We start from the raw sequence: 56,552 nt of genomic DNA, 5'->3' as shown, positions 1-56,552 counted from the left end.
GCCCGTGCGCCCAGGTCGAGGCCGACAGCGCCGCCGCGCCGACCTCGCCGTCCCGGTCGTCGAACGGGCCGACCATGATCAGGTGGCCGACCATGCCCAGCCACGGCTGGAGATCGGCTTTGTCGCCGATCCTGGCCGAGATCGTCATCGCCGCGCCGGACGGCGTCGCGCTCAGCCGTACCCGGGTGCCGTCCACCGTCCTGGTGCCCAGCCCTTCCGGCGCGGGCGCGGTGGCTCTCTCGCCGCCGACCTGGAGGGCGACGGGGGCGCGGGCCAGTTGCACACCGCCGCCCCGCCGCGCCACCTCCGCGGCCACCGCGTACGCCCCGCCCCCCTCGGGGACGAAGGTGGCCCGGTAGTCACCGGGCGCGACGCGGATGGGGTGCAGGTGCCAGAGCCGGCCCGTCGGGCCGACGATCATCAGATGGACGAGCGCGTCGTGATGGATGAGGAAGTCGTCCACGAGCCGGCCCGTCGAGGCGTCGGTCAGCCGCAGGCGCAGTTCGGTGGCCCGGCCCGCCGTGGCGGAGGGCGCTTCGACGGCCAAATTCACCGGCGGGCGTGAGTAGTCGGCCAGCGGCGGGTTCGCCGCCGCCAGCGGGTCGGTGACGTTCTCGATCGTCGGGTCGAGCCGGCTGCCCGGGGGGTCGGGCGGGGGGATGCTCGACGACAGCAACGCCGCGGTGACGGCCACGGCGAGCCCGGCCACCACGCCGGTGCAGGACACGAGCGCCGGCCAGAGCCGCCGCACCCGCACCGCGAGGAGCAGCGCGGCGAACAGGAAGACCCCCGCGGCGGTGAACCCGCCGTAGCTCGCCTGCTCCCAGCGGGCGAGCACCCGGGCGGGCACGACGAAGGGGATGCGCGCGGTGAGCCGGCCGTCGCCGACCGCCAGTTCCCATGGACCCGGCCTGTCCACCGTCAGCATGGACCCGTACAGGCCAGGTGCCGCGCCGAGGGACAGGCGCGCGCGGCTGGTGGCCGCTCCCGTTCCCGCGGGCGTCAGTTCGAGGTCGAGGACCCCTGGAGGCGTGCCCCGGTGGGTGACGACCTCGACCCGCACCGGGCCGGGAATCTCCTCCACCCGGCGGATCACCACCGTGATCTCCCGGTCGCCGAGGGACTGCGCGACCATGACGTCGCTGCCGACCGGGCCGGAGTCGGCGTACGCCGTCGCGGGCAGAGCGACCGGCAGGACGAGGATCGCGAAGAGGGCGGAGAGGAGGACTTTGATGTTCATCTCGCCGCAAAGCTACGAGGCGTACCGGGTCCACGTCGTCACATGACGGAGGGACGAAACACCCCCCGGACGAGGGATCGGCCCCCTAGGGGGGCCCGTTCGCGCAGGTCAGCGATCGACGAGCCGGTGCCGGTGCGCGTAGGCCACCGCGTGCACCCGGTCGCGCAGGCCGAGTTTGGCCAGGATGCGCGATACGTGCGTCTTGACCGTCTCCTCGCCGACGCGCAGCACCCTGGCGATCTCGGCGTTGCTGCGGGCCTCGGCGACGAGCAGCAGCACCTCGTGCTCGCGCGCGGTGAGCCGGTCGAGCCCGGGGGCGGGCACGGGCGGCTCCAGGTGGTCGGCGAATTTCTCGATGAGCCGCCGGGTGACCGACGGGTCGATCAGCGCGTCGCCGCGCGCCGCCACCCGGATCGCCGCGATCAGCTCCTCGGCGGGCAGGCTCTTCAGCAGGAAGCCGCTCGCGCCCGCGCGGATCGCCTGGTAGACGTAGGCGTCCAGGTCGTAGGTGGTGAGCACGAGCACCTTCGTGGCGTTGCCGGGCGCGGCCATGACCGCCTCGGTCGCGGCGAGCCCGTCGAGCCTCGGCATCCGGACGTCCATCACCGCCACGTCTGGCCGCAGCCGCTGGACCTCGGCCACCGCCGCCGCGCCGTCGGCGACCTCCGCCACGCACTCCAGATCGGGCTGGGTGTCCAGGACGGCGCGTATGCCGGAGCGGAACATCGAGTGGTCATCCGCCAGCAGAACCTTGATCGTCATGCCTCCTCCACCGGGAAGTCCGCCTCCAGCCGCCAGGAGCGCCGGTCGTCGGCCGGCCCGTAGCGCAACGTCCCGCCGAGCAGGCTGACCCGGTGCAGGACCCCGGCCAGGCCGCGGCGTGGCCGGTCTTCGCTCTCGCGCGGCCCGGCCTGTACCGGTGTGCCGTTGGTCACGGTCAGTGTGATGCCGCCTTCCCGGTAGATCAGCTCCACCTCTGCCGCGCCGCCGTCGCCGTACCGGATGGCGTTGGTGAGCGCCTCCTGGAGGGTCCGGTACACCGCGACGTCCACCGAGCCCGGCAGTTCCCTGCTCTGCCCGCGGGTCGTCAGCCGCACGAGGGTGCCCGCCCGGCGGAGGCCGTCGAGCAGTTCGTCCAGGGAATCGAGGCCCGGCTGCCGCTCGGCGGAGCGGGCTGTTTCGCCGTGCAGCACGGCCAGCAGCCTGCGCAGGTCGAGCATGGCGGCGCGGCTGGCGGCCTCCACCGCCGCGAGCGACTTCCTGGCGGCGTGGTCGTCATCCGTCAGGCCCAGCCGGGCAGCGCCCGCGTGCATGCCGATCGTGCTGACGTGGTGGGAGATCACGTCGTGCAGGTCGCGGGCGATGGTGCTGCGCTCGGCCGCGATCGCGCGCTGCACGGTCGCGGCCTTGTCCCGCCGCAGCCGGTCGGCGTGCTGTTCCAGCTCCACGATGTACGTACGGCGGGCCATCGTGACGCGCCCGACCAGCCAGGGCAGCAGGCAGCTGGTGACCGTGACCACGGCGCGCTCCCGCCAGTCACCCGTGGCCGCGACCATCTGGCTCACCATCAGCCCCAGCATGAGACCGCCGAGCGTCTGGAACGCGGCCCAGGACCGCAGCCACGCCCCGGCGAGGAATGCCGCCACGACCAGGCCGGCGTTGTTGGCCTCGGTCGGGTCGGAGCCGTGCGGCAGCAGGATCGGTGTGAGCGCGGCCATCACGGCGTGCGCCAGCGCGATCTCCCTGGTCCAGCGCACGGGCAGGGCCAGCAGCAGGTCGGCGGCGACCGTGCCGGCCAGCAGGAGCCAGTATCCGGTGCCACCGGGCTGCCGGGTGATCAGGTATCGGCCTGTGTCGGCCGTCACGCACAGCAGCACGACGGTGAAGGACTGCCAGGTCACGGCGGCGCGGGGGCCGGAAAGCGCGGTGCCGCCGTAGGCGCGGCGCCCTGAGCCGTCGAACACTCATGCCTCCCGAGCGTGGGCCTCCACACCCTAGTAGCAAGCACCCGGGCCATCAGGCATGGGGGGCCGCGGTCGGCGCTCACATCACCGGGTCCTCCGAGAATGCCACACCTTGACGCGGGGCCCTCGGCCCAACATGATCGACCTGCCTCCCATTCGCGAACGGCAGGAAGACCTCGGAGCATGATGCTGCGGTTCCGCTGCGGTACCCGGTAGAGCCGTTCGTCGTGGCTCACGTACAGGAGGCGCGTACGGCCATCGGGCGGCGGCTCCGCGAGCTCCGGCAGGACGCCGGGCTGACCGGCACCGCGCTCGCCGAAGTGCTCGGGTGGCCGCAGTCCAAGGTCAGCAAGATCGAGAACGGGCGGCAGACGCCGACCCGGGCCGACATCGTGGCCTGGACGCGGGCGGCCGGTGAGGAGAAGGCGGCCGGGCCGATCCTGGCGCGGCTGGAAGTGCTGGAGACCATGTACGCCGAGTGGCGGCGGCGGCTCGGCACCGGCACCTCGGCGCGGCAGCGGGCCAGCATCGCGCTGGAGGCCGCCGCCACGCACATCCGGGCCTTCGAGACCACCATCATCCCCGGCCTGCTCCAGACCCCGGACTACGCGCGTCACCTGCTCGCGCAGTCCGTCGCGCGGCACGGCCTTCCCGACGACGTGGACGAGGGCGTACGCACGCGCATGCAGCGCCAGGAGATCCTTTATCGGCCGGGCAAGCGCTTGCATTTCGTGATGACGGAGGCCGTGCTGCACTATCGGCTGTGCCCGGCGGAGACGATGGCCGGGCAACTCGACCGGCTGATGGCGCTGTGCGCGATGAGCACGATCCGCGTCGGCGTCATCGGTTTCGAGGTGGAACTGAGCGAGTCGCCCAAGCACGGGTTCTGGGTTTTCGACGACCGGCGGGTGCTGATCGAGACGGTCGGCGCGGAACTGACCCTCACCCAGCCTCAGGAGATAACGCTGTACGGCCAGGTGTTCGACCAGTTGGCGGCCCATGCGAGCTACGGGCCCGAGGCGCGGCGGCTCGTCGCCGGGGCGCTGGACGCCCTGCTCGGCTGATTCCTCCGGCATTCTCGGGGGTCGTCATCGTGAGAATAATTTCGAATATGCGAGAATAATTGTTGCCGTGGATTAACGCCGGAACCTACCGTCCCGAGTGTGCGTAACGACAGGTCCACCACGGGGGCATGCGCGAGCCCGTACGCCAGGCACGCCCCCTCGGTATTCGCCGGGAGACACCCCGCACGACCCGTTTCAGGAGAACTCGTGGATGACATGACCGCCCGGGACCGTGCTCATCTGAAGGCACTCCGGAGCACCTTTTCCGACTGGCGCATCGAAATCGTCGACGGCCGCTGGCAGGCCGCCCGCCGTACCCCGCCGACCCCACGGCACCAAGAACAAGGCGTCGCCGCCGTGCTGACCTGTGAGGGCCCGCTCGACCTGGCCGCCGCGCTGACCGGCCAGGTCGCGCGCACGGCCGCGGCACGGTCACCGGACATCCGGCTGCCGTGCGCGACCGCGTGCCTGGAAGACCCCCCGCCCACGGCCAACTAGGCGGGCGGCCTTCGTCACCCCCAGGTGCCCGCGACCTGCTTCGTGGTGACGTTCAGGCGGTTGAACAGATTGGTGACCGCGATCATCATCGTTATGGACGCGATCTGCTTTTCGTCGTAGTGCTCGGCCATGGCGTCCCAGATCTCGTCCGGCACGGGATCGGCCTGGTCGCTCAGCCGCGTCGCGGCCTCGGCCAGCGCCAATGCGGCGCGTTCTGCGTCGGTGAAGAACGGCGCCTCCCGCCACGCCGCGACGGCCCACAGTCGTTCGTCGGACTCGCCCGCCCGCTTGGCGTCGCGCGCGCCCAGGTGAACGCAGAAGCCGCAGCCATTGATCTGGCTGGCGCGCAGATGAACGAGTTCCAGGGTGCGCTCGGGCACCCCGCCCCTCTTGGTGCTCTTGAGCAGGTCCTGAATGGCGGTCAGGGCGCCGGGGAGAAGCCTCGCGGGGCTTTCCATACGTGGCCGCATCGGTGATCTGCCTTTCGCGTCGCCGGTCGCTTTCCCCCCGATGACGGAAGGCGTGGCGAGAGTGTGACGACCTCCCCGGAGAAATCTTCGGACGGGCGTTGTATCGTGCCAATCCAGCGCTCCCCGCGGAAGGACTGACGGTGCGGCTACGTCCTCTTCGTTCGAACGACCCGCGCGAGGTGGCCGGGTACGCGCTGCAGGGGCTGATCGGCGAGGGCGGGCAGGGCGCGGTGTTCCTGGGCGTCTCGCCGTCCGGCGAGCGGGCGGCGGTCAAGCTGCTGCACGCGAGCCTCACCGACGACCACGACGCCAGACGCTACTTCGTGCGCGAGCTGACCGCCCTGCAACGCGTCGCGCCGTTCTGCACGGCCAGGGTGCTGGCGGCGGACCCGATGGCCGACCCGCCGTACGTGGTCAGCGAGTACGTGGACGGGCCCTCCCTGCAGCAGGTGATCCGTGAGCAGGGGCCGCTGACCGGGTACGCGCTCGACCGGCTGGCCGTGGCGACCGTGACGGCGCTGGGCGCGGTGCACGCGGCCGGGGTCGTCCACCGCGACTTCAAGCCGGCCAACGTACTGCTCGCCGCGGACGGCCCGCGCGTGATCGACTTCGGTATCGCCCGGCCGCTGGAGGCGACCGCGGCCACGGTCAGCCGGGTGGTGGGCACGCCCGCGTACATGGCGCCTGAGCAGTTGGCCGGGCACGCGGCGGGGCCGCCGATGGACATGTTCGCGTGGGCGTGCACGATCGCGTACGCGGCCACCGGACGCCCGCCGTTCGGCGTCGAGCCGCTGCCCGCCGTGATCAACCGCATCCTGCACGCCGAGCCCGACATCGGGCCCCTGGAAGGCAGGCTGCGCGACTTCGTGCTGGCCTCCCTGGCCAAGGACCCGGGCCTGCGCCCGACGGCCCGCCAGGTGCTGCTCGGCCTGATGGAGGACGGCCGCAGCGGCCCGTCCCAGCCGGTACCACCCCCGCCCCCGGTCTCGGCCCGCCCGCTCCTCAACGGCCCGCCGCCGCCCCGGGTGAGCGGCGTCACGGACCCGACGCCTCCGCCCTACCCGGCAGGCCGGACGGCCCCTTCGCGCCTGTCGCACATAGGCCCGCCGGGCAGGCCGGCCCGCCGCCGGACCACCGCGATCACCAGCGTGGCCGTGGCCGTCATCGCGGCGGCGGCGACCGCGACGGCCGCGCTGCTCATCCACCGCCCGGACACGGCCGTGACGACCACCTCGACCTCGGCGCCCACGGCATCGCCCACGGCGACCGTCCCCCCGGTCGCCGTGGTCGCCAAATCGCCCCGGCTCGGCGTGGAGTTCTGGCAGGACGGCGCGCCCGTGGCGATGTCGATGACCGACGACGAACGCCCGCTCACCGCGGTCGCCCTGCGCCCCGGACCCGTCGAAATGCGTTTCCCCACGCTCACCGGCGAACGCGCCTTACAGGTCTGCGCGTGGATCGACAACACGGTCACCCCGATCCGCGGCGGCGGCAAGGTCGCGGATCACCCGTGCTTCAGACCGGGCACCGGAGTCGCGGACTTCGAGTACGGCTCCGCCACCCTCTACCTCAACCGCGAGGGCCACAACTACCTGGCCGGCACCCGGGTCGCCCACCAGAGCGACGACCAGGACAAGGTGCTCTTCTCCCGGATCCACCGGGACGGCGCCGACACCCCGCTCGCCCAGTTCAGCGGGACCCTGTACCTGACCGCGTTCACCGATCTCGACGGCGACGGCGTATTCAGGAGGTCGAGCCCCGCCGAATACGAGTACTTCACCCTGACCTTCTCATGAGCGCCGGCGGCAGATCCGCGGCGACGCGGGGCCACTGGCCCACCTGTCCGGAGAGGAGCCGGCCGCGCTGCGCTCCTCACTGCGTGCCGCGCTCCAGCCCACCGAGTAGAACCGCCAGAACGCCGTCCAGGCGGACGTAGCCCTCCTCCATCCCCCTCGCCATCGGCGTGGCCAGCGCCTGATCGCGCACCCTCCGCGACTCGTACAGTATGGTGCTGGTCAGCGTGGTACGCCCGCCGGTCTCGGTGAAGTCATGGCTGACCAAGCACTCCCCGTGGTACCAGTGATCGTCGTACGACTCGGTGTAGACCAGCCGCGCCACCGGCTCGATCTCCCGGTAGACGCCCTCGGACGCCATCCCCGCGCCGTCCGGCCCGCGCCAGACGAACCGCCAGGCCCCGCCGATCCGCAGATCGACCTCCGTCACCACCAGGTCCCACCCGTGCGCGCCGTACCAGCGGCGCAGCAGCACGGGTTCGGTCCAGGCGGCGAAGACCAGCTCGGGCGGCGCGGCGAACTCGCGGGTCACCACCACCGCGCGGTCGCTCGGGGTGTGGACCGTGACGGGCATCAGCGCCACGCCGGATCGCGGCCGATCATGCCGAGCAGCCGGTCCTGCACGGGGGCGTCGGCCGGGACCTTCACCTCGGGGCCGAACACCACGACGCCCGGCCCGAACGCGCCCGGCGTGCGGAACTGCTCCAGCAACTCGGCGGGCAGCGAACTCGTGCCCGCCCACAGCCGCTCGACGTCCACGGGGTCGATCGTGTCGTCCTGGCCGGTGGCGCGGGCGAGGTCCCATCCGTGCAGCGGCAGGTCGTCGCTGACCACGCGGTCGACGTGGTCCTCGGCCGACACCCGTCCGGCCGGGGTGTCGCACTTCGCCGCGGCCACCGCCGGGTCGTCGAGGATCGCCTCGACGTCGGCGCGGGCCGCGCGGAAGGCCGCCGCCGGGTCCGTGTCGACGCCGGGGGCGGGGCTCAGCGTACGGCCGAGCGGGGCCAGCATCACCGCGTGCATGTCGATGATGTGGCGGACCACGTCACGGGCGTCCCAGTCGGCGCAGGGCGACGGGTCGGCCCACTGCTCCGGCCGTACGCCGTCGATCGTGCGCGCGAAGGCGTCGGCCCGCCGCCGGTAGCGATCGGCGATCTCGGTCATCGTTCATCCCCTCCGGAGGACTGCAAGTCGTTCAGCAATGAGTCCAGTCCCTGGTACCGGACCTCCCAGAACTCCCGGTAGGCGGCCAGCCAGTCGGTCGCGGCCTTGAGCGCGGCCGGTTCCAGGCGGCACGGCCGGCGCTGGGCGTCCCGGCCCCGGGAGACGAGGCCGGCGCGTTCGAGCACCTTCAGGTGCTTGGAGATGGCCGGCTGGCTCATCGCGAAGGGGGCGGCCAGTTCGGTCACGGTGGCCTCACCCGACCGCAGCCGGGCCAGGATCGCCCGCCGGGTCGGGTCGGCGAGCGCGGCGAAGGTGGCGTCGAGCGCGTCAGGATTCATTCATCGCCTCTTAGTTAAATAACCACTTAGTTTTATACATGTCGGCAGACCCTGAGGCAAGCCCACCGTGACTTCCGTTGACGGATGCCTGCATCGCTTGAGAACGTGCCAAATGTGGGCAAAGGCTCTGGCTGGGGGTGGCGGATCGGGGCCGTCGCGGTGGTCTGGTCGGCGAGCTTCCTCGTACTGGGGAGCATGATCGACCACCACCGCCTGCTGGGCGCGCCGGACTGCGGCACCGAGGACTCCGCGCAGGAGTGCCTGCGGCCCGCCGACGCGCTGGTCAGCGGGAAACAGATCGATGAGACCAGCCAGAACGGGACGATCCTCCGATTACAGGTGCGGGTGGGCGAGGAGTCCGCCGAGTTCCACCCGCCCCCGGAGGTGTTCGACCTGCTGGACGCGGGCGACACCGTGCAGGCCCGGCTGTGGCGCGGCGAGCCCGCCTTCCTGATCGTGGACGGCCGCCAGGTGGGCATGGGCGACGAGGTGCGGGCGATCTCGCTGCTGGGGTTCATGCTGGTGATGGCCGGGGTCTTCCTGACGGTCCGCCTGGTCGCGCGGGCCGTGCGAAGGCGGCGATACCGGGCGCAGGACGTCTTCGGGGTGTTCCTGGCGGGGTGGTTCGTGCTGGCCGTACCGGCGGTGTGGGGGATGAGCGTGACGCCCGACCCGCTGCCGGTGCTGGTGACCCTGGCGGCGGGAGTGCCGCTGCACGTCGTGGCGTACGTCGCGGTCCTGTACGACCGGACGGCCGCACGCCGGGAGGATCAGGGCGTGCCCTCCGCGAGCCGGGGCCGCCCGGCCGCCTGATCGCCCTCGGCCTCGCCGCCTTCGCCGAAGAAGACCCGGTCGCGGGCCTGCCCGATGCCGATCAGCAGCGCCCCGCGCACCACCGGCCCGCCCGGTACGCCGGAGGCCACCACGCGCGGCCTGCCCAGGCACATGCCCGCGACCGCGCGTTCGACCCGCTCGGCGAGCGCCGGGCCGCCCGTCGAGCCGACGTCGCTGCCCAGCACCACCAGCTCCGGATCGAGGACCGTGCAGATCGAGGCGACGCCCAGCGCGATCCGCCGGGCCAGCTCGTCCAGGAAGGGCTCCCCGGCCGGGCTCGCGACCGCCGCCGCCACGCTGTCCCGGACGTGATCGGCCCGCAGCCCGTGCTCGCCGGCGAGTTCCTGAACGGCCTGCCAGCCCACCAGGGTCTGGAACGCGGCCCCGACCCCGCCCCGGGCCCGATCCACCACACCGTCACTGACCGGCGCCCCCGGGACGGGCATCCAGCCCAGCTCGCCCGCCGTACCGGTCGCGCCGCGCAGGAGCTGATCGCCCACCATGACGGCCCCGCCCGGCCCGCGCCCGATCCACACCAGCACGAAACCGCGCACGTCACGGGCGGCCCCGAGGGCGCGCTCGGCGACGGCGGCGAGGTTGACGTCATTGTCGATGGAGACGGGCACGCCGAGCCGCAGCCGCAGCCGGTGCAGTACGCCGGGCTCCCAGGCGGGCAGGTCGTAGCAGAACCCGACGTCGCCGGTCGCCGGGTCGATGACGGCGGAGACGCCGATCACGCAGGCGCGTACCTGCGACAACGCGATCCCCGCCGTGGTGGTGAGGCGTCCGGCCAGGTCGTGCACCGCCCTGACCGGGTCGTCGGCGGCGTCGGTCGGCACGGTGACCTCGGCAAGTGTCCTGCCGGTGATGTCGGCCAGGATGGCCCAGGTCGTCTCCAGGTCCACGGCGAGGCCGATCACGTACCCGCTCGCCGGGTTGAGCCCGTGCAGCGCCGCGTTGGGGCCGCGCCCGCCCGCCTGCACGCCGGTCTGGACGATCACGCCGCGCTCGGCCAGCCGGGCCAGCACGTGGTTGATCGTCACCTTGGACAACCCGGTGGCCTCGCTGATCTGCGCGCGGGTCAGCACGCCGGACGACCCCAGCAGCTCCAGCACGGCGCGGTCGTTCAGCTCCCGCAACAGACGCGGGCGCCCGGGGTTCGCGTTCATGTGCTCATCCTGGCGCGGACCAGGACGCCGCGCGACCCGTACGGCGTGCCGCCCGGGAGTACGGGCGGCACGCCTTCTCAAAGGGGTCGTTACGGGTGGAATGTTTTGAAGTAGGACGGTGGGAGCCTGTTGAGCCAGAGGTGGGTGACGCCGGTCCAGCCGATCCGCAGGAAGTCGTCCTTACCGTCGCCGTCCATGTCGGCGAGCTGGATGTCCTTGGGCGGCAGGCCCGGGTCGGCGGTGATCCGGCCGATGTCGCGGTAGGTGCCGCCGCCGCCCTTGACCCCCTCGTTGATCCAGGCCCGAGCGCCGCCCGAGGGGGTGATCAGCAGGCGGTCGGCCCGATCGTCGCCGTTGATGTCGGCGTACCTGATCTCCCGGGGGAACTTCAGCGCGTTGGCGATCTTCACCGGGTCGGCCCAGTCCAGCCAGTAACGCGTCGGCCGCTGGAACTGGAAGCCCCTGTTGTACCAGGCGGTGGTGGTGCCGTCCGGCTCGATCAGCAGGTAGTCGTCGCGCCCGCCGCCGGTGATGTCCGCGAAACGGATCCGGGTGGGCGGGACGATCTTGACTGGACCGTCCTTCGCGTGGACTCCCGCGATGCCGTCGTACTTCTGCTTGCACATCCGCTGACCGGACGGGGCGTCCGCCTTCCAGGTGTAGGCGTCGATGTTCCCGTTCAGGTGCACCACCGCGCAGTCGGGGAAGCCGTCGCCGTCCAGGTCGGCGAAACGCAGCATGTTGCCGACCGAACCGCCGGGCGGCCGGTAGGAGTTGTTGCCCTCGACGAAGGGCATCCAGCCCTCCCCGGAGGGGCCGCTGTTCCACCAGAACCGGAAGGTCTGGTCCGGGTACACCGTCACGAACTCGGCCTTGCGGTCCTTGTTGATGTCCACCACCCAGAACCGGTTGGTGGAGGGGTACTCCGTCCAATTGATGACCCCCGCGTCATCCCAGCCCTCGCCCAGCTTGTTCGGTGCCGGCCCCGGCACCGGCTTGCCCCGGCCGTCGTCGCGGAGGCCGCACGGGTTGGACCATTCGTCGCTGGCCTGCGGATTCGGCGTGTAGACCCACCCCCGACTCATGGCCGTGCCCGCGGCCTGGACGAACGCTGCGGCGATCTTGTCGTAGCCCTGGTCGTTGGCGTGGACGCCGTCCCACCCGACGTCGCCGTCCTGGAGCCCGGAGATGTCGGCGTAGACCACCCGCAGGCCACTGCCGACCAGCCGGTTCACCATCGCCGGTATCTGCGCGGTGAACGCGTTGCCCCGCGCGCGCCTGGCGGCGTCGCGGAACGGCTGCGTCCCGGCCACCAGCACGGTCACGCCGGGGGCGTCCGCGCTGACCTGCCTGATGAGCCTCTCCAGCCGGTCGATCGCGCCGTCCGTCGCGTTCTGGATGACGTCGTTGCCACCGGCCATGAGAGTGATGAGGTTCGGCTGGTAGGTCTTGACCGCGCATTTCGCCTTGTCCGCGATCAGGTCGATGGTGTAGCCGCCCCAACCTTCGATCTCCCGGTCGGCCATCGTGCCCACCTGGACACTGCCCACCCAGTCCACCAGCGGGGTGTCGTCTTTGGCGCCCGTGACCTGCGCGCCCGAGGCGCCGGACAGGCGGCGCTGGCTGATCAGCCGCTGGAAGCCCTGGTCGGCGGAGTCGCGGTAGCCGTTGCCGTCCGAGCTGCCCTCACCGTACGTGGAGGACGATCCCAGACCCATGGGGCGAAGGGTCCGGGCCACTTCCCATCCCCTGCTCCTGGCCAGTTCGATCAGCCTGTCCACCATGGAGTTCGTCATGTTCTGGAGGAAATCGGCCGCGTCCTTCCACCAGCCCCTGATGGCATCAGAGATCTTCACGAAGAGGGGCCGTGCCTGGGTCTTCGCCCACCCGCCGAGCCCCGCTTCCCAGCCGACCGCACCCGCGGCGGCGAGGATCCCGACGGCGAACGCCTCGCCCCAGGCCTTCGGGTCCCCGAGTCTGTGGTCGATGACCATGAGGATGAACTTCGCGACGAACGCGCCGAGGAACGCCCCGACACCCGCGCAGACCGGCCCGGCGAGCGGGGCGCCCACCTCGAAGAAGGCGTAACAAGAGGTGCGGGCGAGGAGCATCACCAGGATGCCCGTCGCGGTCGCGAGAAACTGCTGCCAGAAGCTGGCATTCGGGGTGACGTACTCCGTCGGCACGCGCAGCGAAATACCGGTGGGCTCCGCGACCAGCTCGCCGTCGAAGTCGATCCATTGGGCAGGCGGGTCGCCGGGAAGCTGCTCCTCCCACCTGTTGAATTCGTCTTTGAACGCGTCACTGAGCCGGTCGTTCCTGGCCTGGAATTCCTCGATGAACCTGTTGGTCTGCTCAATGTCGATGTCGTCGACTTCGAGAAAGACGATCGTCTTTTCGGAGGTGGTCGTCACCTTGACGTCGTCTCCGACCCCGGCGGCGGCGAGCGCCTGGGTCATGGACTTCGTCAGCGGTGGACGCGGCTGCGCGTTCGCCTGCGCGGGCAGGCTCGCGAGGGCCACCGCGATGACCATGAAAATCGCGATGGCACGCGTACTCGAACGCCAGAGCCTCATCTGTGCCCGTTTCTTATGATCATGCTGACCTCGCTGTCGTGCCGAATGACCGGATCAGCGTGATCATGATGCGGCCTGGTGATCAGCAGTATGGGCGGAGTGGTCAGGATGGGGTCGAAGAAGTGAACGTTTTATTACGCACTCGGCGGCCGGTGTGCGCCCCGGCCGGCCGGGTGAAAGCACGATGCCGCCAAAGCGCGGAAAGGGTCGGCCTGCGATGACTGCGGAGATGTACGCCGAGTTCGCCGTCCGGGAGGCGCGCGGAGTGTCGCCGGTTTATGAACGGCTGGCGTCCGCCGTGTCTCGCAACGAGGGTCTTCTGGAACTGCTGGCCGGGCTTCCGGCGGCCAAACGGCAGCCGAACCTGTTGTTCGGGGTGGTCCGGCTGCTGGGCGGGCCGGTGGAGGATGCGGTGGCCTTCCACGACTTCGTGGTGGCGAACTGGCCCGAGATCGAGGCGGAGATCCGGGTCCGCATCACGCAGACCAACGAGGCGGGGCGCTGCGCCGTACTGCTCCCGCTGCTCGCCGCGCTGCCGCAACCGCTCGCGCTGCTGGAGGTCGGCGCGTCCGCCGGGCTGTGCCTCTACCCCGACCGGTACGGCTACCGCTACGGCGACCACGCCGTCGGTACCGGCGAACCGGTGCTGACCTGCGCGGCCACCGGCCTCGACCTGCCTGTGGAGCCGCCCCGGGTGGTCTGGCGGGCCGGTCTGGACCTGAACCCGCTGGACGTCACCGAACCGGCCGACATCGGCTGGCTCGACGCCCTCATCTGGCCCGAACACGACCATCGCCGCGCCCGCCTGCGGGCGGCGGCGGCCCTCGCCGCGACCGACCCGCCCCTGCTCGTGCGTGGCGACCTGGTGGACGACCTGCCCGCCCTGGCCGCCCAGGCCCCGGCGGACGCGACGCTGGTGGGTGTTCCACACCTTGGTGCTCCATCTCGTACCGGAGCGGTGGCGGGCGGAGTTCGCGGAGATGGTCACCGGCCTGCCGGGACACTGGATCGCGAACGAGAGCGCGGGCGTACTGCCCTATGACGCGCTGCCTCCGCCACCCGCCGCCGGTTCTCTGCATGTACTGGCCCTGGACGGCCGGCCGATGGCCTGGACCCGGTCACACGGCCAGGAGCTGATCTGGTTCTCCTGAGGTCACCCCGTGCGGTATCCGTCGTAGACATACCCGTTTCGGAAATCGAGGTCGAACCTCCACCATTGATTGCCGGAGGCGCTCACGCATGAACCGTCGATGGCTTGATAACCAGTCCCGAGATAGGCGATGGCCGGGCTTGAACCGCTGTACGAAGAATGTACGGGAGTACGGTTCTCGAACGTCATGTAGGTGATGGAGATTGTGGTGCAGCCCGCAGGAAGGGGGGCGCCGGCCTGGGCGGCCGTGGTAAAGCTGCCTAATAGCAGGGTGGTGGCGGCTAAGACTTTCCAGGTACGTCTCGCTGTTTTCTCCCTGGGTGTTCCCGGTGGCGGATTTTGCGAACAAGATAGCCAGCCTCCATACCCATGGGTATAGCTGAAGGGTGACCTAAGTTGATCTTGTGAAGCGCGCCTTGGTGTGCTGGTCGAGCCATCGGTCACAGACGGTGACGAAGCGTATCCGCTTGGCCACCGATTTCCGCGCCATCGGCCCGAACTGGACAGAAGACGGTCTGTGGATCGGATAGTTGCCGCGCGCATGATCTCCTCTGTCCAACATTTCGAGGGGGAGACCTTTGAGTAGATCAGCGACTGTCGCACGCCCTCGTGCGCGGGGGTTGTGGCAAGCCGCCGCCGCTCTGCTGGTGAGTATGGTGACCAGCGCCGGGATCGTCGTCGCGGCCGGGCCCGCCTGGGCCGAGCCGCCGCCTCCCGAGCTGCCGCAGAATGCGAGTGCGGCCGATCTCAGGTTCCAGCCAGCCATGGATTACGACGGCGACGGGTGCTATCCGTCGGTGGCCATCGGCCGGGACGGAACGCTGAACCCTGGGCTGAAGACCACCGGTGCGATCGATGGCGCCTGCCACGATGAGTCGGACCTGGAGAACAGCAACATGTACGCGCGTTCCCGCTGCAACTCCAGCGGGTGGTGCGCCCATATGTACGGGCTGTACTTCCAGAAGGACCAGAGCACAGGGGCCGGTTGCCCCGACTGCGGTCACCGGCACGACATGGAACACATCGTCGTGTGGGTCAAGGACGACAAGGTCCAGTACGTCTCGGCGTCCGCCCACGGGAATTACGACACCAAGCCCGCCGCCGAGGTCGAGTTCCTGGAGCGCGGCACCAATCCCAAGATCGTGTACCACAAGGACGGCCCGAGCACACACGCGTTCCGCTTCGCGAAACCGGCCGAGGAACCGGAGAACCACTGGGGCCGCTGGCATCTTCCGGACCTGGTGAGCTGGGAAGGTTATCCCTCGACCGGATTGCGCGACAAACTCACCGAGCATGACTGGGGCTCGGCCACATTCGCGCTCAAAGATCAGGGCGACACCTTCGCCGGCGACCTCGGAAAGGCGCACAAGGACCTGTCCTTCGACTTCGACACCCGCCGGCACGTCCTGCCGGGCGGGATGCCGGACCCGAACGTGCCCCCCGGCGATGATGACGACGACGGAGGAAAGCCCGCCGCCGCGTTGCGGCCCATGGCGCTCGGCTCCTCCACCTCCTATGGCGAGGGCAGTTCGGACGGGAACGGGTACCGTGACACCGCCGACAAGGGGTTCAACGACCTCGTCGAGCGCAATGCCTCAGGCGGCCCGACTGTCCTGGACACCGACGACGCCACTCCGCTGGTGGACTGGGTCGGTTCCGTCCGGGTGGGAAAGATGGCGGATCGCGAGGTCGAGGGCTGGCCGGGGTACCGCATCAACGAGATCGCCGGAAAGGCGCAGTGCGCGGTCAAGACCTATCAGCCCAATCTCATCACGCTCATCGCGGGCGGGAACGACGTCATCCAGGACTACCAGATGGGCGGGGCGATCGGCCGGCTGGAGAATCTGATCGAGCAGGTCAGCGCCGACGCCCGGGGAGTGACCGTGCTGGTGGGAGGCGTGCAGCCGTTGCGCGACGCCGCCAGGGACGCGCGCGGCAAGGCGTTCACGGCGCAGATTCCGGGCATGGTGGACCGGCTGGCGGGCCGGGGGCTGCATGTCGTGTACGCCGACCTGGGCGGGCTGGTACGGTCCGACGTCGGGCCCGACGGCATCCACCCCACCGACCAGGGCTACGAGAAGATCGGCAAGGCGTTCGTGGCGGCGGCCGGCAAGGCGAACGACAAGAACTGGATCCGGCGGCCGAACCCCCAGGCGCCCGACGCGGGTTCCGATCCCTGCGGGATGAAGGACGACGGCCCGGGCCGGGAGCCGCACCCGCCGAACAGGCTGGGGCCGGGCTGGGACGACCGCGGGGTCATCCAGGCCCAGCAGTTCCCGTCGTCGAGCCGGTTCTGGATGGTGGACATCAACAAGGATCGCAAGGCCGAGTTCGTGACGGTCGATGCGAACCAGGCGATCCGGTTCTGGTGGAACGGCGGGCCCTCCGGGGACAAGTGGACGCCGTTCGTCGAAGGCAAGATCTCCTACGTGCCGCAACCGGGGGCGGTGGGCAACCAGTTGCGCTTCGCCGACATCGATGGCGACGACTTCCCGGACTGCCTGGTGGTGAACCTCAAGGGGGGGATCACGGCCTATACGTGGAAGGGGGAGAATCCGGAGGGTTCGCGGATGTGCATGAAGAAGTACGACGGGGTCGCGCGCGTCTTCGCGGATGGCTCCAAAGGGCGTGAACTGAACATCGACCCGGCCACGAAGATCCGCTTCGCCGACGTCACCGGCGGTGGGCGGGGCGACTACCTGCTGATCAAGCCGGACGGTACGACGACCGCGTCGTACAACCGGGGCTTCCAGGTCAAGGGCGACAAGAAGTGGCTGGACTGGACCCCGCCGCAGAAGATCAGCGGCGCGCTGCAACTGCCCAGGGAGATCAGGTACGCCGACCTCGATGGGGACAAGCGCGCCGACCGGATCTTGATCACGGCGAAGGGCGGCGCACGGGCTTGGATCAATGAGGGGGCGAAGGGTGCAGGAGGGAAGTTCCGCGACATCGGCCGGATCGCGGGCGATGGGGACCTTCCGCCGAAGGACATCCAGTTCGCAGACTTGGATGGGGATGGGAAGGATGACTTCCTGAGAATCGGCTGGACCGGGGTCGCGCACGCCTGGCTGAACAGGCTGCCCGCGAGCTACTTCGACACGTTCCACCCGTAGGGATGAATGATCAAGGTCTCCGGCAGGATGCCGGAGACCTTGATCATTTCAGGCTGTTGAGGAAGGCGGTCCATTCGGCGGGAGCGAAGAGGAGGACGGGGCCGGTGGGGTCCTTGCTGTCCCGGATGGCTATGGTGCCGGGGAGATTGGTGGCGACTTCCACACATTGCCCGTGGATTCCGCTCGCGGTGGCTTTGTGCCAGACCGCCTGACTCAGGTCTAGTTCTTCCATCGCTGTAGCGCTTCCTTGATCAACGATATGGAGTGACTCTGCGGGTGCGCATCCGCCCTTATAGTGTCATATTGGACATGCAGCCGGGAGACCATATCGAAGTCCGACGTGACGTATGCCTCCGTGAAGGATTCGACGGTGGCCACATCGCGGTCGAAGGGGAGGGACGCCAACCCGAAGGCGCAGACCAATCCCGGAGTGCAGCCTGCTGATAGCGGCACGATCTGAATGGTCACGTTTGGGCGCTCTGTCATCTCCAGAAGGTATTCGAGCTGATTCCGTAGGGTTTGTGGGCCACCAACCGGCCGGTTAAGGACCGCCTCGTCGATGAGTGACAGGACGTTGGGCGGCTTCTCCTTCTCCAGGATTGCCTTGCGAGCCAGCCGGTCGGCCACGCACTCCTCAACCCACTTGGAAGTCTTGCCGGGCTCTTGGCGATATATGGCGTATGCGTATTCCGGAATCTGTAGCAGCCCGGTGACCAGCAGGGGGTCCCAGAACTTGAGTGTGGCGGCCTGACGCTCGATGTCCTCGGCCCAGCGCATGTTCCAGGTTCGATGGTCCACGCTGCGGACGATGCGGTGGTAGTGGGTGGTGAAGACGGCCTCTGCGGTGAGTCCGAAGATCTCATCAAGGCGCTCAGCGTAACCGGGGCCTGGCGTCTTGATCGCGCGCTCCCACTGGCTGATGAGGCTCTGGTGGACGCCGAGCCGTGACCCGACCCCATGCTGAGTCCACCCTTTGGCCGCCCTCTGGCGCAGCAGCTCCTTGCCGAAGATCTTGCGTGCCATAAAGGCTGGGTCTGAGGGTATCGCGGACATTTCACTCCTTTGCCACATGACCTCGCATGACTTTCAAGTCGCCGGGCCGTCATAAAGGTCTCCGAGCGTCTGCTCATAACGCTTACCTCAAGTTGCGAGGGGCGGCAATCTGGTTGAGCGTTTTCGGCAAAGAGGGTATCGCGCTACCCGGTGAAAATGGGGCGATTTGATGGCGTTTCAGAGCGAGAGCCTTGCACTGGTCCCCCTCCCCGGCGCTGTTCGGGTGGGCAGGCAATACACGCTGGCGACCCTACGTGGCTGGGGCTACAGGGACGAACGATTCGAGAGCGATGTCGAGCTGGTGGTCTCCGAGCTGCTCACCAACTCCATCCAAGCCCTCGAAGGCACCTACGAACCCCACCACACCACCACACTCCTCAGTAAACAATCCCTCATCCGAATCACCCTCATCAAAACCGACGAAACCCTACACGTAGAAGTCTGGGACCCGGCCCCCAGAATGCCGCGTATTCGCGACCGAGTATCCGCCGATTCCATCACCGGGCGCGGCCTCGAAATAGTGGACGCGCTCGCCGAAAGCGTCGGATGGCGGGCCCCGTACGACGGTCTTCCGCCAGAGGGGAAAGTGGTTTTCGCCATCCTCGCGTTGCCCGATAAGCCGCCCTGCGAAAGCGGTCCTCAGGGCGACCGGTTCACCCGAGTCCCCTGACCAGCAGGTCCAGCCCGTGCGCGAAGTGCCTGGCGTAGTCGGCGCTGGTGAGCGTGGCCGCCGCTGCCGCCAGGTTCGGGTAGCGTCCCGGCTCCAGCGCCGCGTACAGGCCGCCCGCCGCCCCGTCGGCCGCGCTTCCCACGGCCTGCTCCTCCAGCGTGTGCCCCAGTGTGAAATGCACGATCGCCAGCGTCGAGCGGGCCGCCGACTCGGCCGAGCGGCCCGCGCCGCGCAGTACGCCCACCAACGCCTCGGCGTAGGCGAGCGTGTTGGGCCCGGCGGCATGGGTGCCCGCGTAGATGCGCGCCCCGTCGCGGCGGCGCAACAGTGCCGCGCGCAGCCGCCCGGCCAGCTCGATCACCTGCTCCTGCCAGGTGTCCTGGTCGGGCGGCGGGTCCGCGCAGCCCGCCAGCATCTCCTCGGCCATGGCGGTCAGCAGGTCCTGTTTCGTGGCGAAATGCCGGTACAGCGTGCCCACCTGGACGCCGAGCGCCGTGGCCAGCCGGCGCATGGTCAGCGCGTCCAGGCCCTCTTCGTCCACCAGGCGCAACGCGGTCGCGACCGCCTCCGGGGCGGCCATCTTGGCCGGGCGGCCCCGGGAGCGCGTCGGGGTTGACGAGGTTTCCATGCCCGGTGATACTAGTGAATCCCGATTTAGTGAACGATGTTCATTTAATATGGAGGCGAGATGTCCGTCGAAGTGATCGTGGTGGGTGCGGGTCCGACCGGGCTGCTGCTGGCGGCGGAGCTGGCGCTGGCCGGCGTACGGGTCCGCGTACTCGAACGACACCCGGAACGCAGACCCGAATCACGCGCGCTCACCATGCACCCGCGCAGCATCGAGGTGATGGACCTGCGCGGGATCGCCGACCGCTTCCTCAGCCTGGGGCGTACCGTGCGCGGGTGGCACTTCGCGGTCCTGGACACCCGGCTCGACTTCACCCGCCTGCCCACCCGGCACGGCTACACGCTCTTCCTGGCCCAGGCCCGTACCGAGGAACTTCTGGAGGCGCGCGCCCGCGAACTGGGCGTGGAGATCGTCCGGGGCTGCGAGGTCACCGCCGTACGCCAGGACGGCGAAGCCGTCGTCGTCGAGACCGCCACGGGCCAGAGCGTGCGGGCGGCCTATGTGGTCGGCTGCGACGGCGGGCGCAGCGTGGTCAGGGAGGCGGCGGGGATCGCCTTCGAGGGGACCGACGAGACCCTTTCCGGCATACTCGGCGATTTCGCCGTCACCGATCCCGACGCCGTGCAGGCGGCCGGTGGTCATGGCCTGCTCGCCGTACCGCTGGATGGCGGGCTGACCCGGTTCGTACTGATGGACCCGGAGCGGATGCGGGTACCGTCCGCCGAACCGGTGACCCTGGAGGAGTTCCGCAAGTCGATGATGGACGTCGCGGGGCGGGACTTCGGGGTGGCCGAGCCGCGCTGGCTGTCCCGGTTCGGCAACGCCACCCGCCTGGCCGCCCGGTACCGCCAGGACCGCATCCTGGTCGCGGGCGACGCGGCGCACATCCACTTCCCGGCCTCAGGCCAGGGCCTCAACACCGGCCTGCAGGACGCGATGAACCTCGGCTGGAAACTCGCCGCCCAGATCACCGGCTGGGGCCCGGCCGGGCTGCTGGACTCCTATGACGCCGAACGCCGCCCGGTCGGCGCGTCCGTCACGGCCAACACCGAGGTCCAGACCCTGCTGCTCGAACTACCGCTGCTGGCCCAGTACCGCCGCCCGGTCCAGGCGCTCCGCGAAATGCTGAACGACCTGCTGGGCATTGAGGCGGTCAACCACCGCCTGGCGGGCATGGTCTCCGGCATCGCCACCGACTACGGTGACGACTCCCCGATCGGCTCCCGCGTCCCCGACCTCGCCGTCACCCTCCCGGGCCGCCCCGAAGTGGACCACCTCTACCAACTCCTCCACGACGGCCGCCCCCTCCTGATCCGCACCGCAGGCGAACCCGCCACCGCCCACCCCCACATCACCCAGGTCACCGCCACCACCCTGGAATCGGAGTCCGAAGCCCTCCTCATCCGCCCCGACGGCCACCTCGCCTGGTCCGGCCCCAACACCGCAGCCGACTCCGCCCTCCGCGCCTGGCTGGAGTCGCCCGCAGCATGAACCCGGCGCGGCGACCTGCGCGTCACCGGCTGCGGCCAGCGAACTCGTTTCAGCGAGCGCCTGCTCCAGCGGCACCGCCCGGCCTCCACCGGCCTTGGCCTGCGCGACCAGATTCCAGTGACGTAGCAGTTGTCGCAGGACGTGGCAGTCGTCACGAGCGGCACCGACGGCGGCACGGTACTGACGCAGGAACTCCGGCCGCTTTCACTCCGGAAGATCCCGCAGGATGACCTGCGGATCACGCGGGCCCCCGTGGCGCTCATCTCACCACGGTATTGCCTGTGCAGCCCTGTCCGGAGTCGAGCCGCATCGTCTGCCGCCCACCGGGGTCACGCTCGCCGACGAGCGGGTATGTGGTTACCCTCCCGAGGGGCGCCGTCCCGGTGGCACCTCTGGGAGGGCTTGACACGGTCGGACGATTCTCCACCCGGCCAGGCCGGCACAGGCCGGACCGGTCAGCGACCGGCGGGCCTCAGTCCGATACGCCCTTGCTCTTGAGACGAGTCACGAGTTCGTCTGCCGTCCTGGATTCCAGCCAGGCAGGGCCGCCGTCTTCGAGCGGTTCCAGTCCTCCCACGAGTGCGGAGGTGACGGTGTCGCCCCGAGCGGCCAGTTTCGGATCTTCGAACACCAACCCTGGGGTGGCAGCGACATGATCTGCGCGCCGGCGGGAAGCGGTTCGCCTGGATCGACGACTTTCGCACTGTACGGCGGGCGGACCCTGGGAAAGACGACGACCTTGGTGCCTGCCGGAATCGACGCCTCGAAGTCTGAGACATTTTTCTCCGGCTTCCACTCTTCGGCAGGCTTGGGGGCGTCCCTGATGACGGCGCCCTGATCGAACTCGATATAGGCCATGTTGCCCGGCATATAAGGCTTGTTGGCGGCGCCCTTCACCGGATCAGTGATCCGCACCCGCATGATGACCCGGTACTCCAATGGGCCACCCGGATAGCTCGCGGTCGCGGGCCCCTGCTGCCAGCCGTCGACAATTCCTCCGGCGACCGTCTGTCGCCCGGCGGCGAGGGCTTCGGGCGAGGACGCGACGGGGTAGTCCGCATTCTTCCTCAGCAAAGAGACGTCCAGCACGCCGCCCGCCAGTTCAGAGCGGTACTTCTGCACATCCGCCCTCGTCCACTCCTTGGCGGGCCGATCGGCCTCGCCCTGCTGGGCCATACCACACCCGCTACAGGAAAGGGCTGAAGCCAGGGCCAGAGTGATGATGCTTGCACGATTCGCGGCGACCATGTGCCGTGGACCATACAGGCTTGCGCTTGAGGATATCAACGCATGCGCCGAGCCAGGACGGTCGCGGTCCAATAGGTGCGAGCGGGTCTGATGGCACGGTGGCACGGTGGCGCAAGCGTTGCCGTACGAACTGCTGTAGCCACGATATCGCTGGATGACGCGAATGACTGAACCCTTTTCAACCTCACGTTCCCTGGTCGGATGCGGTAAGCGGGATGCCGTATCCGTATGACGAGGCGTCCTGCCGGGCTACCGTGCCCGGGCCGAGTCCGGTGGAGGCGCCCCTGCCCTGGTCCAGGCGACCGGTTGAAAAAGGTTCACTGTGTCGTGCTCAGGCTGTCGTCGCTGCGGGTGGTGCGGTGGTCGGGGCCATCCGCGTTGGACGAGGGTCGGGCAACCCTTTAATTGCGGTGCAGAACAATGAAGTCGCCTGTGTCGACTATTTGTCGATAGCCTGATCTGCGCAGCAAATCGACGCGACTGAGCTGTTCTTGCATGGAAGTGAAAGGAAAGGACTTCGCTCCGACATCGGCAACAACCCAAGGGGCCCATCTAGGCGTCCGGTCCCACAGAAGCGTTTGAGTTCGCCCGGATAAGGCTGGGGCGAGGTTGTTGCTGGCTTCTACCAGGACAGAGTCGGGTACTGCGGCCAGCGCATGGTTCGCGGCAACAGCCCGCCCGCTCGTCTCATAGAAGCCCTTGCTGAACATAGTGCCCAAAGAAAAAAATGGTACGCTTATCACATTAGCTGCACAAATTGCTGATGCGATGCCTATGGCGACGCCGCCTTGCGTCACGGGTGTGCCGATGAATGCGTTCCTGCCGGATGCCTGCCCGTATCTTTTGTCGATAACGCCTGCAGTGCGAGCAATACCATCGGCCGCAGCGATAAATAATATGATAACAATGAAAGCGGTATAATGGTATTTGGGCTCCCACCAATTCGGGAAGGAGCTGGCGAGGAGGCGCTCCAGGGCCAGCGGTAGTGCGATAATCGCAATCCGGGAAAACAGTGCGAGAAATAGCGTGACGCCTAATGTCAGCGCAATCAGCGGGACCTTGCTGGATGGCGTCCATAGCTGAGATACGGCATAGAGTGGATGCGTCAGGGCATAAGACAGCGATTCTCGAATGTTGCTACCGAGTGCCCCGTAGGCCCAGTAGTAGTTGCTTCGCCCACCGAATAGCGGGATTAATATTTGGGTGGTCACATAAATGAAAGCACCTCCAAGAAGAATGAGGAAGGCTCCCGTTCTCCTCCATGCTCGGACCCCTATTAAATACGTGCCGAATCCAATGGCCAGTAGTCCCATATCTTCTTTTACCTGCAGGAGGGCAAGCATGACCAAAATGACATGTGAATGCTTGCCTGCCTGAAAGCGCTCCACCAGCAACACGGTCAGCAGCGGCACGAAGGCCACTTCGTGGAAATCAAATGCGATTGCCTCAATGACCGGCCAGGAAATTCCGTAGCTCACACATAGAGTACCGGCCACTGCGCGCCGTATGCTAGGCCCTACGTCAGTTCTCTGGAGCAGAACCGTCGTTATCACCTTATAAAGCACGGGCACTGCCGCGGCAAACAGTACAGCCTGTGCTACCAGCAATGTTTCAGGCCCATCGTGCAGCCAGTAGAGTGGGCCAAGTAGAGCTAGAATGGGTGACCAGTGATCCCCCAGAATCACAAAGTCCGGCCCGAAGTTGTTATGCACGCCCTTCAATATCGAGATCGGCGGGGAAAGTTCCGCATAGGATCGCACGGCCTGATCGAAGATGACCAGGTCGTATGCGCTCGTTTTGAATCTAGAATGAGCAAGCAGTGAGTAGATGCAGTAGATGGCCGCCAGCAAGATTGCTAGGAGCCATTGTATGCTCACCCTGCGGCGCGGGAAACATATTACAGAGCGGCGCAAGCGACATCCGATCAAGAGTGAGTGGATCGCTGGAAGCGGGAGCGTCCAGCGACCCTAACCTACTAGGTAGGTTCCCGCAAACTAGCGCGGTTCGACGTCAACTCAGCGATTGGTGACTTTCCCCGGCCGGCCGAGACAGTCGTAGCTCTTGGTAAGGGCGGCGAACTGCCAAGGGCTCCAGGAATGGTAGCCGCCGTCGCAAGATGACGCCAAGGCGCCACTCAACTCCTGAGACGTCGCCGGTACATTGGCCGTAGGCGATCCTCTCTATGTTGTTGGCCCAGTGAGTGCAGGCCGCAAGAACGCCTATCGGGTCGACACTTGCGGGTGCCTGCACCCCGATTAGAGCTGCCCTAGTATGGCGACTGTGGCGAGCACATTACGAAGATGTCTGACCTTCGCTTGATCTCCCTGTTCTCCATGGCGAGTAGGACGGGATTCGGAAGGTGTCTCAGCCGTTTCCCGCGTTCTTTTAGTTGGGCTGCAGCCCTATCTTGCCCCGATATTTCGGCCCCTGATCAAGATTTTGACGCCAGCAGCTTTCAATGCTAGCGATCACGAGGTTGCTCGGTTTCCGGCAATTCCGTGGCTGAGGATCGGAGAGCCCCAAAGGCGGGGGCTATATTTGTTGGCGTGGGCGAGCCGGCGTGGCGGCTGCCCTGTGTTGCGCGGCGTGCCTCGCTGTGCCAACGGCTTGTAGAGCCGATCGCATCCGGCTACAGGCTGCTTGCGTCGAGTAGCGGAGTCCAGTTCTATCGATATGACCTTTTGTGGGGAGCAGGTCCATTCGGGATGGAGTGACCCTTTTTCAACCTCAAGTTCCCTGGTCAGATGCGGAAAGTGGGGATTCCGTATCCGTATGACGAGGCGTCCTGCCGGGCTACCGTGCCGGGTCGAGTCTGGTGGAGGCGCCCCTGACCTGGTCCAGGCGACCGGTTGAAAAAGATTCAGTGGTCAACGTGGATGCGATACAGGGGCGGGGCATCGTAGTACGGCAGTCTTTCACCGTCGACCGGCTTGCCTTCGACGGCGAGCTGATCGTGGATCAGGTCGGGTTCGTCAACAAGGGCGCCGGTTCGTCCAGTTACCGCGGTAATACCGCGGCAGCGTATGCGGGATTGAAACCTCGCAGGTCGGTGGTGACCGCTCGTCGCCTACGCGACTCGCTTGACCTCGGCCCTGCTGGACCGCATGGTGGTTCGGTGGGGGCGGGCGTTGCTTTTTCTCGATGTGGACGGGCCGCTCATTCCGTTCGGTGCGCCGCCTCCTGGCGGGTATCCGAGTTTTCCGACAGGGCACGCGGTAGCCAATCCCTTGTTGGACAGGATCGACCCGGCACATGGGCCGCGCCTGGCGGCGCTCCCGTACGAACTGGTGTGGGCCACGACGTGGCTGGATGACGCGAACGACTGCGTCGCGCCGCTACTCGGGCTGCCGCCGCTGCCGGTCGTGCGGTGGCCGGAGCCGTCCGGCCTGGAGGGGACGCACTGGAAGACCCCAGCCTTGGTGGAGTGGGCGGCGGGGCGTTCGTTCGCGTGGGTGGATGACGAGATCGGGGACGTTGATCGGGCGTGGGTGGCCGAGCACCATCCGGGGTGTGCGCTGCTGCTTCGCGTCGATCCGGGGCGGGGGCTGATGGACGCGGACTATGTGGCCTTGCGGGATTGGGGCGTCCGGTGACAGCGGATTTGCCCTGGCTTGCGCGCTGCGGGTTCGGGGGGCGTACTGGAAGACACCGGCGTTGGTGGAGTGGGCGGTGGGGCGTTCGTTCGCCTGGGTGGATGACGAGATCGGGGCCGGGGGCCGCGCACTATCCAGGGGGGCGTTGTTGCTTCGTGTCGATGCGGGGCGGGTGCTGGGGGATGCGGACTAGGTGGTCTTGGGGGATTGGGGCGTCCGGTGAGAGGGGTTTTGCCCTAGCATGCGCGCTGCGGGGTGATGTGGGTGACTGTTCTGATTCGGGCGAGCGACATACCGGCCCAGGAGCGGCATGAGGCGTGGCGGGCCGTCGTAGGGGAGACGCTTGGGCCGCTGGAGGTGCGGATCGCGCCCGGGATACCGCTGGCCGGGCAGATCGAGGGGGGACGGCTGGGGTCGCTGTCGGTCGGCCGGGTGCAGACCTCCACTCCGCACAGCGTGCACCGTACGCCCCGGCTGATCCGCAAGGACAGTCCCGAGCTGTACCGGGTCGTGCTGGCGGTGTCCGGGAGCGTGCTGGTGGCCCAGGGCGACAGGGAGGCCCGGCTCGGTCCGGGGGAGTTCGCCTTTTATGACTTCGCCCGGCCGTACGACATCGCGTACGAGTCCGAGGTACGCCTCGCGGTGTTCAGCTTCCCGCACGACGCGCTGACGCTGGGCACCGGCGTGGTGGGGCGGCTCACGGCCGTCACGTTCGCGCCCGAGGACGGCACCGCCGCGCTGGCCGGGCCGTTCTTGCGCAGGGTGGCGGCCGACCTGGACACCTACCGGCCCGAAGGGGCGGCCCGGCTGTCCTCCGTGGTGACCGACCTGATCACGGCGGCCGTCGCCGAACGGGCCGGGCGTGAGGAGGAGCCGCCGGAGGCGGAGGCGCGGCGGCAGACGTCGTTGCTGAGCGTTCATGCGTTCATCGACCAGCACCTCGGCGACCCCGAACTGAGCCCCGAGACCATCGCGGCCCGGCACCACATCTCGCTGCGCTACCTGCACCGGCTGTTCGAGGGCGAGGACACCACGGTGGCCGCGCTGATCCGTCGCCGCCGGCTCGAACGCAGCCGCCGCGACCTCGCCGACCCCGCCATGCGCGACCTGAGCGTGAGCGCCATCGCCGCCCGCTGGGGCCTGCCCGACTCCGCGCACTTCAGCAGGGCTTTCCGCCGGGAGTACGGCGTGCCGCCGACCGACTTCCGGCGCAGTGCACTGAACGTCAAACCGCCCGGCACGCGATGACAAGACCGGGGATTTCCCACGCCGCGATACTCAAAGCACACCAAAGAGATCAAAGCGGAAGGAACCCCGACATCATGTCGCACACCATGTTCGTCAACCTGCCCGTCCAGGACGTCGAGCGCTCCAAGGAGTTCTTCACCAAGCTCGGTTTCCAACTCTTCGGCATGGGCGACGAGATGGCCTCGGTGGTCATCAACGACCGCACCCAGGTCATGCTCCTCGCCGAGCCGGTGTTCGCCGGGTACGCCCGTAATCCCGTGGCCAAGCCCGGGGACACCACCCAGGTCATCATGGTCATCGCCGCCGACGACCGCGAGGGCGTGGACGCCCTCTTCGAGAAGGCCGTGGCGGCAGGCGCCCAGCCGGTCGGCGAGCCCCGCGAGTCCTTCGGCCGCTACCAGCGCGCCTTCACCGACCTCGACGGCCACCACTGGGAGGCCCTGTGCCTGGTCCAGCCCGCCTGACCCCTTCGGCGACTCCGCCGCTCCGGGCGGCGGCACCCACTTTGGGAGGGGCCTTTGGAGGGGCGGCGGCCGGTTCCGGGGGAGAGGATCGGATTGTTTTCGGCTGGCCCTGATGCTGGGGCAGGACGCCTGGTCATGCGGATACGGCGCCTTGCTTACCGCCTCTGACCAGGGAACTTGAGATTGAAAAGGCTCAGTGGGATGCCGTCTCCGGTGCAGTCGGCGTGGAGCGGAGCGGAGTCGGGGCGAGTACCAGGACCTGTGTAAGCATGATTACGCCCTGTCGAGCCCTTCAGTAGATTCGTTCGCTTCGGGAGGTGTTGTGTCCGGTGTAGTCGGTGTGGAGCCTTTCGGTGGGGTCGTTGTCTCGGCGGATGGTACGCGGATCGCTTTTGATCGGTACGGCTCGGAAGGGCCCGCCGTGATCCTCGTGCATGGCGCGATGACCGATCGTGCCCATCCCACTCTGCGGGATGTGGCCGCCGCGCTCGCTCCCTGGTTCACGGTGGTGAACTACGACCGGCGCGGCCGGGGGGACAGCGGTGACACGCGGCCCTATGCCGTGGAGCGGGAGGTCGAGGATCTGGCCGCGCTCGTCGCCGAGGTGGGCGGGGCGGCGATGGTCTTCGGCGGGTCGTCGGGGGCGGCGTTGGCGCTGGAGGCGGCGCTGCGGCTGCCGGGGATCACCCGGGTCGCGGCCTGGGAGCCGCCGTACCGCGTGGTCGCGGACGCGCCCGCGCTGCCTGACGGCTTCGCCGCCCACCTGGAGGCGCTGGTGGATGGCGGGCGGCCCGGTGACGCGGTGGAGGACTTCATGGTCCGGGGAGCGGGCATGCCGGCCGAGATGGTGGCCGGTATGCGCGGCCAGCCGTTCTGGGAGGAGGCCGAGGTCATCGCCCGCACGCTGGCGTACGAGGCGGCGGTCGTGGGACCGGGCGGCGTGCCGTCCGAACGGCTCGCGACGGTCGGATGTCCCACCCTCGTGCTCACCGGCCAGAACAGCCCCGCCTGGATGGTCGCGGCGGGCAAGGCGGTGGCCGCCATGATCCCCGGCGCGTCCTACCGGACGCTCGACGGGCAGGCGCACAACGTCAGCCCGGTGGCGCTGGCCCCCGAACTGCTGGAGTTCTTCAGCGGGTAGGCCGGTGGAGCGGGCTCGCCGGGCCGGGCCGTATCGGCCGAAGGGGTCGAGTCGGTGGGGGCACGGGCAGGTCGAGCAGGCCAGGACCCGACTTCTCATCGAGCCTGAATTGAGCGGGCTGAAGTGATCAGCCCTTGATGAACGCCGAGGTGTCGAGCACATAGTCCACGGGCTCGGGGATGGGGAGCTCCTCGCCCATCTTGACCTTGGTGATGGTGTGGTAGCCGTCGTCGCCGGGGTCGCTCCACAGGCTCACGGTCGGGGGCTCGGCGATGGGGTCGATCACCAGCATGAACGGCACGCCGCCCTTGGCATAGATGACGGGTTTGTCCTCCCGGTCTTCGCGCACGCTGGATCGGGAGACGACCTCGGCGACGAGCACCAGGCCGTTGGAAAGGATTTCGTCATCGCCCCAGCGGGGCGCGTCTTCTGGTCCCATCGCGAAGTCGGGGATCAGCGGATCGCGGGTCCAGGCGATGCAGACATCGAGCTCGGGCCAGACGTCCCAGTCTCGCTTGTCGGCGATCGGCCCAAGATGCCTGACGAGCTGGCCGATGATCCAGGACTGCTGGGGGTTGCCTCGCGGGCTCACGATCACTCTTCCATTGACCACCTCGATGTGCAGGCCGGGCATCGGGGGCAGCCAGTCGACGAACTCCCGAGGCGTCACCGGCATTCGGGGGAACTTCGACTGCTGCGCTTCCGCTTGCGGAGGAGTGTGGTCGGTCTCAGGCTCCGCCTGCGGGGGGGCGGAGTCGGCTTCAACTTCGGTCGGATCGGCAGCTTCAGCTTCGGTGTCCCGGTGAACTCGCCTGGAGGTCATGACCATGGCGTACCCCAATCAACTCGCGTGACCGCCGTCACCTAAAGTATCGCATCGATCGCGCTGTGTTGCGAACGGTTTTTCGAAGGCCGAATGGGGGGTAGTGTCCGCTTTCATACCCCGTATGGGTATTTGACCTTCGAGGAGTGATCTGAATGGCGGGCGAGCATCGGCATGGGGCCACCTGGGGGATGGCGGCGTCGGCGACGTTGCACTGCCTGACCGGGTGCGCCATCGGAGAAGTGCTCGGGATGGTGATCGGGACCGCGTTGAAGTGGTCGGATCTGGCGACGATCGTGCTGGCCGTGGCGCTGGCGTTCTTCTTCGGGTACCTGCTCACGGTGGTCGGGCTGCGGCGGGCCGGGGTGGGCCTCGGCAAGGCGGTCCGGCTGGCGCTGGCGGCCGACACGGTGTCAATCGTCGTGATGGAGATCGTGGACAACGCGGTCATGCTGGCCGTGCCAGGAGCGATGGACGCCGGGCTGCTGACCTGGCTGTTCTGGGGGTCGCTGGCGTTCGCGCTGGCGGTGGCGTTCGTCGTGACGACCCCGGTGAACAAGTGGATCATCGGCAGGGGCAGGGGGCACGCCGTCGTACATGGTCATCACTAGTCCCAAACGGTGGTAAATACACTAGGGGGGTATAGTGTGTCGACATGAACACGGCCACATATACCGTCACGGGAATGACCTGCGGTCACTGCGTCAGTTCGGTCAAGGAAGAGGTCGGCGAGGTGCCGGGAGTCGCCGAGGTGGAGGTCGATCTCGACACCGGGCTGCTGACCGTCCGGAGCGAGTCGCCGGTGGACGGCGCCGCGATCACGGCGGCGGTCAAGGAGGCCGGCTACCAGGTCGTCTGACCCTGCCGAAGGCGCGGCCGCGCGCGAGTTGTGCGCGAGGGGCCGCGCCGAGCGTGTACTCGACGCCGCCGCGGCCGTGCCCGGCTCGATGTCCTGCCGCGGCGGCGTACGGCACGGCGAAGTAAGGCGGGACTATGCAGCCGGGTCAGGCCGATGCCGGGGGCTGGGCGGCGAGGGAGCGGGCGACGAGGCGGCTTTCGTGGGCGTCGAGGAGGCGCTTGGGGGCCGTCAGGCACCACGCCTCGGTGACCAGCTCGGTCAGCTCGTCCAGTTCGATCCGGTCGAGATGCACCACGACCCACCCGAACTGGCTCGTGGTGAACTGCACCTCGAACACGTCGGGCCGCTCCGCCACCAGCGCCCGCTGCTCGGTGATGGTGGCCTTGAGGCCGACGGTCTCGGTCCTCTCCCACAGGTAGCCGAAGCCGCTCCCGGCCACCTTGATGGAGGTCCACTCGCCGCCATCGGACATGGTGACCTCGGGGAAGTGCTTCAGCACCTCCAGGAACTCATCGATGCTCACGCCCATGCGCCCTATCTAAGCAGCCGCTTCCGACATTTCCGGGCACGAGGTCGAGTCCGGGCATCGAGTTTCGGTCTGGATGAAGAGGGATGAGTCGGGCGCGACACGCTGCGACGACCCGCAAAAACGGATGGCAGTGGCCGGAACCCGCTTGCCAGAATGGCCGCACCAAGCCCGAACGAAAGGACTTGAACGAGCCATGCCCAGCGCGATCAGCTTGATCCGCTCCGACTCTCTGTCCGACGTCGTCGAATACGCCTACGCGGCCACCGCGCCCGCCGGGTCCCGACTCATCTTCCTCGCCGGATCGTGCCCGCTCAACCAGGACGGCTCGACGGCGGCGATCGGAGACTACGCAGGTCAGGCGGCTAAGGCCATCGAGAACCTGCGGGGCGCCCTCGACGCCGCCGGCGCAACGCCGCAGGACGTCATCAGCACGAGGGTTCTCGTGGCCTCCACCCGGCAGGAGGACCTGATAGCCGCCTGGGAGGTGGTCCGGGACTCCTTCGGCGACCATGACGTCCCCAGCACCCTGATGGGCGTCACCGTGCTCGGTTACGACGATCAGCTCGTCGAAATCGAGGCCGTCGCCGCCGTGCTCGATTCCTGAGACCTCGGTTCTTTCGGGGTTCTTACGGGAGGGGGAAGGGGCTCCTCCGCGGGGGTGGGGGGTGTCCATGATGGCGAGCAAGAAGCCTCATGGAGGAGGAGCCGCATGTTCTACAGGGTCGCCGCAGGGGCGGGGCTGGCGTGTGCCGCGTTACTGGTGTTCAACACTTTCCGGCGGGCGGGTGTCGTGCCGGAGAACGCCGTGACGCACGCCGTCGCCCCGTTCGCGCCGCTCACCGGTTTGCTCGTGGTCACCGGGATGTATCTGCTGATCCGCCGTACGGCGGGCCGGATCGGTGCGGTCGGATACGTGCTCAACATGGCCGGGCTGGCCGGGGCGTTCGCCGTCGAGTACGTGTTGCACTTCGTGTTCCCGCTGCTCGGCGGCGGGATCGTGCGGGGGCTGCTCGGCGGGGGCACCGGGCGGGCGTTCCTGGTCACCTCGGTGGTGCTCATCGTCGGGGTGCTGGCGTTCGGTGCGGTGGCGCTGCGGGCGGGGGTGTTCCCGGTCCCGGCGGTACTGCTCTACATGGGCGGGATGGTGCCCGGGGCGCTGCGGAACGTCGTACCCGAGCCGGTGTACCTCGGTGGCCTGCTCGTCGCCGCGGCCGGGGTCGCCTGGCTGGCCACCCGGCTGTGGGGGGTGGAGGAGGACCGGGCGGCCCCGGCCGTCACATCGACAGCAGGGGCGTGAGGCGTTCGCGGAGGGTCTGGCCCGAGATCCCGGCGTCGGTGATCACCCGCGCGGCCAGCCCTTCGCCCTCGCGGAGGATGCCGAGCACGATGTGACCGTCGGCGATGTAGTTGTGCTTGAGCCGGATGGCCTCGCGCAGCGAGAGTTCGAGCACCTTCTTGGCGCGGGGGGTGAACGGGATGTGCCCGCTCGGGGACCTGCGCCGCGGCCCGGGGTTGTCCAGCGCGCCCACCCCGAAGGTGGCCTCGACCTTTTCACGGACCGCGCCGAGGTCGATGCCGATGGTCTCCAGGGCGTCGGCGTCCAGGTCGTCGGAGCCGAGGTTGCGCTTGACCGCCGCGACCGCGCGTTCGTGGTCGAGCCCGAGCTCGGCCATGACCCGCGCGGGCGCGCGGTCGCGCGCGGCGAGCAGCGCCAGCAACAGGTGCTCGGTGCCGATGTAGGTGTGATGAAGGTCTCTGGCCTGCTGCTGCGCCCCCGTGACGCTCTCCCGGGCGGCGTTGGTGAAACGTTCGAACATGGCTCAGTCCTTCCTCCTCAGCAGCCCCCGGCCGCCCGCGTACTTCTTGTGCACCGCCTGCCTGGTCACCCCGAGCTGGACGGCGATGTCCTGCCAGGACCAGCCCAGTGCCCTGGCGTTTTCCACCTGGAGCGTTTCGAGTCGTTCCACCAGCACGCGCAAAGCCCGCACGGCCCGCAGGCCCACCGCGGGGTCGCGGCTGCTGGCGTCGGTCGCCAGTTGCGTCGTGTCGCTCATGGCGTCAATTAAAGTTGACGCACCCGCGACATGTCAACCACGGTTGACGACACGGCCGGAAAATCGATTGCTCGGCGCTCCCGCCCTTTGTCAGGCTTGCGGGGCTATGCGCTCCTTACCGGCCGCTGATCCCGGCACCCCTGACGCCCGCGGGCCCACACGTTATCTGCTGTGGACGGCCCGCATGCAGGCGATTCCCCTCCTCTCGGGAATCGCCTTCGCCGTGTTGTGGTGGCTCGGCCAGGCACTGGTGCCCATGGTCGTGGGCCGCGGCATCGACGCACTCACCCAGCGCGACCTCGACGGCCTGGTCACCTGGTCGGCCGCGCTGCTCGGGCTCGGCGCCCTGCAGGCGTGGGCGGGCATCATGCGCCACCGCAGGGCCGTGGTCGTCTGGCTGACGGCCGCGTACCGCACCGTGCAGGTGACCGTGCGCCAGGCCACCCGGCTCGGCGCGACGCTGCCCAAACGGCTGTCCACCGGCGAGGTGGTCAGTGTCGGCAACTCCGACATCGGGCACATCGGCAACGCCATGGACATCCTGGTCCGCGGCATCGGCGCGCTGGTGGCCATCGCCGCCGTCACCGTGATCCTCATCACCACCTCGCCCACGCTCGGCCTGGTGGTGCTGATCGGCGTGCCGCTGATGGCGGTCGCGGTCGGGCCGCTGCTGCGGCCGTTGCACCGCCGCCAGCACGCGCACCGCGAGTTGCAGGGCGACCTCGCCACCCGGGCCGCCGACATCGTGGGCGGCCTGCGGGTGCTGCGCGGCGTCGGCGGCGAGGAGGTCTTCGCGGGCCGCTACCGCGAGGAGTCCCAGAAGGTACGCCGGGCGGGCGTCCGCGTCGCCTCCGTCGAATCCCTCCTGGAGGGCGCGCAGATCCTGCTGCCGGGCCTGCTGATCGCCGGGGTCACCTGGCTCGGCGCGACCTTCGCCGTCCGCGGCGAGATCTCCCCGGGCTCGCTGGTCTCCTTCTACGGGTACGCGGTCTTCCTGATCTCGCCGCTGCGCACGCTCACCGAGATGGCCGACAAGCTGACCAAGGGACACGTGGCCGCCCGCCGGGTCATCCACATCCTCAACCTCGCGCCCGAGGTCCAAGGGGGCTTGCGTACCGCCGTACCGGCCGGGGCGCTGACCGACCCCGACTCCGGGGTGACCGTGCGCCAGGGTGTGTTCACCGCCCTGGCGGCCGGAACGCCGGAGGAGGCGATCGAGATCGCCGACCGGCTCGGCCGCTACCGGGAGAGCGCCGCGACCTTGGGCGACGTCCCGCTGCGGGACATCGCGATCGAGGAGGTGCGCCGCCGCGTCCTGCTCGCCGACAACGGCGCCCGGCTGTTCGCCGGGCGGCTGCGCGACGAGCTGGACCCCGCCGGGCACGACGACGAGACGGTACACCGGGCGCTGCACGACGCCTGCGCCACCGACATCGTGGAGGCCCTGCCCGACGGCCTGGACGCCCACGTCGCCGAGGCGGGACGCGAGTTCTCCGGCGGCCAGCAGCAGCGGCTGCGGCTGGCCAGGGCGCTGCTCGCCGACCCCGAGGTGCTGATCCTGATCGAGCCGACCAGCGCGGTGGACGCGCACAGCGAGGCGCGCATCGCCGCCCGGCTCGCCGCCGCCCGCGCCGGCCGCACCACGCTGGTGGCGACCACCAGCCCGCTCGTCCTGGACCGCGCCGACCACGTGATCTACGTACGCGACGGCGTGGCCCGCGCCGAGGGCCCCCACCGCGACCTGCTCTCCCGCGACGCCGACTACCGCGCCACCGTTACCAGAGGGGAGGACTGATGGCACAGCAGATCCTGCCGGTCGCAGACCGCCGGCAGGTCCGCGCCTACGCCCGGCGGCTGACCCTGAAATATCCGCGGGAGCTGTCGCTGGCCCTGGGCCTGCACGCGCTCGCCGCGATCTGCGGCCTGGCCGCGCCGCGGCTGCTGGGCGAGCTGGTCGAGGGCGTCCAGCGCGGCACGGGCGTCGATGTGACGCTCACCGCGCTGGCCATCGCCGGTTTCATGGCCGTGCAGGCGGTGCTGATCCGGTTCGCCATCTACGCCTCCAGCACGCTCGGCGAGAAGGTGCTGGCCGAGCTGCGCGAGGAGTTCGTCGAACAGGTGCTGGCGCTGCCGCTGTCCACCGTGGAGCGGGCCGGGTCGGGCGACCTGATCACCCGCACCTCGCGCGACGTGGACGCGCTGTCGATCAGCGTGCGGCACGCCGTGCCCGAGACGCTGATCGCGATCGTCAGCGCGGTGTTCGCGGTGGGCGCGCTGGTCCTGGTGGGGCCGCTGCTCGCGCTGCCGTGCCTGATCTCCGTGCCGCTGCTGTGGGTCGCCACCCGCTGGTACCTCAAGCGCGCCCGCGACGGCTACCTGCGCGAGAACGCCGCCTACGCCGACATGACCGAGGGCCTGGCCGAGACCGTCGAGGGCGCCCGCACCGCCGAGGCGCTGAGCCTCCAGGGGCGGCGGCACCGCCGCACCGACGCCGACATCGCGCGGTCCTGGGCGGCCGAGCGCTACACGCTCGGCCTGCGCACGGTGTGGTTCCCCTCGGTGGAGATGGGCTACGTGCTGCCCGTGGTGGCCACGCTGCTCATCGGCGGCATCTTCTACCTGCAGGGCTGGGTGGTGCTGGCCCAGGTCACCACCGCCACCCTGTACGTCCAGCAGCTCGTCGACCCGCTCGACCGCCTGCTGACCTGGATGGACGAGCTACAGCTCGGCGGCGCGTCGATGGCCAGGCTGCTCGGCGTGGCCAACGTCGGAGACGACCGCACGGCGGGCGAGTCCCGCCCGAGCGGCGAGGAGCTGGTCGCCGACGACGTCCGGTACGCCTACCGCGAGGGCCACGACGTGCTGCACGGGGTGGATATCGCGGTGGCCGCGGGCGAACGACTGGCGATGGTCGGCCCGTCCGGCGCGGGCAAGTCCACGCTCGGGCGGCTGCTGGCGGGCATCCACGGCCCGCGTACCGGCTCGGTCACCGTGGGCCGGGTGCCGCTGGTGGAGTTGCCGCTCGACGAGCTGCGCGGACATGTCGCCCTGGTCACCCAGGAGCACCACGTCTTCCGCGGCACGCTGCGCGACAACCTGCTGATCGCCCGCCCCGAGGCCACCGACGAGCAGGTGCGCGACGCCCTGGCCGCGGTCGACGCCGCGGGCTGGGTGGACGCCCTCCCCGACGGCCTGGCCACGACGGTCGGCTCCGGCGGCACCACCGTGTCGCCCGCCCAGGCCCAGCAGCTCGCGCTGGCCCGGCTGGTGCTGGCCGACCCGCACACGCTGGTGCTGGACGAGGCGACCTCGCTGATCGACCCCAGGGCCGCGCGCAACCTGGAGCGGTCGCTGGCCGCGGTCCTGGACGGCCGTACGGTGATCGCCATCGCGCACCGCCTGTACACCGCGCACGACGCCGACCGGGTGGCCGTCGTGGAGGACGGCCGCATCTCGGAGCTGGGCTCGCACGAGGAGCTGGTCGCCGAGGGCGGCTCCTACGCCGCCCTGTGGGACTCCTGGCACGGCAAGGACCCCGGCCGGCCCGGCCTGACCGGACCGGCCGAGGTCGCCCGCGGCTAGTCCAGCGCCTTCTTCAGGAAGTCCACCTGGAGCAGCAGCAGGTTCTCCGCCACGACCTCCTGCGGGGTCATGTGGGTGACCCCGGAGAGCGGCAGCACGGTGTGCGGGCGGCCCGCGGCCAGCAGCGCGGAGGACAGCCGCAGCGTGTGCGCGGCCACCACGTTGTCGTCGGCCAGGCCGTGGATGAGCAGCAGCGGCCGGTCCAGCTTGCCCGCGTCGGCGATCAGGCCGGACCGCTCGTACGGCCCGGCGTCCGCGCCGGGGTCGCCCAGGTAGCGCTCGGTGTAGGCGGTGTCGTACAGCAGCCAGTCGGTCACCGGCGCCCCGGCCACGGCGGCGTGGAAGACGTCCGGCCTGCGCAGCACGGCCAGCGCGGCCAGATATCCGCCGAACGACCAGCCGCGGATGCCGACCCTGGTCAGGTCCAGGTCGTCGGGGTAGGCGGCGGCGGCCCCCTGAAGGGCCGACACCTGGTCCTCAAGGACGGGGGTCGCCAGGTCGTGCAGCACCTCGCGCTCGAAGGCGGGACCGCGTCCCGGGGTGCCCCGGCCGTCCGCGATCACCACGGCGAAGCCCTGGTCGGCCAGCCACTGCGAGGCGCTGTAGGCGCTCGCGGCGGCGGTCACCCGCTGGAAGTGCGGCCCGCCGTACGGGTCCATCAGGATGGGCAGCCGGGCCGAGCCGGGGGTGTGCCAGGACGGCAGCAGCACGGCGGTGGACAGCTCCCGCTCGCCGGTGCGGATCAGGCTGACCCGCAGCTCGACGCCGGGGCGCTCGGCGCGCGAGGCGATCCGGGCGGCGGTCACGCCGTCGCGCAGCACGGTGTACTCCGGGCCCGCCGGGGAGGCGAGGGTCTGGGCGGACAGCACGACCGTGCCGCCCGCGGCCTGCGCGGCGTACACGCCGGGCTCGTCGGGACTGACCAGCCGCAGCGAACCGTCCTGGTGGGCCCACACCGCGATCTCGGCCGGGTCGCCGCCGCTGGCCCGGAACACCACGGTGTCGCCGTCCACCGCGACCACGTCGCGGACCTGCAACGTCGGCGGCGTGACCGGCCGGTCGCCGATCAGCAGCCGCCGCCCGCCCTCGGAGTCGGCGGTCCACACCAGCGTGCCGTCCGCCAGCCGGGCGGGTACACCGCCCACGATGTCCACCCACGCGGCGTCGGTGTCCTCCCTGACCAGGGTGGACGCGCCCGTCGCCGGATCGGCCGCGAGCAGCCGGATGGACTTCTGGTCGCGCGACACCGTGACGACCGACAGGCCGTGCCGGTCCCATGCGGCCGTCGCCAGGTACTCCTGCTCGAACGGCACCGCCACCCGCGACCCGTCCAGCCCGAGCACGTACAGCTCCACCAGGGCGTTGGGCGTGCCCGCGGCCGGGTAGCGCTGCTCGGCGGCGGGGCTGCCCGGGTTGGCCGGGTCGGCGATGTACCAGGTGCCGACCGGGGCCTCGTCCACCCGGGCGGCCAGCAGCGCCCGGCCGTCGGGGGCCCACCAGTGGCCGCGCATCCGGTCCAGCTCCTCGGCGGCGATGAACTCCGCCTGGCCGTAGGTGACGGTCGCCGACTCCGGCTCGGCCAGCGCCCGGTCCGTGCCCGAGCCCAGCTCCTGGACGCGCAGCGCGCCGCCCGACACGTACGCCACCCGCAGCCCGTCCGGCGAGGGCCGCGGGTCGAACGCCGCGCCCGGCGTGGCCAGCTCGCGTACCTCGCCCGAGGCCAGGTCGGCGGTGTACAGGACGCCGGAGAGCGTGAAAGCGGCGACGGTCACCGCCGTGTCCGTGGCGTACCCGACCACGCCGCCCGCGCCCTCGCGGGCCCGCTCCCGCCTGGCCCGCTCCTCCGGCGGCAGCTCCCCTTCCTCGCCGCCGATGCGCGCCGGATCGACCACCAGCCGTTCGGTGCCGGACTCGACGTCCAGCTCCCATAGGCAGGTGACCGGGTCGGTGCCATCGCGTGAACGCAGGAACACCACGCGGCCCCCGTCGGGGGAGATCGTGAAACCACGCGGGACACCGAGCGTGAAACGCCGGGTCCGGGCGTACATGCGGGGAAAACTCTCACTCATGGACCCTCATCCTGCCAGCCGTACCCGCCCCGGATAATGTTTCGGGACATGGAGGATCGGCGGCTGCTGCTGGTACACGCCCACCCCGACGACGAGACGATCGGCACCGGCGCCACGATGGCGAAGTACGCCGCGGAGGGAGCCCGGGTCACGCTGGTCACCTGCACGCTCGGCGAGGAGGGGGAGATCATCCCCGACGACCTCCGCCACCTGCCCCCGGACGCCCTCGGCCGGCACCGGATCGGCGAGCTGGAGGACGCCTGCGCCGCGCTCGGCGTGACCGACCACCGCTTCCTCGGCGGGCCGGGCCGCTATCGCGACTCGGGCATGATGGGCGCCGCCGCCAACCACCGTTCCGACGCGTTCTGGCAGGCCCCTCTGGAGGAGGCGGCGGCCAAGCTGGCGAAGGTGATCCGGGAGGTACGCCCGCAGGTGCTGATCACCTACGACGCGAACGGCTTCTACGGCCACCCCGACCACATCCAGGCGCACCGGGTGGCCTGGCGGGCCACCGGACTGGCCGCCGACGCGCCGGTCTCCGACGCCTGGCAGGTCGCCAAGATCTACCACACCGCGATGCCGCGCTCGGTGATGCGGCGTGGCGCGGCGGCCATCGGCGAGGCGGACACCGGGTTCCTGCGGCAGGAAGTGGACGACCTCGCGTACGGCGCGGAGGACCGCGACATCACCACCGAGATCGACGCCCGTGAGCACCTGCCCGCCAAGTTGGCCGCGATGCGGGCGCACACCACGCAGATCAGTGTGTCCGGCACGTGGTTCGCGCTGTCCAACGGGATCGGCCAGCAGGTCCTCGGGGTGGAGCACTTCGTGCTCGCCTCGGGGGTGCCCGGCGCGCCGGCCGGTGGCGGCGCGCCCCTTGAGGCGGGCGGGATCGGTGAGCCGTACGTGCGGGAGAGCAACCTGTTCGCCGGGATCCACTAACCTTGCGGGTTATGGGGGAGAGTTCGGAAACACCGGCCGACGGGGCATCGCCCCAGGTAGACGGGCCGGTCACGGATCACGACGGCGCCGCGGCGCCGGGCCCGCCGTGGGAGGCGCCCGGGTGGGTCGGGGTGGTGGTGTTCGCGCTGCTCGGGGCGGTGCTGGCCGTCGTCGGCGGCTTCTCCCACAACGCCTCCCTGCTGACCGAGCTGCCGCTGCTTGCCGCCGCCTGGCTGCTGCTGCTGGCCGGGCTGGTGCACGCCGCCGGGCGGCTGACCGGCCGCCAGTCCACCTCATATGTGCTGGTCGTGGTGTGGGCGGGGGTGTCCCTGCCGTTCGCCAACCCCCGCGCGGAAGGCGACCTGATCATCGCCTCCAACATCGGCGGATACCTCTACTTCTACGGTGGTTTCGTGGCGATGCTGATCGCCGCCCTGCTCGTCCCGTCCCGGGGGCCGTCCTGGCTGCTGTCGTCGAAGCCGACCGGCGGCGGGGTCCAGGCGTCCCACGGCGTGGGCCGCCCGCCCGGGTGATGACCGGCGGTCAACGGGTGCGCCAGGTGGTCAACTGGCTCAACCTGTCCACCCTCTTCGGGCTCCTGGTGGCCCGGCTCGGCCGGGCCCGGCTGACCCGCGGGCCGCACGGCCTGATCTTCGCCTGCGGCTACCGCATCCCGTTCCCGATCGCGAACGCGTTCACCGTGGGCAACGTGATCCTGACGAAGTACCCGGAGGAGTTCCTGCAGGGGCGGCTGCTCGACCACGAGGCCCGGCACGCCACGCAGTACGCCTGCTGCCTCGGCGTGGTGATGATCCCGCTGTACGTCGCCGCCCTGGTGGTGTCGGTCGCGGTGTGCGGCCACCGGGCGTCGTGGAACGTCTTCGAGCGCCTGGCCGGGCTGGACGACGCCGGTTACCCGCGCACGCCCGTCCGGTGGCGGCGCACGGCGGGCTGAGTCAGGCGCGGCTGTTCAGGTACGCGAGGACGGCCAGCACCCTGCGGTGGCCGCCGTCGGCGACCGGGAGGCCGAGTTTGGTGAAGATGTTGCCGATGTGCTTGTGGACGGCGTTGTCGGTGACGTAGAGCCGCTTGCCGATCTCGCCGTTGTCCAGGCCCTGGGCCATCAGGCTGAGCACTTCGCGCTCGCGGTCGGTCAGCGAGTCGATCGCGCTCGCCCCGCCCTTGGCCATCAACTGGGCGATGACCTCGGGGTCCATCGCGGTGCCGCCCTCGGCGACCCGGCGCAGGCCGTCCACGAACTCGCTGACCCGGCTGACCCGGTCCTTCAGCAGGTAGCCGACGCCGCCGCTGCCGTCGGCCAGGAGTTCGCGGGCGTAGACCTTCTCGACGTACTGGGACAGCACCAGGACCGGCAGCCCCGGGTAGGTCTGCCGCAGGTCGAGCGCCGCCTTGATGCCCTCGTCGCGGAACGACGGCGGGAGCCGCACGTCGGCGATCACCGCGTCCGGGCGGTGCTCGGCCACCGCGTCCATCAGCCCGGGGGCGTCGGTGACGGTGGCCGCGACCTCGATGCCCTTGGAGCCGAGCAGGAGTTCGAGACCGGCCGAGAGCAGGACGTTGTCTTCGGCGATCACGACGCGCACGGCAGCTCCACGGTGATGACGGTCGGGCCGCCCGGCGGGCTTGCGACGGTCGTCGTGCCGTCGAGCGCGGCGGCCCTGCGGCGGATGCCGATGATGCCGGTGCCGCGGGTCTCATCGACGCCGCCCCTGCCGTCGTCGGTCACCTCGATCACCAGCCTGTCGTCGTCCATGCCCATGCGCACGATCACCCGCGAGGCTCCACTGTACTTGGCGGCGTTCGTGGTGGTCTCGGCGACGATGTGGTACGCGGCGGCCTCGATCGCGGCGGGCAGCCTGGCCAGGCCGTCGATCCGCAGGTCGGTGGGGATGGCCGACTGCGCGGCCAGCGCCGCGAGCGCGCCCTCCAGACCCCGGTCGGCGAGGATCGGCGGGTACATTGTGCGGATCACGTTGCGCAGCTCGGTCATCGCCTCCTCGGTGCCCGCATGGGCCTCCTCGATGAGCCGCACGACCGCCTCCGAGGCGTCGCCCAGGGCCTCCTTGGCCACGCCGAGCCGCATCGCGATGGCCACCAGCCTGGCCTGGGTGCCGTCGTGCAGGTCGCGCTCGATCCGGCGCAACTCGGCGCCGTGCGCGTCCAGCACCTCGGCCCGGCTCTCGGTCAGCTCGCCGACCCGCGCGGCCAGCTCCTCCTCGGTGGAGGGCCGCAGCGCCTTCAGGGTGCCCTTGGCGTGCCAGGTGGCCAGCCAGGGCAGCGCCCACCAGGTCAGCGCGCAGCCCAGGATGAGCTGCCCGGTACCGGTGACCAGCGATGCCGTCCAACTGGTCACGTAGATGCCGAGCATCGTGGCGGGGTCGTCGGCGGGGGCGACCCACCAGAGCAGCATGGCGGGCACGGTGAGCACGACCGCCCCGGCGCCGAACAGCCCGAGCATCCCGAGCGGCAGGCCGATCAGGGCCTCGCGCGGGATCCAGCGCAGGTCGCGGTGGATCTCCTTGTCCCTGGCCACATGCCGCCACTGCTCGCGTACGCCCTCCGGCAGCTTGATCCTGCGCGGGGCGTGCGGGAGGCCGAGCAGCGCGGCGGCGCGCCCGCGGTTCCAGTCGGACCACTGCCGCAGCCCGACCGCCATCCGCGGGAACGCGACCAGCCCGACCCCGCCGACGGCGACCGAGAGGACGCCGATGACCAGGATCGGGAGCGCGAGCAGCGTCGCGAGCGCGGAGAACAGCTCGATCAGCAGATAGCTGCACGCGCGCAACACTCGTTCGTATCGTTCGCGCATGTCATCAAGTGTGGGGGTCAGGAGAGCCCACACACACTACAGCAGGCTGCACCCTCGGGGTGGCGGCTCAGGTAAGGAGCGTCCGGAGCCTGGCGCGGGCCTCGGTGAGCGCGTCGCGGGCCGCGGTGTCGTCCGGCGACCCGGCGACCAGGTCTTCGTGCAGCTCGATGGTCCGCCGCCACAGCCCGATCTCGAACATCCGTGCGTCCGGGGAGTCGTCCGGTGGGGCCTGCTCGATCAGCGCCCTGGCCTGCGCGATCAGCTCGGCGCGCTCGGCGGTGGTCATCGGCGGCAGGTTGCCGCTGACGGGTGCGGGCTCGTCGCTGCCGGTCCATTGGTCCAGGTCGGCGAGGCCCTGGGCGAGCCGGTCGGGCGTGATGTAGGCGCGTTCGGCGTACTCCGGGTTCAGCCAGGCGCCCAGGATGTGCATGCGCCAGTCCCGTTCGGCCTTCGCGTAGTCCTGGCCGGTGTCGTCGATCTTGGCGGCGATGCGGTCCCAGTCCAGGCCCTTGGCCCGTTCGTAGGTGACCGCGTACTCCAGCAGTTGCCGCGCCTGCGCCAGCAGGTCGGCGGCGGCCCGGATGTGGTCGCCGTCACTCGCGTAGTGGTCCTCGGTCGTGGGGACCAGGCGGCGGGCGGCGTCGGCGATGTCGCGGGCGATGTGGGAGAGCGTGATGCGCGCGAGAGCGGCCTGCGAATAGGCGGCCGACCGGAAGTGACTCGGTCGTTCGCCGCGCGCGGGGGGATGACCGGTGTCCGTCACGCGATACAGCAGACCCCGCCGCGCGGGCGGGTGTCAAATCGGGCTAACTCAGGCCGGGGGTGGCGATCTGGCCCTCCGGGGTGTCGGCGACCTTGACGCCCAGCTCGGCCAGCTCGGTGCGGAGGCGGTCGGCGGCGGGCCAGTCGCCCGCGTCCCTGGCCTGGGCGCGCTGCTTCAGCAGCTCGGCCGCGCCGCCGGGCAGCGGGGGCGTGGCCGGGACCTTGCCGATGTCGGCGGACAGGTCGAGGGCCAGGATGTGGTCCAGGTGCAGGAACGCCTCGAACTTCGCCCCCGGCGGCTCGCCCTCGTCGCGTTCGAGGTCGCGCATGATCCGCAGGGCCGCGGGGAGGTCGAGGTCGTCGTCGATCGCCTCCTGGGCGCGGGCCACGGCCTCCGCGCTCATCGGCCGGCTGGGCGACTCGGCCCACTGGGCGACGCGGGTCCGCCAGCGGCGCAGGGTGCGGTCGGCGGCGCGCAGGGTCTCCCAGGTGAGGTTCAGCTGCTGCCGGTAGCGGTGTTCGAGCAGCGCCAGGCGTACGGCCAGCGGGTCGAGACCGGCGGCCGTCACGTCGGACAGCAGCACCACGTTGCCCGCCGACTTGGCCATCTTGCGCCCCTCGAACAGCAGGTGCTCGCCGTGCGCCCAGTGCGCCACCACCTCGTGCCCGGCGGCGGCGTCGGACTGGGCGCGTTCGTCCTCGTGGTGGGGGAAGCGCAGGTCGATGCCGCCGGTGTGCAGATCGACCCGGTCGCCGAGGTGGCGCAGCGACATCGCCGAGCACTCCACGTGCCAGCCGGGAAAGCCGCGCCCCCACGGGGAGTCCCAGGTCAGCTCGCGGTCGGCGGGCTTCCACAGCGCCCAGTCGGCGTGGTGGCGCTTGCGGGGATCGACGCCGTCGATCCGGTGGCCGGGCCGGAGCCGGTCCAGCCGGTTGCCGGAGATCTCGCCATATGTCGGGAAGGACTCGGCGGCGAAGAACACCGAGCCGCCGGCCGTGACGTACGCGTGCCCCTTCTCGATCAGCTTGGCGATCAGCTCGATCATCAGGTCGATGGACTCGGTGGCCCGGGGCGCGTGCTCGGGCGGGCGGATGTTCAGTGCCGCGCTGTCGGCCAGGAACGCTTCTTCGTAGAACCGGGCGACCTCGTGGGCCGGGCGGCCCTCGGCCCGGGCCCGCGCCAGGACCTTGTCCTCGCCCGCCGGGTCGATCGCGGCGTCGTCGGCCAGGTGGCCCACGTCGGTGATGTTGCGGCAGACCACGACCCGCGCGCGCTGCCGCTCGGCGACCCGGCGGATCAGGTCGGACAGCAGATAGGACCGCAGGTTGCCGACGTGGGCATGCCGGTAGACCGTCGGGCCGCAGGTGTACATCCGCAGCGACCGGCCGTTCACGACCGGCTCGGCCCGCCTGCTCCGCGTGTCGTACAACCGCAGCATGCCACCGAGCCTAGGCGCTAGGGCACCGTTGGGTCGAGGAAGGCAAGGATGTCCCGGTCGCCGCGTTCGCGCAGCCGGGTCAGCACGTCGTCCCGGCCCGAACCCTCGGGCAGGCCGATCCGCGCGCCGATCAGCCGCGCCCCCTCGGCCTCCGACGCCACCGGCGCGGTGTAGCCGATCAGGTGCAGCGCCCGGTTGAGCGGCGGCAGGCTGGGCGCGGCCGACTGGAGGAACCTGGTCAGCAGCTCCCCGCCGTCGGACACCGTCAGGAAGATGTGGTCGCCCTCCTGCGCGCCGAACTCCACCAGCACCGGCCGGATCGAGCCCATGGTCGGCTGGTTGTGCCAGCTGATCACCACGTCGCCGGACGGGGCCGAGGCGGTGAGCTGCCCGCCCGGGGCCATGCCCAGGTAGGCGGCGAACCCGGTGGGCAGCGGCGAGCCCGAACCGCGCAGGTGCTCGGCGTTGACATCGACCCGGTGCCACCAGCGGCCGTCGCGGCTGCGGAAACACCGCCGGGTCTCGGAGACGTCGCGGCGCGGCTGGTACGGCTCGGCGACCTCCTGGCCCGCCACCCGGATCCAGCCCCGCTGGGACCGCTCGAAACCGGGGCCGCCCGCGTAGGCGCGCACCGAGCTCTCGCTGACGTCGTAGCGGGTGGTGAGGTGGCTCACGATGGTGTTGACCGACGCCTCGCCCCCGGCCCGCTCGATCTCCCTGGCGATCATCTCGCGGATGCCGAGGTACTGTTCGCCGCCCCAGCGGGTCAGGCCGTACTTGTTGCGGTCGACCCGCAGGAACCGGTCGTCGGCGGTGAGCTGGTTGCGGATGCCCACCAGGCTGTAGTCCTCGCCGATGCGCTCCTGGATCTCCTCGGGGGTCAGCGGGATGCCCGCGATGGCCAGCACCGCCTCGGCCTTCTCGTTGACGCTGCGCGGCCAGGCCACCACGTGCCCGTCGAGGACCCGCAGGTGGGGGACCGCCATGATCCAGCGCTCGGCGACGTCGTCGCGTACGCCGAGCTGGGACACCAGCGAGACCGCCTCGGGCAGCGGGCGCGGCCCGTCGGTGAACAACTGGCGGGTCTTCTCGCGCAGCTCGTCCGCGCCGCCCGCGACCAGCCAGCCGTCCACCTGCTCGAAGCCGGTCAGCAGGGTGCGCACGAACCGCCACACCGGGATGCCCAGCGCGATGAGGTCGGCCCGGTGCCAGGCGACCGCCCCGGCCAGGTCGTCGGCGGGGACGGCGGAGCCGAGCCGGCCGCGCAGCCAGGTAACGTGCGCCACCACGGGCGCGGCGTCGGGCCCCGACAGCCACGACTCGACATGGTCGCGCAGGTCGCGCTCGATCTGCCGGATGCGCTCACGGGTCACCGAGAAGCGCTGGGCCAGCTCGTCGAGGGTGGCCCGCTGCGGCGCGTACAGCCGGTCGCGGGCGATGGCCCGCTGGCGGTCGTCCAGCTCGGCGAAGATCTCGTTGATCAGCTCGGGGATGGGCAGCTCGGGGCGGGTGGGGTGGGGCGGCACCGCCGTACGGGTCTCGGCGGGTTCGAGCAGGCGCTCGATCACCGACAGGCAGAGCTTGTGGACGACCTCGCGGCCGAGGGTGTCGGCGGTCCGCGCGGAGTCGAGCGGATCGGTGAACCTGACCAGCGGCAGGATGTCGCCGAGCACAAGGTGTCCCCAGCAGGCCATGGACAGGTCGGCGAGCCGCGCGGCCACCTGCGGGGTCCCGATGGTGGCGCAGGCACGATCGACGGGCAGCGCCTGCCACCACACCTGTGGCAGGCGTGGGTCGTCCGCGATCGGCGCGATCTGCCTGGGGGAGGTCCAGCGCAGGGGTGGCACGATGTCGCTCAGGCTGAGGTTCATTGAAATCCAACCGGCAAAGGATTCATATCCGCAGTTCGAGACATTATGGGGTCAGGACGGCAGGAAAGGGCTTGCCCTGCCTGAATGGGACACATAGAGCAGCTCGGCTGCCCTGGTGCAGGCCACGTACAGCAGGCCGCGCTCTCGTTGCAGGTCATGGGCCCTGGCCGCCGGATCCTCTGTGGCCGGGGTCAGCGCCGCGGGGGAGGGCACGATCCCATCCGTCACGCCTATCACGGCCACCCGCCGGAACTCCAGCCCTTTCATGGCATGCAAAGTGCATACTCGAACCCCCAGATTCGCCTTTTCGGTCGCCGCTCGGGCCGCGCGGACAAAGTCCGCCTCCCGCGCCGCGACCGCGATCTCCGACACCGGCACCCGATCGTCGACCACCCACTCCCTCAGCTTGGCGATCAGCCCCGACAATTCCGCCTCGGCGGAGTCGTAGCCGACCACCACGGGCCGGGCCCCGTGCCCGTCCGAGCCGAATCCGAACAGCTCGTGCATGGTCTCCACCAGGCCGTCCACCGGGCCGCCGCCGCGCAGCCGCACGCTCCAGGAGAGCAGCTCGCGCGACAGGCGGCGGGAGACGTCGAGCCGCCGCGGCGTCGCGGCGATGCCCACCGCGCTCAGCGGGACCCGGTTGTCGGAGATCCGCTGGTGCGGGTCGCCGACGATGAACAGGTCGTCGCTCAGGTGCGGGACGGCCGCGCGCAGCAGCCGCCACTGCGCCGGGTGCAGATCCTGCGCCTCGTCCACGACGATATGCCGGTAGGGCTCCCGCCGGGGCCCGGAATCGTCCAACAGGTCGCCCGTCGTACGGCTGAGCAGCGCGCACGCCTCGGACGCGAGCTGGAGCAGGGTCCGCCGCCCGCTCTCTTGGAGTTGTGCGGTCACCTGCGCGACGGCCTGCCAGATCGCGGTCCGCTCGGACCCGTCCAGGGCCACGCTGCGGCCCGGACGGTCGGCGTCGAGGTATTCGGCCAGGGTGGTGAGGTTCTGGGCGAGCACCACCTGCTCCCACTCGCGCTGCACGAAGCCGGGCGAGTGCGGGCCGCCCCTGGCCGCCTCGGCGAAGAGCCGGCCGATCTCGGCGTCGCCGGCCAGATTGGGCTTGCGGCCCTCGGCCTCGGTCACGATGTGGTGGGCCAGCCGGTCCACGTTGCCCACCTCGACCCGCTTGCGCAGCACGCAGTCGGTGACCAGCAGGTCCAGTTTCGCGCTCAGCAGGTCGCTCAGCCCGCGCGAGAACGTCACCAGCAGCACCGGCCCGGAGCCCTCCGCCGCGAGGTACGCCGCCCGGTGCAGCGCGACCAGCGTCTTGCCGGTGCCCACGCCGCCGGTGACCAGAACCGGCCGCTCGTAGTGCGGGGTCCGCGACAGCCGGTGCTGCGGCGGATGCAGGAAGACGCACCAGTCGGGGGAGGCGAGCACGCGGTCGAGCTCGGTGGGGTCGGCGACGAACGCCGCCCGGTCCGGGCTGCGCCGCAGCGCCGCCTGCACGTCGGTGGTGTCGATCGGGTCGTCGTCGATGGACATGGCGGCGGCGGGCCAGGTGACCGCGGTACGCCAGGCGTCCAGCGCCCGCCAGGCCGCGGCCAGCGAGCCGGTCCTGGCCAGTTCGGCCAGCGGGGCGTACTGCGTCGGCGGCAGCAGCGGCTCCAGCGCCGCCAGGGTCGCCTCCGTGGACACCAGGCGGACGTACGGCAGCAGGCGCGGGTCGACGCCGATCGACGCCAGGTCCGCGTCGGGCACGTCGTCGAACAGACGCCTGCCCGGCCCTTCGGCCGAACGCCGCAATGCGGGCTCCGCCCGCTCCAGCGCCTCGGCGTCCCACACCTCGATGACGCCCAGCCTGGAGTTGACCCCGAAGCCGAGGCCGCCGGCGTACGCGCACGCGTCATCGTCCGGCAGCACCGTGAGCAGCCAGTAGACGTCGCCGTCGCGCAGCACGACCCCGCGGTACCGGTCGGCCAGGCGCAGCGTCGCCACCCGCACGTCCCGCGCGTCGCCGACCTGCTCCGGGTACGGCGCGGCCGGGACCTGCTCAAGGAACCGCCGGATCGCGACAACGACATCCCGGCGCACCGGTTCGGCCAGTGCGCGTAGTTCCCTTGGGAACTCGGGGGAGATCGCGAGCCGTGGCAAAGGCGGTCTCCGGCTAGGAGAGTAGTGACAGCAGATCGCGGTCACCACGCTCGCGCAGCCGTACCAGCAGGTCGGGGTGGCCCACCGAACCGGCCATGCCGATCCGCGTGGCGATCACCCGGGACGCCTGGTCCGCGGTGTTGTCCGGCGCGGTGTAGCCGACCAGGCGCAGCGCCTGGGTGATCGGCTCCACGTCCGGGCCCGCGGCCTCCAGGTGTCTGGCCCGCAGCATGCCCTCCTCGGACAGGGTCAGGAACAGATGGCCGCCCTCCTTGGCCTCGACTTCTTCGAGCAGCCGCAGCAGCGACTCCACCACCGGCCTGCTCTGCCAGGTCATCGTGAGGTCACCCGCGGTGCTGCTAACAGTACGGCTCTGGCCGGGGGACAGTCCTAGATAAGCGGCGAATCCGCTCGGCAGCGGGCACTCGGCGCCGTTCAGGTGCTCCCCGGTGAGGTCGATCCGCAGCCACCAGCGGCCGTCGGGCTGGCGGAAGCAGCGGCGGGTGAAGCTCACGTCCTTGAACGGGCGAAAACCCTTGGACGCGGGTTCCTGGCCGGGCGGCTGCTCCTGGGGCTGCTCGGGCTCCTGCTGGAGTTCCGATTCCGATGGCGGTTCGGGGGTTTCCGCTGGGGGCGGGGGCGGGGGGAGGGGCACCGCGGCGGCCGGGTCCGGGGGAGGGAGGGGGACGGGGGGGCCGTCCGGGGGCGGGAACGGCACGGGGAACCCGCCGGGCGGGGTCAGCTCGGCGGCGGCGGGCTCCGGGGCCGGGAAGGGGGGCGGCAGTTCCGGCTCGGGGGCGGGCGGCATGGGCGCGGGCTCAGGGAACGCGGGCTCAGGGAACGCGGGCTCAGCGAACGCGGGCTCAGGGAACGCGGCTTCCAGGGGGGCGGGCGCGGGGTTCGGGTACGCGGGGTCCAGGGGTGCCGGGTCCGCGTGTACGGGCGCTGGTTCCGCGTACGCGGGCGGCGGTGCCGGTGCGGGCGGCTGGTTCAGGATGCGCAGCCGGGGGACGTTCGCCAGCCAGTCCCTGGCCACCTCCGCGTGGATGCCGAGGCCCACGACCAGCTCGATCGCCTGCTCCAGCGTCGGCGGGCGGTCCGCGTTGATGATCAGGTGGCGGGTGCGCTCGTGGAGTTCGTCCAGGTCGCCGTCCACGATCCACCCGTCCATCAGCCGATGGCCGGGCAGCGAGGCCAGCACGAACTGCCAGCCCGGCACCTCCAGCGCGCGGATCTCCTTGCCGTGCCATTCCGCGGCCTCGACCAGCCGGGACTTCGGCGCGGCCTTGCCCAGCGCCTGCTGCACGTCGGCGAGGTGCGTACGGTACGGCCGGGCGTCATCGCTCACCAGCCACTTCTTCAGCCGCACCCGGAGGTCGGCCTCGACCTCCTCGATCTCGGGCGTCGAGACCGCGAACAGCTTGGCCAGCTCGTCCACCGCGCCCGGCGAGTCGGTGAACACCCGGTTCTGGGCCACCGCCCAGGTCTTGTCGTCCAGGCCGGAGAAGGCCGACTCGATCAGCGCGTAGAGATCGACCTCCTCCGGCTCTTCGGGCTCCGGGGGCTCCTGGGGGATCAGCGGCTCGAACATCGAGCGGCCGGAGGAGGCGCCGGGCGGCGGGCCGGGGGGCAGCGGCGGCAGGTTGGTGATGCCGAGGGCGGCCAGCGGCGCGAGGCCGGGCGGGGCGAGGTCCTGCGGCGGCATCGGCGGGGCCGGGGGAGGCGGGGGTGGTTCTGCCGGCGCGGACGGAGCCGACGGCACGGCGGCCGGGACCTTGGGACGCCACAGAGCCTGGCCGTTGACCCGCTGTTCCAGCTCGGGCTCGCGTTCCTCCTGGCCCTGGCCCTGGTCCTGCTCCTGAGTCTCCTCCTGTTGCGGCTCGGGTTCGTCGGCGGGCTCGGCGGCGCCTTCGGGGGTCAGGCGCAGGAAGGCGGCGGTGAACAGCGTGGTCAGTACCGGGCGGGCCTGCACGAACGGCTGGTCGATCAGCTCGCGGGCACTGAGCGCGAGCAGCCCCGCCCAGGAGCCGGCGCGGTCCATGGCGATCGCCGTGTACGGGTCGTCGGCCTCGTCCGGGTCGAGTACGTACAGCGCGGGCAGTACGTCCCCCACGGACGCCGCGGGCCACTGGTCCAGCGCGATCTCCGCGAGCAGTTCGCCCAGCGCCTCGGGCGGCATCACCGCCAGGACACGCGTCATCGGCAGGCTCCGCCACCACGCGTCCGGCAGGCCGGGTTGTCGGCGCAGGCGCGGAATGGTGGCCGCGTCACTCCATCGCAATGGAGGCACGAGGTCACTCAGGCAGAATCTCATCCCGTTCCCTCTCCGGCTTTCGCACCGACACCAGCCCCCAAGGACCTCGCGGGCGGTCCTCCCGCGTGGAGTGCCGCGTGTGACTTACGAGACCAAGGAAGAGACATATTTTGGCAAACCACCCCTGTGCTTCGGGGGCGATTCAGCGTCGAACGGCGGCGAACCTGAGCCTGACATAGTCCGCCATCCATCCCGTCTCCCGGCGCAAAGCCGGTGCGGCCAGCTCGTTCACCCGCCGGAGCAGCGGGTCCACCAGGTCCGGAGGAAGTCCCTCCAGCAGCGGCGCGCCGAACACCCGCACCCAGTCGGCCGCACCGTCCGGGCACTCGTCGAGCGGTGTCGGGCGATCGAAGTACTCCAGCAGCCGGACGGCGAAGCCGCCCTGCTCCAGACGGGTCGCATACTCGGCGGGTGTGGGGAAGAACCACGGCAACTCCGGCTCGCGCAGGCCGTACTCGCGCCAGGCTGTGGACATCGCCGCGATCATAGCCGCGCAGTTGCCCGCGCCGCCGAGTTCCGCGACAAACCGACCACCGGGGCGCAACGCGTCACGGACGTTGGCGATCACTGCCGAAGGGTCCTTGCTCATCCAGTGCAGCGCGGCGTTGGAGAACACGGCGTCGTACGGCTCGGCCACGGAGAAGTCGTGACCGTCGCCGATGATGAAGTCCAGGCCGGGGTAGTGCGCGAGCGCCTTCTCGATCATCGCGGCCGACCCGTCGATGCCCAGGACCTCGGCCCCCCGCGAGTGGATCTCCGACGTGAGCGCCCCGGTGCCGCACCCGAGATCGAGCACCCGCTCACCGGGCCGCGGGTCGAGCAACTCGACCAACGGCGCACCCTGCGCCGAGACATAGCCGAAGGAGCTGTCAGACGCACCGGACCCGCCGGGTGCGGGCCACCGCGTCAGGCTCGGCGTGTCGTACCGCAAGACAATCAGCTCACATTCCGAGACATCCTGGGGACATTACGGCAGGGACACTCTAGAGCCTTCGCCCCGATAGATCGTATTCATCGCAAAAGCCGCAACAGTCTCTGTGGCCACTCCAGTCCCAAACCAGACATTTCACCCATGGTTGGGACAGTGTGTGGCGGGGAGCGGGCCCCGGGGCGGAGGGCGACACGCGTCGGAGCCTTGCCGCAGCGGGTCGGGCCGGTGCCGTGCCGTCGCAGGCGGGTGCTGGCGGCGCTGGCGGCCCGCTGATCGCGTCCTGCGGAGTGGCGGGACCTCCCCGCGGCCCAGGGTGGCCGACCGGAACGACCACTAGGTGGGACGCCATCCCGCCTCTTCAACGGACGCACGCTCGGGTGGTGCCCAAAGGCATGGCCCTCGCTAACGCTCGGACGCTTTTCGTGTGTCGGGCTACGCCCGACGCCGGGGCGCGTCGTGTGCCGTATCACCTGGTCTCAGCAGGCGACAGATCACATCCCCCCGAGTGATGGAACTTACCTGCAGCCTGGCGTGGCCGACCTGCGCGATGTCCGATTTGAACGCTCTCATTTAGAGCTCCTAACAGAATGATCTCTGTTGTGGTTTGATCTCTCGCTGTAGGGCGATCACCGCTACGTCGTGGAGCAGACCTTCGCCTTGCCGCACGCCTTCCGCTGTCTGCGCATCCGCTGGGAGATCCGCGCCGACATCCACGAGGCGTTTCTCAGTCTGGCCTGCGCGCTCATCTGCCGGCGGCGCTTGGCCTCATTGCGTTAGGAGCTCGCACACCGCTCGGCGGGCCGTCATCCCTCTTCACCGAGCGCACGCTCCCGCGCGCCCGAAGGCATGGTCTTCGCTGGCGCTCGGGTGGGTGCCCGAAGGCGTGGTCCTCGCTGGCGCTCGGACGCTTTCGTGTGTCGGGCCCTGCCCGACGCCGGGGCTCGTCGTGTGCCGTATCACCTAGTTCAGCAGGCGACAGATCACCTCCCGCGGAGTGGTGGAACCTACCTGCAGCCTGGCGTGGCTGACCTGCGCGATGTCCGATTTGGACGCTCTCATTGACACCGCTCGGCGGGCCGTCATCCTTCTTCGCCGGGCGCACGCTCCCGTGTGCCCGAAGGCGTGGTCCTCGCTGGCGCTCGGGCGCTTTTCGTGTGTCGGGCTGCGCCCGACGCCGGTGCGCGTCGTGTGCCGTATCACCTGGTCTCAGCAGGCGACAGATCACCTCCCGCGGAGTGGTGGAACTTTCCCGCGCCTGGCGTGGCTGATCTGCGTGATGTCGATTGAACGCCCCCATTTACACCACTCGGCGGGACGCCATCACGTCCGATTGAGTGTTCTCATTTACACCACCTAGCGGGAGACCATCAGGCGACAGCAAAGCCCCGCCACCTACCGCCGTCCACCCTGGTGCCCGGGTGCGGAAGCGTGTGTTTCCTGCTCGCTGGATCGCACCCTGTGGAGTGGTGGACTCTCCCACGCCGGGAGTGGCTGGCCTGTGTGAAGTCCGATTCGGGTGTTCCCATTTACATCACTCGGCTTTACATCACTCGGCGGGACACCGCCTTTCGCGCTGGCCGCGAGTTTCGGCACCGAGCCCCCAGCCCCGATCCGCTGTACTTGTCGCTGGTTCGGCCATGTGTCGCTTCTCGGCCTGCTGTGGCTTTCGTGATGGCCGTCGGCTTGGTACCGCGCTGATCACGGGCCTGGCGCGGGCCGTCCGCTGGTTCGGTGCCAAGCTCATCTCCGGCCTGATCGGGGTATAGATCTCCAGTCCGACCGGTGTACTGAGTCCTCGGCTCGATAGGTGTGTTGGACCCCGGTCCGGCGGAAATCGTGGCGGCTGCTGGTTTGGTACTGCCTTGATCACACCGGGTGCCGGTATCAGGCCGTCTGCTGGTTCGGTGTCGAACCCGTCTCCGGCCTGATCGGTGTACCGATCCCGGTCCGGTAGGTGGGTCGGTTTTCGGCCTGCTGTGGCCCTTGTGGTGGCTGCGGGTTTGGTATTGCGCTGATCATGGGGTTCTGTACCGAGAGGCTGGCTGGTTTGGCCGCGGGGCCGCATCTGGCTTGATCGGTGTACCGAGCCCTGGTCGGGTTGGTGCGTCGGTTCTCGTTCCGGTGTGGCTTTCGTGCTGGTCGCGGGTTTGGTACCGCTCTCTAGTCCGGTTGGTGTGCTGGGTCTCGGCCTGCTGCGGTTATCGCGTCGACCGCGGGTTTGATGCTGCGTTGATCATGGGTGTTGTGCCGAGTGGCTGGCTGGCTGGCTGGTTTGGCCGCGTGGCTGCCTCTGCCTTGATCACCGGTGGCGGGTACCGGGCCGTCCACGGGTTCGGTGTCGAGCCCGTCTCCGGCCTCGTTGGTGTACCGATCTCCAGTCCGGTCGGTGTGTCGAATCTTCGGTCCGGTTGGTGTGCCGGTTCTCGGCCTGCTACGGGTTTGGTACCGCGTTGATCATGGGTTCTGTGCCGAGTGGCTGGCTGGTTTGATCCCGGGTCGCCTCTGGCTTGATCGGTGTACCTGTCGGGTCTCGGTCCCGTGTGGCCTTGGTGCTCGCCGCGGGTTTGGTGCTGAACCCCTGGCCCGACCCCGTGTACTTGTCGCCGGTTCGGCCGTGTGTCGCTTTCTCGGCCTGGGGCCGAGCCGGTGTACCAGAGGGTCAGCCGATTTGCTTGGGCCAGGTTTGGCGGAGGTAGGTCTTGGCGGCGTCGGTTTCGGGGATGGTGAGTTGGACCGGGCGGCCGGCTGGGGCAGGGGGGAGTTTGGCGGCGGCCTCTTCGTTGATGGTGCCGCGCATGCGCAGGGCCTCAAGGCGGGCCGGGCGGGCGAAGCCGGTCAGGAAGAGGTTCTGGCCCTCGTCGGAGAACAGGAACTCCTGCCAGAGCCGGGCGGCCGCCGGGTGGGGGGCGTTCTTGTTGATCGCCTGGACGTAGTAGGAGGCGAGGGCGGCGTCGCGGGGGATGACGACCTTCCAGCCCGCGCCGTCGCGGGCCGCGCGGGCGGTGTTCTGGTGGTCCCAGTCGACCGCCGTGTTGGCCGGTTTGGGCGGGCGGACGCCGGTCACCAGGTTGCCCGCCTCCTTGAGGCGGGCGAAGTAGCGCACGCCGCGTTCGGCCTTGGCCGTGCCCGAGGACACCGAGGCGGCCATCACGCCGTTGAAGGCGGCGGCGGTGGAGAGCGGGCTGCCGGGCAGGGTCACCGCGTAGCCGGGCTTGAGCAGGTCGGCGAACGACGCGGGCGCCGGGACCTTGCGCGGGTCGTACCCGATCGACATGTAGCCGCCGTACCCCGCGTACCACGCGCCCTCGTGGTCCTTCAGCTCGTCCGGGATGTCCTGCCAGGTCTGCACCCGGTAGCGGGCGAACCGCCCGGCGTTGGCCACCGCCACGTCGAGACCGAGGTCGAACACGTCGGGCACCGCCGCGCTCTTGCCTTCCCTGGACGCCTGCGCGGCGGCCTCGATCTCGCGCCTGCTGGCCGCCCGCGGCTCAAGTTCGGTGACCTTGATGCCGTACTTGCCGCTGAACGCGTCGATGATGCCGCCGTAGTTGACCCAGTCGTGCGGCAGCCCGATGACGGTCAGCGAGCCTTCCTTCTTCGCGGTCTCGACCAGGCGGTCCATCGTGGTGAACCCCTCGCGCAGCGAGGCGGCCTGCGCGTTCACCGGAGGCAGCGGCTTGCCGCCCGCCTGGGGCGCGCTCTCGCCGCCGCAGCCGGCGAGCGTCACGACGGTCGTTGCGGAAACGAGCACGGCAGTGGTACGTAGGGTCACGACATGAATACTTACCGCTACAATCGCCAGGGTCGAGGAGGCGCGGCGGTGTTCTTGCGAAGTCCTGCCAAGGAGCCCCCGGGCGAACCCCGGGCTCAACGACCGCGGCGCTCCGGAGGCGGAGGCACCACCTTGGCCGCCGCCAGGGTGTCCTCGGCGATCTCGACCAGCTCGCCGTCCCGCCTGCGCACGGCCAGGACCCCGCCGTGCCAGGAGATCAGCTCGCCCACCACGTCGCGGAAGCCGCCGGGCACGCGTCGCCGTACGGTCACGCGTCGTCCCACGTCGGCGGGGCTGATCGCGACCACGAGCCGGCCGCCCATCCTGGTCGTCACCGACTTTGCCCCCCTCCGTTTCAGAGAATCACCGGGCACGGCAATACTAGGGCGTAGCAACCCGCGGTCGAAGACCCGCGCCCAGGTGCGGAACGAAGAAGGAGCCCGAGGTGACCTACGTCATCGCGCAGCCTTGCGTGGATGTCCTGGACAAGGCGTGCATCGAGGAGTGCCCCGTCGATTGCATCTACGAGGGGCAGCGCATGCTCTACATCCACCCGGATGAGTGCGTGGACTGCGGCGCGTGTGAACCCGTATGCCCGGTAGAAGCGATCTTCTATGAAGACGACACGCCCGAGCAGTGGAAGGACTACTACAAGGCCAATGTGGAGTTCTTCGACGACCTGGGCTCTCCGGGTGGCGCGTCGAAGGTCGGCAAGATC

Annotated in this window: 51 protein-coding genes and 1 pseudogene (2 of these 52 only partly in view); 23 read left to right on the top strand and 29 right to left on the bottom strand. The window is 70.0% G+C overall.

Annotation, left to right across the window (positions count from 1 at the left end; genetic code table 11):
* The 3 genes from DP939_RS18875 to DP939_RS18865 all read right to left on the bottom strand — a co-directional run.
* Positions 1-1,240, bottom strand: partial view of a hypothetical protein gene (locus DP939_RS18875; protein ID WP_113982037.1) — the 5' portion only. Its footprint begins 200 nt before the window's first position; 1,240 of the gene's 1,440 nt are visible here — the first part of the coding sequence; the start codon lies at positions 1,238-1,240; its stop codon lies beyond the left edge, outside the window.
* 108 nt (positions 1,241-1,348) lie between these two features.
* Complete coding sequence (locus DP939_RS18870; protein WP_113982036.1) at positions 1,349-2,002, bottom strand: response regulator; 654 nt, start codon at positions 2,000-2,002, stop codon at positions 1,349-1,351.
* A complete protein-coding gene (locus DP939_RS18865) occupies positions 1,999-3,204 on the bottom strand; it encodes a sensor histidine kinase (RefSeq protein WP_113982035.1) in 1,206 nt (401 codons plus the stop codon). Before DP939_RS18865 ends, DP939_RS18870 begins: the two co-directional genes overlap by 4 nt.
* A 227-nt stretch (positions 3,205-3,431) precedes the next feature.
* Here DP939_RS18865 and DP939_RS18860 point away from each other — a divergent pair, with 227 nt between their 5' ends.
* Complete coding sequence (locus DP939_RS18860) at positions 3,432-4,268, top strand: helix-turn-helix domain-containing protein (RefSeq protein ID WP_113982034.1); 837 nt, start codon at positions 3,432-3,434, stop codon at positions 4,266-4,268.
* Positions 4,269-4,475: 207 nt separating this feature from the next.
* On the top strand, positions 4,476-4,766 hold the full coding sequence (locus DP939_RS18855; RefSeq protein ID WP_113982033.1) for a hypothetical protein: 291 nt from the start codon (positions 4,476-4,478) through the stop codon (positions 4,764-4,766).
* A gap of 14 nt (positions 4,767-4,780) precedes the next feature.
* Here DP939_RS18855 and DP939_RS18850 read toward each other — a convergent pair whose 3' ends face one another.
* Positions 4,781-5,224 carry a carboxymuconolactone decarboxylase family protein gene (locus DP939_RS18850; RefSeq protein ID WP_225878350.1) on the bottom strand — a complete coding sequence of 148 codons (444 nt, stop codon included), beginning with the start codon at positions 5,222-5,224 and terminating at the stop codon, positions 4,781-4,783.
* Between the two features lie 152 nt (positions 5,225-5,376).
* On the opposite strand from DP939_RS18850, the gene DP939_RS18845 reads away from it, so the two are divergent.
* The gene (locus tag DP939_RS18845; RefSeq protein ID WP_158578615.1) at positions 5,377-7,032 is read left to right on the top strand and encodes a serine/threonine-protein kinase; all 1,656 of its coding nucleotides are present in this window, start codon (positions 5,377-5,379) and stop codon (positions 7,030-7,032) included.
* A gap of 76 nt (positions 7,033-7,108) precedes the next feature.
* Here DP939_RS18845 and DP939_RS18840 read toward each other — a convergent pair whose 3' ends face one another.
* Genes DP939_RS18840 through DP939_RS18830 form a run of 3 tightly spaced genes read right to left on the bottom strand, consistent with a single transcriptional unit; the run spans position 7,109 to position 8,531 of the window.
* Complete coding sequence (locus tag DP939_RS18840) at positions 7,109-7,603, bottom strand: SRPBCC family protein (RefSeq protein ID WP_113982205.1); 495 nt, start codon at positions 7,601-7,603, stop codon at positions 7,109-7,111.
* Complete coding sequence (locus DP939_RS18835) at positions 7,603-8,193, bottom strand: TIGR03086 family metal-binding protein (RefSeq protein ID WP_113982030.1); 591 nt, start codon at positions 8,191-8,193, stop codon at positions 7,603-7,605. Before DP939_RS18835 ends, DP939_RS18840 begins: the two co-directional genes overlap by 1 nt.
* A complete protein-coding gene (locus tag DP939_RS18830; protein ID WP_113982029.1) occupies positions 8,190-8,531 on the bottom strand; it encodes an ArsR/SmtB family transcription factor in 342 nt (113 codons plus the stop codon). The genes DP939_RS18835 and DP939_RS18830 overlap by 4 nt, the downstream gene beginning before the upstream one ends.
* 114 nt (positions 8,532-8,645) lie before the next feature.
* Here DP939_RS18830 and DP939_RS18825 point away from each other — a divergent pair, with 114 nt between their 5' ends.
* Positions 8,646-9,344, top strand: coding sequence for a hypothetical protein (locus DP939_RS18825; protein WP_113982028.1), 699 nt, complete (start codon positions 8,646-8,648; stop codon positions 9,342-9,344).
* On the opposite strand, the gene DP939_RS18820 is transcribed toward DP939_RS18825, so the two are convergent.
* Together DP939_RS18820 and DP939_RS18815 are read right to left on the bottom strand one after the other, a co-directional pair.
* Positions 9,302-10,534: an ROK family transcriptional regulator gene (locus DP939_RS18820; protein WP_113982027.1), complete on the bottom strand. Its 1,233-nt coding sequence runs from the start codon at positions 10,532-10,534 to the stop codon at positions 9,302-9,304. The genes DP939_RS18825 and DP939_RS18820 overlap by 43 nt on opposite strands.
* An 89-nt stretch (positions 10,535-10,623) precedes the next feature.
* Complete coding sequence (locus tag DP939_RS18815) at positions 10,624-13,068, bottom strand: FG-GAP-like repeat-containing protein (protein WP_147268040.1); 2,445 nt, start codon at positions 13,066-13,068, stop codon at positions 10,624-10,626.
* Between the two features lie 259 nt (positions 13,069-13,327).
* Between DP939_RS18815 and DP939_RS18810 the strand changes: the two genes are divergently transcribed.
* Together DP939_RS18810 and DP939_RS18805 are read left to right on the top strand one after the other, a co-directional pair.
* On the top strand, positions 13,328-14,152 hold the full coding sequence (locus DP939_RS18810; RefSeq protein ID WP_225878349.1) for a DUF2332 family protein: 825 nt from the start codon (positions 13,328-13,330) through the stop codon (positions 14,150-14,152).
* Positions 14,153-14,913: 761 nt separating this feature from the next.
* On the top strand, positions 14,914-17,373 hold the full coding sequence (locus tag DP939_RS18805; RefSeq protein WP_113982025.1) for an NPP1 family protein: 2,460 nt from the start codon (positions 14,914-14,916) through the stop codon (positions 17,371-17,373).
* Between the two features lie 43 nt (positions 17,374-17,416).
* Here the strand turns inward: DP939_RS18805 and DP939_RS18800 are convergent, their stop codons facing one another.
* Positions 17,417-17,605, bottom strand: a complete 189-nt coding sequence (locus DP939_RS18800) for a DUF397 domain-containing protein (protein ID WP_113982024.1) — start codon at positions 17,603-17,605, stop codon at positions 17,417-17,419.
* On the bottom strand, positions 17,593-18,396 hold the full coding sequence (locus DP939_RS18795; RefSeq protein WP_158578614.1) for a helix-turn-helix domain-containing protein: 804 nt from the start codon (positions 18,394-18,396) through the stop codon (positions 17,593-17,595). Before DP939_RS18795 ends, DP939_RS18800 begins: the two co-directional genes overlap by 13 nt.
* Positions 18,397-18,595: 199 nt before the next feature.
* Here DP939_RS18795 and DP939_RS18790 point away from each other — a divergent pair, with 199 nt between their 5' ends.
* Entirely contained in the window at positions 18,596-19,096 is a 501-nt protein-coding gene (locus DP939_RS18790; RefSeq protein ID WP_113982022.1) for an ATP-binding protein, read from the top strand.
* Here DP939_RS18790 and DP939_RS18785 read toward each other — a convergent pair.
* On the bottom strand, positions 19,080-19,724 hold the full coding sequence (locus tag DP939_RS18785; RefSeq protein ID WP_113982021.1) for a TetR/AcrR family transcriptional regulator: 645 nt from the start codon (positions 19,722-19,724) through the stop codon (positions 19,080-19,082). The two genes, DP939_RS18790 and DP939_RS18785, sit on opposite strands and share 17 nt — an antisense overlap.
* A 60-nt stretch (positions 19,725-19,784) precedes the next feature.
* On the opposite strand from DP939_RS18785, the gene DP939_RS18780 reads away from it, so the two are divergent.
* Positions 19,785-21,215 (top strand): FAD-dependent monooxygenase, encoded by a 1,431-nt coding sequence (locus DP939_RS18780; RefSeq protein ID WP_113982020.1) that lies wholly within the window; start codon positions 19,785-19,787, stop codon positions 21,213-21,215.
* Between the two features lie 504 nt (positions 21,216-21,719).
* Here DP939_RS18780 and DP939_RS18775 read toward each other — a convergent pair.
* Entirely contained in the window at positions 21,720-22,391 is a 672-nt protein-coding gene (locus tag DP939_RS18775) for a hypothetical protein (protein WP_113982019.1), read from the bottom strand.
* A 473-nt stretch (positions 22,392-22,864) separates the two neighbouring features.
* Entirely contained in the window at positions 22,865-24,313 is a 1,449-nt protein-coding gene (locus DP939_RS18770; protein ID WP_158578613.1) for a DUF2079 domain-containing protein, read from the bottom strand.
* 1,380 nt (positions 24,314-25,693) lie between these two features.
* On the opposite strand from DP939_RS18770, the gene DP939_RS18765 reads away from it, so the two are divergent.
* The 4 genes from DP939_RS18765 to DP939_RS18745 all read left to right on the top strand — a co-directional run bounded on the left by DP939_RS18765 (position 25,694) and on the right by DP939_RS18745 (position 28,909).
* Positions 25,694-26,056: a hypothetical protein gene (locus tag DP939_RS18765; RefSeq protein ID WP_225878348.1), complete on the top strand. Its 363-nt coding sequence runs from the start codon at positions 25,694-25,696 to the stop codon at positions 26,054-26,056.
* A gap of 264 nt (positions 26,057-26,320) precedes the next feature.
* Entirely contained in the window at positions 26,321-27,304 is a 984-nt protein-coding gene (locus DP939_RS18755; protein ID WP_158578612.1) for an AraC-like ligand-binding domain-containing protein, read from the top strand.
* Between the two features lie 74 nt (positions 27,305-27,378).
* Positions 27,379-27,768, top strand: coding sequence for a VOC family protein (locus DP939_RS18750; protein ID WP_158578611.1), 390 nt, complete (start codon positions 27,379-27,381; stop codon positions 27,766-27,768).
* A 421-nt stretch (positions 27,769-28,189) separates the two neighbouring features.
* A complete protein-coding gene (locus tag DP939_RS18745) occupies positions 28,190-28,909 on the top strand; it encodes an alpha/beta fold hydrolase (protein ID WP_225878347.1) in 720 nt (239 codons plus the stop codon).
* A 127-nt stretch (positions 28,910-29,036) separates the two neighbouring features.
* Here DP939_RS18745 and DP939_RS18740 read toward each other — a convergent pair whose 3' ends face one another.
* Positions 29,037-29,585, bottom strand: a complete 549-nt coding sequence (locus DP939_RS18740; RefSeq protein WP_158578610.1) for a Uma2 family endonuclease — start codon at positions 29,583-29,585, stop codon at positions 29,037-29,039.
* Positions 29,586-29,887: 302 nt separating this feature from the next.
* On the opposite strand from DP939_RS18740, the gene DP939_RS18735 reads away from it, so the two are divergent.
* Both DP939_RS18735 and DP939_RS18730 read left to right on the top strand, forming a co-directional pair.
* A complete protein-coding gene (locus DP939_RS18735) occupies positions 29,888-30,343 on the top strand; it encodes a DUF4396 domain-containing protein (RefSeq protein WP_113982013.1) in 456 nt (151 codons plus the stop codon).
* Positions 30,344-30,387: 44 nt separating this feature from the next.
* Entirely contained in the window at positions 30,388-30,591 is a 204-nt protein-coding gene (locus tag DP939_RS18730) for a heavy-metal-associated domain-containing protein (RefSeq protein ID WP_113982012.1), read from the top strand.
* A gap of 145 nt (positions 30,592-30,736) precedes the next feature.
* Here the strand turns inward: DP939_RS18730 and DP939_RS18720 are convergent, their stop codons facing one another.
* Positions 30,737-31,120, bottom strand: a complete 384-nt coding sequence (locus tag DP939_RS18720; protein WP_199565253.1) for an MmcQ/YjbR family DNA-binding protein — start codon at positions 31,118-31,120, stop codon at positions 30,737-30,739.
* A gap of 193 nt (positions 31,121-31,313) precedes the next feature.
* Between DP939_RS18720 and DP939_RS18715 the strand changes: the two genes are divergently transcribed.
* Both DP939_RS18715 and DP939_RS18710 read left to right on the top strand, forming a co-directional pair.
* Positions 31,314-31,724: a RidA family protein gene (locus DP939_RS18715; protein WP_113982010.1), complete on the top strand. Its 411-nt coding sequence runs from the start codon at positions 31,314-31,316 to the stop codon at positions 31,722-31,724.
* Positions 31,725-31,829: 105 nt separating this feature from the next.
* Entirely contained in the window at positions 31,830-32,417 is a 588-nt protein-coding gene (locus DP939_RS18710) for a hypothetical protein (protein ID WP_113982009.1), read from the top strand.
* Here DP939_RS18710 and DP939_RS18705 read toward each other — a convergent pair.
* Entirely contained in the window at positions 32,395-32,937 is a 543-nt protein-coding gene (locus tag DP939_RS18705) for a Clp protease N-terminal domain-containing protein (protein ID WP_113982008.1), read from the bottom strand. The two genes, DP939_RS18710 and DP939_RS18705, sit on opposite strands and share 23 nt — an antisense overlap.
* 3 nt (positions 32,938-32,940) lie before the next feature.
* On the bottom strand, positions 32,941-33,174 hold the full coding sequence (locus DP939_RS18700) for an RNA polymerase subunit sigma-70 (protein ID WP_113982007.1): 234 nt from the start codon (positions 33,172-33,174) through the stop codon (positions 32,941-32,943).
* A 184-nt stretch (positions 33,175-33,358) separates the two neighbouring features.
* Between DP939_RS18700 and DP939_RS18695 the strand changes: the two genes are divergently transcribed.
* Together DP939_RS18695 and DP939_RS18690 are read left to right on the top strand one after the other, a co-directional pair.
* Positions 33,359-34,969: an ABC transporter transmembrane domain-containing protein gene (locus DP939_RS18695; protein WP_225878346.1), complete on the top strand. Its 1,611-nt coding sequence runs from the start codon at positions 33,359-33,361 to the stop codon at positions 34,967-34,969.
* Entirely contained in the window at positions 34,969-36,756 is a 1,788-nt protein-coding gene (locus DP939_RS18690; RefSeq protein WP_113982005.1) for an ABC transporter ATP-binding protein, read from the top strand. Before DP939_RS18695 ends, DP939_RS18690 begins: the two co-directional genes overlap by 1 nt.
* Here DP939_RS18690 and DP939_RS18685 read toward each other — a convergent pair.
* The gene (locus DP939_RS18685) at positions 36,753-38,825 is read right to left on the bottom strand and encodes a prolyl oligopeptidase family serine peptidase (RefSeq protein ID WP_113982004.1); all 2,073 of its coding nucleotides are present in this window, start codon (positions 38,823-38,825) and stop codon (positions 36,753-36,755) included. The two genes, DP939_RS18690 and DP939_RS18685, sit on opposite strands and share 4 nt — an antisense overlap.
* 48 nt (positions 38,826-38,873) lie before the next feature.
* On the opposite strand from DP939_RS18685, the gene mshB reads away from it, so the two are divergent.
* The 3 genes from mshB to DP939_RS18670 are packed head-to-tail and all read left to right on the top strand — an operon-like array spanning position 38,874 to position 40,722.
* A complete protein-coding gene (mshB, locus tag DP939_RS18680) occupies positions 38,874-39,767 on the top strand; it encodes an N-acetyl-1-D-myo-inositol-2-amino-2-deoxy-alpha-D-glucopyranoside deacetylase (protein ID WP_113982201.1) in 894 nt (297 codons plus the stop codon).
* 11 nt (positions 39,768-39,778) lie between these two features.
* Positions 39,779-40,300 carry a DUF6113 family protein gene (locus tag DP939_RS18675; protein WP_147268039.1) on the top strand — a complete coding sequence of 174 codons (522 nt, stop codon included), beginning with the start codon at positions 39,779-39,781 and terminating at the stop codon, positions 40,298-40,300.
* Positions 40,300-40,722: a hypothetical protein gene (locus DP939_RS18670; protein ID WP_113982002.1), complete on the top strand. Its 423-nt coding sequence runs from the start codon at positions 40,300-40,302 to the stop codon at positions 40,720-40,722. Before DP939_RS18675 ends, DP939_RS18670 begins: the two co-directional genes overlap by 1 nt.
* A 1-nt stretch (position 40,723) precedes the next feature.
* Here DP939_RS18670 and DP939_RS18665 read toward each other — a convergent pair whose 3' ends face one another.
* The 8 genes from DP939_RS18665 to DP939_RS18630 form a co-directional block, all read right to left on the bottom strand.
* Positions 40,724-41,371 (bottom strand): response regulator transcription factor, encoded by a 648-nt coding sequence (locus DP939_RS18665; RefSeq protein WP_113982001.1) that lies wholly within the window; start codon positions 41,369-41,371, stop codon positions 40,724-40,726.
* Positions 41,359-42,597, bottom strand: coding sequence for a sensor histidine kinase (locus DP939_RS18660; RefSeq protein WP_113982000.1), 1,239 nt, complete (start codon positions 42,595-42,597; stop codon positions 41,359-41,361). The genes DP939_RS18665 and DP939_RS18660 overlap by 13 nt, the downstream gene beginning before the upstream one ends.
* 67 nt (positions 42,598-42,664) lie before the next feature.
* Positions 42,665-43,360 carry a hypothetical protein gene (locus DP939_RS18655; RefSeq protein ID WP_113981999.1) on the bottom strand — a complete coding sequence of 232 codons (696 nt, stop codon included), beginning with the start codon at positions 43,358-43,360 and terminating at the stop codon, positions 42,665-42,667.
* 43 nt (positions 43,361-43,403) lie between these two features.
* Entirely contained in the window at positions 43,404-44,798 is a 1,395-nt protein-coding gene (cysS, locus tag DP939_RS18650) for a cysteine--tRNA ligase (RefSeq protein WP_113981998.1), read from the bottom strand.
* A gap of 17 nt (positions 44,799-44,815) precedes the next feature.
* On the bottom strand, positions 44,816-46,669 hold the full coding sequence (locus DP939_RS18645; RefSeq protein WP_113981997.1) for a sigma factor-like helix-turn-helix DNA-binding protein: 1,854 nt from the start codon (positions 46,667-46,669) through the stop codon (positions 44,816-44,818).
* A 51-nt stretch (positions 46,670-46,720) separates the two neighbouring features.
* The gene (locus tag DP939_RS18640; protein WP_113981996.1) at positions 46,721-48,817 is read right to left on the bottom strand and encodes a UvrD-helicase domain-containing protein; all 2,097 of its coding nucleotides are present in this window, start codon (positions 48,815-48,817) and stop codon (positions 46,721-46,723) included.
* Positions 48,818-48,830: 13 nt separating this feature from the next.
* Complete coding sequence (locus DP939_RS18635; protein ID WP_113981995.1) at positions 48,831-51,017, bottom strand: hypothetical protein; 2,187 nt, start codon at positions 51,015-51,017, stop codon at positions 48,831-48,833.
* Between the two features lie 256 nt (positions 51,018-51,273).
* Positions 51,274-52,062: a class I SAM-dependent methyltransferase gene (locus DP939_RS18630; protein ID WP_113981994.1), complete on the bottom strand. Its 789-nt coding sequence runs from the start codon at positions 52,060-52,062 to the stop codon at positions 51,274-51,276.
* A 621-nt stretch (positions 52,063-52,683) separates the two neighbouring features.
* Between DP939_RS18630 and DP939_RS18625 the strand changes: the two are divergent.
* A pseudogene (locus tag DP939_RS18625) lies at positions 52,684-52,839 on the top strand (IS5/IS1182 family transposase); the annotation flags it as partial.
* Positions 52,840-54,721: 1,882 nt separating this feature from the next.
* Here the strand turns inward: DP939_RS18625 and DP939_RS18620 are convergent.
* Both DP939_RS18620 and DP939_RS18615 read right to left on the bottom strand, forming a co-directional pair.
* Positions 54,722-55,834, bottom strand: a complete 1,113-nt coding sequence (locus DP939_RS18620) for an ABC transporter substrate-binding protein (RefSeq protein WP_225878344.1) — start codon at positions 55,832-55,834, stop codon at positions 54,722-54,724.
* A 95-nt stretch (positions 55,835-55,929) separates the two neighbouring features.
* Complete coding sequence (locus DP939_RS18615; protein ID WP_404828599.1) at positions 55,930-56,169, bottom strand: putative acetyltransferase; 240 nt, start codon at positions 56,167-56,169, stop codon at positions 55,930-55,932.
* Positions 56,170-56,279: 110 nt separating this feature from the next.
* Here DP939_RS18615 and fdxA point away from each other — a divergent pair, with 110 nt between their 5' ends.
* A protein-coding gene (gene fdxA / locus DP939_RS18610; RefSeq protein WP_113981992.1) for a ferredoxin crosses the window boundary here: on the top strand, positions 56,280-56,552 show its 5' portion. 51 nt of this gene lie beyond the right edge of the window; the window shows 273 of its 324 coding nt (coding positions 1-273); the start codon lies at positions 56,280-56,282; its stop codon lies beyond the right edge, outside the window.

The sequence above is a fragment of the Spongiactinospora rosea genome (assembly GCF_003315795.1).
GTDB classification, from domain to species: Bacteria; Actinomycetota; Actinomycetes; order Streptosporangiales; family Streptosporangiaceae; genus Spongiactinospora; species Spongiactinospora rosea.
The sequence above is the reverse complement of the archived record's forward strand: the minus strand, read 5'-3'. Positions and strand labels throughout refer to the sequence as shown.

Bases quoted from the DNA above. Each gene is read 5' to 3' on its own strand.
- DP939_RS18870 (WP_113982036.1), bottom strand. From the start codon at position 2,002: ATGACGATCAAGGTTCTGCTGGCGGATGACCACTCGATGTTCCGCTCC.
- DP939_RS18850 (WP_225878350.1), bottom strand. From the start codon at position 5,224: ATGGAAAGCCCCGCGAGGCTTCTCCCCGGCGCCCTGACCGCCATTCAG.
- DP939_RS18840 (WP_113982205.1), bottom strand. From the start codon at position 7,603: ATGCCCGTCACGGTCCACACCCCGAGCGACCGCGCGGTGGTGGTGACC.
- DP939_RS18835 (WP_113982030.1), bottom strand. From the start codon at position 8,193: ATGACCGAGATCGCCGATCGCTACCGGCGGCGGGCCGACGCCTTCGCG.
- DP939_RS18830 (WP_113982029.1), bottom strand. From the start codon at position 8,531: ATGAATCCTGACGCGCTCGACGCCACCTTCGCCGCGCTCGCCGACCCG.
- DP939_RS18820 (WP_113982027.1), bottom strand. From the start codon at position 10,534: ATGAACGCGAACCCCGGGCGCCCGCGTCTGTTGCGGGAGCTGAACGAC.
- DP939_RS18815 (WP_147268040.1), bottom strand. From the start codon at position 13,068: ATGGTCATCGCGGTGGCCCTCGCGAGCCTGCCCGCGCAGGCGAACGCG.
- DP939_RS18810 (WP_225878349.1), top strand. From the start codon at position 13,328: ATGACTGCGGAGATGTACGCCGAGTTCGCCGTCCGGGAGGCGCGCGGA.
- DP939_RS18805 (WP_113982025.1), top strand. From the start codon at position 14,914: ATGGTGACCAGCGCCGGGATCGTCGTCGCGGCCGGGCCCGCCTGGGCC.
- DP939_RS18800 (WP_113982024.1), bottom strand. From the start codon at position 17,605: ATGGAAGAACTAGACCTGAGTCAGGCGGTCTGGCACAAAGCCACCGCG.
- DP939_RS18795 (WP_158578614.1), bottom strand. From the start codon at position 18,396: ATGGCACGCAAGATCTTCGGCAAGGAGCTGCTGCGCCAGAGGGCGGCC.
- DP939_RS18790 (WP_113982022.1), top strand. From the start codon at position 18,596: ATGGCGTTTCAGAGCGAGAGCCTTGCACTGGTCCCCCTCCCCGGCGCT.
- DP939_RS18785 (WP_113982021.1), bottom strand. From the start codon at position 19,724: ATGGAAACCTCGTCAACCCCGACGCGCTCCCGGGGCCGCCCGGCCAAG.
- DP939_RS18780 (WP_113982020.1), top strand. From the start codon at position 19,785: ATGTCCGTCGAAGTGATCGTGGTGGGTGCGGGTCCGACCGGGCTGCTG.
- DP939_RS18775 (WP_113982019.1), bottom strand. From the start codon at position 22,391: ATGGCCCAGCAGGGCGAGGCCGATCGGCCCGCCAAGGAGTGGACGAGG.
- DP939_RS18750 (WP_158578611.1), top strand. From the start codon at position 27,379: ATGTCGCACACCATGTTCGTCAACCTGCCCGTCCAGGACGTCGAGCGC.
- DP939_RS18740 (WP_158578610.1), bottom strand. From the start codon at position 29,585: ATGCCGGTGACGCCTCGGGAGTTCGTCGACTGGCTGCCCCCGATGCCC.
- DP939_RS18735 (WP_113982013.1), top strand. From the start codon at position 29,888: ATGGCGGGCGAGCATCGGCATGGGGCCACCTGGGGGATGGCGGCGTCG.
- DP939_RS18730 (WP_113982012.1), top strand. From the start codon at position 30,388: ATGAACACGGCCACATATACCGTCACGGGAATGACCTGCGGTCACTGC.
- DP939_RS18720 (WP_199565253.1), bottom strand. From the start codon at position 31,120: ATGGGCGTGAGCATCGATGAGTTCCTGGAGGTGCTGAAGCACTTCCCC.
- DP939_RS18715 (WP_113982010.1), top strand. From the start codon at position 31,314: ATGCCCAGCGCGATCAGCTTGATCCGCTCCGACTCTCTGTCCGACGTC.
- DP939_RS18710 (WP_113982009.1), top strand. From the start codon at position 31,830: ATGTTCTACAGGGTCGCCGCAGGGGCGGGGCTGGCGTGTGCCGCGTTA.
- DP939_RS18705 (WP_113982008.1), bottom strand. From the start codon at position 32,937: ATGTTCGAACGTTTCACCAACGCCGCCCGGGAGAGCGTCACGGGGGCG.
- DP939_RS18700 (WP_113982007.1), bottom strand. From the start codon at position 33,174: ATGAGCGACACGACGCAACTGGCGACCGACGCCAGCAGCCGCGACCCC.
- DP939_RS18695 (WP_225878346.1), top strand. From the start codon at position 33,359: ATGCAGGCGATTCCCCTCCTCTCGGGAATCGCCTTCGCCGTGTTGTGG.
- DP939_RS18690 (WP_113982005.1), top strand. From the start codon at position 34,969: ATGGCACAGCAGATCCTGCCGGTCGCAGACCGCCGGCAGGTCCGCGCC.
- DP939_RS18685 (WP_113982004.1), bottom strand. From the start codon at position 38,825: ATGAGTGAGAGTTTTCCCCGCATGTACGCCCGGACCCGGCGTTTCACG.
- mshB (WP_113982201.1), top strand. From the start codon at position 38,874: ATGGAGGATCGGCGGCTGCTGCTGGTACACGCCCACCCCGACGACGAG.
- DP939_RS18675 (WP_147268039.1), top strand. From the start codon at position 39,779: ATGGGGGAGAGTTCGGAAACACCGGCCGACGGGGCATCGCCCCAGGTA.
- DP939_RS18670 (WP_113982002.1), top strand. From the start codon at position 40,300: ATGACCGGCGGTCAACGGGTGCGCCAGGTGGTCAACTGGCTCAACCTG.
- DP939_RS18660 (WP_113982000.1), bottom strand. From the start codon at position 42,597: ATGCGCGAACGATACGAACGAGTGTTGCGCGCGTGCAGCTATCTGCTG.
- cysS (WP_113981998.1), bottom strand. From the start codon at position 44,798: ATGCTGCGGTTGTACGACACGCGGAGCAGGCGGGCCGAGCCGGTCGTG.
- DP939_RS18645 (WP_113981997.1), bottom strand. From the start codon at position 46,669: ATGAACCTCAGCCTGAGCGACATCGTGCCACCCCTGCGCTGGACCTCC.
- DP939_RS18635 (WP_113981995.1), bottom strand. From the start codon at position 51,017: ATGACGCGTGTCCTGGCGGTGATGCCGCCCGAGGCGCTGGGCGAACTG.